Raw genomic sequence first — 57,671 nt, forward strand, 5'->3', positions numbered from 1 at the left:
GCCTTGTCCAGCCCCTTCACTACCTCGTCAACATGGGCGGCGCTGTAGTTTGGCTCGCGGCCACCGCGCAGAATGATGTGGCAATCCGGGTTGCCCCGGGTGGCGACGATGGCGGAGTGGCCATACTTGGTGACCGACAGGAAGTGGTGCGGCGCGCTGGCGGCACCGATGGCATCGATGGCCACCTTGATGGTGCCGTCGGTGCCATTCTTGAAACCCACCGGGCAGGAGAGACCGGAGGCCAGCTCACGGTGCACCTGGGATTCGGTAGTACGGGCACCGATGGCACCCCAGCTCATCAGATCTGCCACGTATTGCGGGGTGATCATGTCGAGGAATTCGGAGGCGGTCGGCAGCCCCATGTCATTGAGATCCAGCAGCAGCTTGCGACCGATGCGCAGGCCGTCGTTGATCTTGCAGGTGTTGTCGAGGTAAGGGTCGTTGATCAGCCCCTTCCAGCCCACTGTGGTGCGGGGCTTCTCGAAGTAGACTCGCATCACGATTTCCAGCTGGCCCTTGAGCTCGTCACGCAAGGTCTTGAGACGCTTGCCATATTCTAGTGCCGCAACCGGATCGTGGATGGAGCAGGGACCTATCACCACCAGCAGACGCGGATCTTCGCCGGTCAGGATCCGGTGAATGGCCTGACGGGATTCAAACACGGTAGATGAAGCTGTTTCGGTGGCCGGAAACTTCTCGAGCACCGCAACCGGGGGTAATAACTCTTTGATTTCACTGATACGAACGTCGTCGGTTTGATGCTGCATGACAAGGCTTCCTGCTAGATGACTGCGATAAAGAAACTTCAATCTAGCCCGCAGCAGAGACGGTGTAAATAGAAAATTACATCATCCATCAAGGAATTTTCTGAATGTGTCTTGCAAGTTTGGATAATGCTGCTAATGCACTGTCTCAAAGCCGGACGAAAAGGCCAAATGCCTTGTGTGAAGAGATCCCTGAAAAAAAGCCCGCGCAAAGGCGGGCCTCAAGGGATCAAACAGCCTGACTGATGTCGGCAAGCTTGTCGAAGTAATCCGGGAAGGTTTTGGAAGTACAACCCGGATCATTGATGGTGACGGCGGTATCGGACAGCGCCACCAGGGAGAAGCACATGGCGATGCGGTGATCGTTGTAGGTGTCGATCTCGGCGTGCTTGAGCTGGGTCGGCGGGGTCACGGTGATGAAGTCATGTCCCTCCTCCACCTCCACACCCAGCTTGCGCAGCTCGGTGGCCATGGCGTGCAGACGATCCGTCTCCTTCACCCGCCAGTTGTAGATGTTGCGAATGGAGGTGGGCCCCTCGGCAAACAGTGCCGCGACCGCTATGGTCATGGCCGCATCCGGAATATGGTTCATGTCCATGTCGACGCCGTGCAGCGGGCCTTGCTCCGCCTCGATGAAGTCGTCACCCCAGGTGATGCGGGCACCCATCTTCTCCAGCACGTCGGCGAAGTGGATATCACCCTGAATGCTGTGCTTGCCGATGCCGGTCACCCGCACCTTGCCCTTGATGGCACCTGCCGCGAGGAAGTAAGAGGCGCTGGAAGCGTCCCCTTCCACCAGGAAGTCACCCGGACTGACATAACTCTGGTTGCCCTTGATGTAGAACAGCTTGTAGTTGTCGTGCTCGATGACCACACCGAACTGTTTCATGATGTGCAACGTGATGTCGATGTAGGGCTTGGAGACCAGCTCCCCCTTGATGTGGATACGGGTATCACCGGCCGCCATGGGCGCCGCCATCAAAAACGCCGTCAGGAACTGGCTGGAGACGGATCCATCGACGTGTACGTCACCGCCCCAGAGCCCCTTGGCATCCACCACCAGCGGCGGGTAGCCATCTTTTTTCAGGTACTGGATATGGGCGCCCGCTTCACGCAAGGCATCCACCAGATGGCCGATGGGACGCTCCTCCATCCTGGGTTCACCGCCCAGCATGTATTCACCGGATCCCAGACACAGGGCCGCACAGAGGGGACGCATGGCAGTACCGGCATTGCCGAGGAACAGGTTGACCGGTGCCGATACCGCAAAGCTGCGACCCAGACCGTGCACTGTGCACTCTGTCTTGTCGGCGGAAAGCTTGTACTTGACCCCGAGCTGGGTCAGCGCCGCCAGCATATGACGAATATCATCGCTGTCGAGCAGATTGGTCAGCCGGGTGGTGCCACGGGCAAGGGCCGCCAGCAACAGAGCCCGATTGGACACGCTCTTGGAGCCGGGCAGATTGACCTCACCGGCCACACGAGAAATGGGTTCCAAACGCAACGAATTCATAGACTTCCTGTACTATCTCAATTAAATCACCTGACCGGACGTTAGCAGCCCGCGCCTTGCTCGGCAAGACCGCGCGTGGCACAAAAGCGGGCCAGACTCGCGGCCGATCAGGATCCACTGAAAAAACAGACGCCGGGGAGTCCCCGGCGCCTGCAATTGGGGAAAACGCCTCAGCCGTGGCGCTTGGCAAAGCCATCCATAAAGCTCACCAGGGCCTTGACCCCTTCCAGTGGCATGGCGTTATAGAGGCTGGCGCGCATGCCACCGACGATGCGGTGCCCTTTCAGGGCCAACAGACCGGCGGCTTCGGACTCGGCCAGGAACTGCTTGTCCAGGGCGTCATTTTTCAGCTGGAAAGGTATGTTCATGCGGGAACGGCAGCTGACATCCACCTTGTTGCCGTAGAAGCTGGAGTCGTCGAGGTAGCCGTAGAGGAAATCGGCCTTCGCCTTGTTGCGCGCGGCCATCGCCTCGAGCCCACCCTGTTCTTTCAGCCACTCGAACACCAGACCGGCCAGATACCAGGCATAGGTGGGCGGGGTATTGAACATGGAGTCGTTCTTGGCAGTGAGCTGGTAGTCAAAAATTGAGGGCACGTCGGCTCTCGCCTGGTTCAGCAGATCGTCACGTACGATGGCGATGGCCAGCCCTGACGGGCCTATGTTCTTCTGGGCTCCGGCGTAGATGACCCCAAAACGGCTCACATCCATGGGACGGGAGAGGATGGTGGAGGAGAGATCGGCGACCAGGGGCACATCGCCGGTGGCCGGGATGTCGAACATCTCTATGCCATCAATGGTTTCGTTCGGGCAGTAGTGCACATAGGTTGCATCGGCGCGAAACGCCGGGCTCTGCAGCAAATGGGAGATCCCCTGCTCGTTCTTGGCAACCCCTTGTACCGTCTGGATATCACCATACTTGCGGGCTTCATCCACTGCACTCTGGGACCAGACACCGGTCAGCAGGAAGTCAGCCTTCTTGTTCGCGCCTCCCAGCAGATTCATGGGCACGGCGGAAAACTGGCCGCGACCACCACCGTGCATGAAGAGCACCTTGTAGTTGTCCGGCACCGCCAGCAAGTCGCGCAGATCGGCTTCGGCCTTCTCGGCAACCGCCATATAAGGCTTGCCGCGATGGGACAGCTCCATGACCGAGGCTCCCAGCCCCTGAAAATTACAAAATTCGCGCTGGGCGCGCTCCATGACTTCAACCGGCAACATGGCTGGGCCGGCGCAGAAGTTGTAAATCTGTTTGCTCATGACGCTTTCCGTGAGTGGATGAGAGTAATCGATGACTTGTCTGGTTTTACACAAGAGCCGCCCCGGGATCAAAGGCTTTTTGGGAGCTGGCTCAAGCTTTTGTCACCCGGGTCAAGTCGGGCTGCCATCTAAAAAGCCCTGAACGGGTCAGGGCTTGCGGGGAATGTGCATGGAAATGGGGCTTTGCACACATCCAAAGCAGCAAGCCCCCGTTGCAGACAAGATCAGAGTTTGGCGGTGAGCTCGGGCAGCAGGGTGAACAGATCCCCCACCAGACCGTAGTCAGCCACCTGGAAAATGGGGGCCTCGCTGTCCTTGTTGATGGCCACTATCACCCTCGACTCCTTCATGCCCGCCAGATGCTGGATGGCCCCCGAGATGCCGACTGCAATATAGAGCTCGGGAGCGACCACCTTGCCGGTCTGACCCACCTGCAGATCGTTGGCCACAAAACCGGCATCAACGGCGGCGCGCGAGGCCCCCACCGCCCCGCCCAGCTTGTCGGCCAGCGCTTCTATGAGGGCAAACTGCGCCTTGGAGCCAAGGGCCCGTCCGCCGGAGACCACGACCCGCGCTGCCGCGAGTTCCGGCCTGACGGACAACACGGCGCGGCGCTCGACCAAACGGATACGACATGCCACATCGGCCACCGGCAGCCGCTCAACCGCAGCCTGCCCAGTCCCGAACTCGGCTTTGGCAAAGGCGGTCGGCCTGATGGTAAGCACCTTGATGGGCGCCGAGCTCGCTACCCTAGCAATGGCGTTGCCCGCATAGATGGGGCGCAGGAAGGTATCGCCACTCTCTATGCCGATCACCTCGGAGAGCATCTCCATCCCGAGCCGTGCCGCCACCCTGGGCAACATATCCTTGCCCTGGGTACTCGCCGCCATCAGGCAGTGCTGATAGTCCCGTGCAATATCAGACAGCAGGGGATCGACGCCGTCGTTCAACCCTTCCGCCAACATGGGATGCTCGGCCAGCAGCACCCTGTCCACTCCTTGCAGGCTGGCGGCCTGTTCGCCCGCCTCGGTCAGTCCCTGGCCCAGCAGCAACAGATGCACCTCGCCGCCGAGCTGGCCCGCTGCCGTGACCAGTTGGGCCACATTGTCGGCAAGCTTGCCCTGATGATGTTCAGCAATAACCAGTACGCTCATGGCTGCACCTTATCGTTCGCGACTCTTTCCACCACGCCAGCCCTTATCCCAGCCAGGGGGCGACACCCAATATGTTCCATCATGACCAGAATGCTCATGGCAGCACCTTGGCTTCGTTCCTGAGTTTATCCAGCAACTCGTCCACAGAGCCGACCTTGATGCCGGCACTGCGCACGGCTGGCGCCATCACACCGAGCAGCCGGGTGTGGCCGGCGGGTTCGACGCCAAGGGTCGCGAAGGGGGCACTCTCCAGTGGCTTGCGCTTGGCTTTCATGATGTTGGGAAGCGATGCAAAGCGGGGCTCGTTCAGGCGCAGATCCACCGTCACCACGGCAGGCAACGGCATGCCGAGGGTCTCCAGGCCGCCGTCGATTTCGCGGGTCACCTGCAACTCCCCCTCCACCAGCTTGATGGCGGAGGCGAAGGTGGCCAGCGGCCAGTCGGTGAGGGCCGAGAGCATCTGGCCCACCTGGTTGTTGTCAGAATCGATGGACTGCTTGCCGAGCAGCACCAGTGATGGCTGCTCCTGCTCACACACCTTTTGCAGGGCGCGAGCAACCGTCAGCGGAGTGAGCGTCTCATCGGTCACATAGTGAAGGGCCCGATCCGCCCCCAGTGCCAGGGCATGGCGCAACTGCTCGGCGGCCGCCTCAGGTCCGAAGGTCACCACCACCAGCTCGCTTGCGATACCGGCTTCCCGCAGCCGAACACCTTCCTCCACCGCGATTTCACAGAACGGGTTGATACCCATCTTCACATTGGCAAGCTCCACGTTGGAGCCGTCTCCCTTCACCCGGATCTTGACGTTGTAGTCGACTACCCGTTTGATCGCGACCAGCAGCTTCATGACGCGTATCCCTCGCTTTTCTTGAGTGAATCCATTGACGAACCCTCGCATTTTTTTGCTTACAATTGCTTTACGTTTACGTAAACTACCAGCACTACCCTAGGCCAAGTCGAGCGCAGAGGCAAGATGGAACGCGAAGCAATGGAATTTGATGTCGTCATCGTCGGTGGCGGCCCAGCAGGACTCAGTGCAGCCATCGCCCTGAAGCAGCACAATGCCGATCTCTCGGTCTGCGTGCTGGAGAAAGGGGCAGAGGTCGGCGCCCATCTGCTCTCTGGCGCCCTGTTCGATCCCGTCGCTCTCAAGGAGCTGTTGCCGGACAGCTGGCAGCAGGCGCCCCTTGGCATACCCGTCAACGATGATCAGGTTCATCTGTTGCAAAATGCGCGTCGCGCCCTGCAACTGCCCCACTGGGCCGTGCCGCCGCGCATGCACAACGATGGCAGCCATATTCTGAGCCTGGGCAACCTCTGCCGCTGGCTCGGTCAACAGGCCGAGCAGCTGGGAGTCGAAATATACCCGGGTTTTACCGCAAGCGAGCTCATCATGGAAGCGGGACGGGTGCGGGGTGTGATCACCGGAGATCTCGGGCTGGACAGAGCGGGCAATCCCAAATCGGATCACGTGCCCGGCATGGCGCTCCATGGTCGCTATACCCTGTTTGCCGAAGGTGCTCGCGGCCATCTGGGCAAGCAGTTGATCGCCGAGTTCAATCTGGAAAACAGCGCCCAGCCGCAGCATTACGCCATCGGTTTCAAGGAATTGTGGCAAGTCCCCCCTGGCCAGGCCAAACCGGGCCAGGTGCTGCACGGCAGCGGCTGGCCACTGGCCGGGCTGCGCACCGGCAAGAGCCAGGGTGGCTTCTACCTCTACCATATGGATGGCAATCAGGTGGCGGTCGGGCTGATTGTCGATCTCAACTACAGCAACCCCTGGCTCAGCCCGTTCGACGAGTTCCAGCGCTTCAAGCACCATCCCCTCATCGCACAGACTCTGCTGGGGGGCGAGCGCATCAGCTACGGCGCCCGCGCCATCACCAAGGGCGGCTGGCACTCCCTGCCCCGCATGCACTTCCCTGGCGGTCTCTTGATCGGCTGCGACGCCGGCACCCTGGATTTTTCCCGCATCAAGGGCATCCACACTGCCATGAAGTCGGGGATGCTGGCGGCGAAAACCGTCGCCATGACGCTGCGCGGCGGTGATGAGGGGGGCCGGGATCTGGCCGAGTATCAGGATGCGCTGCAACAGAGCTGGCTGGCACAGGAGCTCAAAACCGCCCGCAACTTTGGGGCGGCCCTGCATCGTTGGGGCCCCTGGCTTGGCGGCGCCTTCAACTGGCTGGAGCAGCGGGGTGCCTCCTTCCCTCTGCTGGACTCTATCACCCTGTTGGACAAGGAGCCTGACTACCGTCAGCTGCGCATGGCCAGCCGTTGTCAGCCCATCAGCTATCCCAAACCGGACGGCAAACTCAGCTTTGACAAGCTCTCTTCTGTTTATCTCGCCAACACCAGCCACGATGAGGATCAGCCCTGCCACCTCAAGTTGCAGGACGCGAATATCCCGGTGGCGGTCAACCTGCCCACCTGGGCCGAGCCCGCCCAGCGCTATTGCCCGGCCGGGGTGTTCGAGATAGTGGAGAGTGAGAGCCAGCCTTACTTGCAGATCAACGCGGCCAACTGCATTCACTGCAAGACCTGCGACATCAAGGATCCGAGCCAGAACATCATCTGGACACCACCGCAGGGAGGGTCCGGGCCCAACTATCCCAATATGTGACAGGTGGGAGCATTGAGATCGCAGAGCTACCAGACCGTCTGGACACCACCGCAAGGAGGGTCAGGACCCAACTATCCCAATCGGTGATGCCTGTCCCCCCGGGTGGGCACTTTGCACAATGCGGTAGTGAACAGGCAGTCACTTTTACGGCCTGATCCGCTGATCCGACCTCGCTGTTTTTTTGAGCGAACAGGCTGAACCTAGGATGAATAGGCCCTGACAAGCGCTCCCCGCCCCTGTATAGTTCGCCGCATTCAGGTTTTCCATCGGCCCGTTTCGCTTATCCACGGGATCGCTTTCTACGCGATCTAAGGCCGCATGACCTGTGCAACCATCCCTGATGACCCACGACTTTTTAAGGGGGGACAGATGATCACCGCCTACATTCTCAATAACAAGGTACTGGACATAGTCACGCTCGGGCCTGACGACATACTGCCTGACAACACCGTCTGGCTGGATGCCTACAAGCCGGACACGGCGGAGCGAGAATGGTTGACCGGCCTGTTTCTGGAAGAGGTCCCCGACAAGGAAGAGCTGGACGACATCGAAGCATCCGCCCGCTTTTACTGGGATACCGATGGTCTGCACATTCACTCCCTGTTTCCCCAGCGGATCGGTCGTGACACCAAGGGTGTCCACGTCTCCTTTACCCTGCGCAACAACCTGCTGATCAGCATCCGCGAGGATGACATCGGCCTAGTGCGCCTGCTGCGCCACTACATGCGCCAGGACAGGCTGGAAGTGGAGGATGCCCTCGACATACTGCTGGAAGTGCAGAACCTCAAGGTGGAGTACCTCTCGGATCTCATCGAAGACGGTTACAAAACCCTGGAAAACACCGCCGATCAAATCTTCGAGCCGGATCAGATCAATCCCATGCTCAAGGAGTTGATGGCGCAGGAAGAGGCCAACGGCCAGATCCGTCTCTCCCTGCACGATACCCGCCGCGCCCTGCGCTTTCTCAAACGCAGCCTGCGCCAGCGTATGACGGGCGAGCAGAACAAGTGGATCGACGAGATGCTGCACGACGTAGAGTCCCTCTTGCCCCACACCCAGTTCCTGTTCGACAAGATCAACTTCCAGCTGGAGGCCTCCATGGGGGTCACCAATCTGGAGCAGAACAAGGTGATCAAGATCTTCTCGGTGGCGGCCGTGATCTTCCTGCCGCCGACCCTGATCGCCAGCATCTACGGCATGAACTTCGGTCGTATGCCGGAGCTGGCCTGGGAGTATGGCTATCCCATGTCGCTGGTGCTGATGGTGATGTCATCCCTCGGCACAGGCCTCTTCTTCAAGCGCAAGGGCTGGCTGTAACGCCGCCAGAAAGTGCGATAAAAAGAGACGATGGATTGGGGGGGCACTGGCCCCCCGATTAATTCGTGTCACCCGGCATGCCTTGCAAAGGGCGCCACTCTGCCCCATATCCTCTTCATCATTTGCACAACCCAGGCGATAACGGGCGACCATGACCCTCTACCCCGAACACAGATATGACGATCACGGCCAGTTGCGCCCTCCCCTCTGGTTTTGGCCCATCGCCCTCTTGCTGACTCGCTCGGTCTGGCTGTTTCTGATGGCCGGGGTCACCCGCGAGAGCGGCAGCGAGATCCTGACCCTCTTCTATCCGGACAAGATCAGCCTCTACATCAGCCTGCTGACCGACGTGCCCGCCATGCTGGCACTGCTCGCCTTTGGCGGCACCTATCAGCAGGCTGACAGCGTGCGCGCCTGGCTCAGACGCCATAGCCGCGGCCTCTTGCTCTGCTCCACCGTCAGCGGCCTGGTGATGCAGCTGCACAGCCTCAACCTGCAGAAATGGTCGTTCAGCTGGCCCACCGCTCTGGTGCTGATCGGCAGCCTCTGGGCACTCTGGTATCTGCTGCGCAGCCGCCAGATCCGCGAATACGCAGCCGATCAACCCCACTGAGCATGCAGGGGTCACTCATTGACGAGTGACCCGGATCTGCAGGGTCTGGCGATCGCTCTGAGAACCGCTGCCCCCCTGCAACTGGGTACCCAGGCTGCTCCCTTGCCCAGCCGAATTGGTGGATAACTCCCCTACCGTCAGCCACTGACCCGGGGCGCCGCTCACCTCGGTGGCATTCTGCCCCGTGGTGAGGGTGCCCTGCTCCAGCCTGGCCTGCTCGCTGCTGAGCGCTATCTGCACCCTGTCCCCTATCAGGGTAGCGGTGGCGTAGAGACCGTTGATGAGCGGTATCAAGCCCACCACCTGACCACCGCGCCACTGATAGAAGGTGACCGGCTGGTAGGAACCCATCTGCAGCAACACGGGCCGCCCCGACAGGCCGCGCACCTGCCAGCTGTCGTTCTGGCTGCGCTGGTATTGCCGGGCATTGCCCTCAAGCAGCCATTGCCGTTTGGCCCCATCACCACCGATACCCGCCTCTATCTGCTGACCGCTTGAGGCACCATCCACCCGCCATTCGACAAGCAGGCTCTGGGGCGGCTGGTTGAGTTTGGCCAGGGTCGCTTCGGCCTCCTGCAACTTGGCCGCACTGCCGCTCAGCACCAGCTGGTTGCCCATGGCACTCACCCCGAGGTCCGGGTAGATCTCCTTGAGGGTCTGCACCATGGCCTCGGCCTCGAATACCGGGATCACCTTGACCTCGGCCCGCAGCGGCAGGCACCAGAGCCCCCACAGCAACAAGATCCCGCTCCAACGCCACCTTTTCATCTCTCTCTCCTGTCCGGAAGCCCGGCTCACCGCCTCTGCCAGTCTGGCTATCACCATCATGATCCATCTGCCTCGCTTTTCAATGACTTTGCACCCCAGGGGCAATGGCGGCATGGGCCGGAGCGCCCCCCTTGGCAGCCTGCGAGCGGAAAGGATGGAGATAGATCAAATAACACAAATAAAAATGATTACCATTTGTTGTCACATAAAAATCGCTCGGATACAATTCGGACTCATTTTTTCGAGCCCACTTCTGATGAAGCCAGCAAACGCCGTCACCACTACCCCTGCTGCCATCCATCTGGCGATGCTGATCAACATGCTCTCCATGGGCAGCATGATGATGGTGATGCCCCTTGGGCCGGATCTGGTCATCAGCCTCGGCATGCAACCGGAGCAAACCGGTTATTTCAGCGGCGGCGCCACCCTCGGCGCGGCCCTGATGGGCCTCATCGCAGCCCCCTGGCTCGATCGCGTCAACCGCAAACCCGCCCTGCTGGTGCTGCTGACCCTGCGCTTCTTGCTGCTGATGGCCTGCGCCCTGGTGCAAAACAGCCAGCAACTGCTGATGCTGTTCATACTGTCGGGCTGCGTGGCCGGGCCTCTTTCCGCCATCCTGATGGCCGCCGTGCTGGACCTGGTCCCCCCGGCCGAGCGGGGCCGCCGCCTCGCCTATGTGGGGATGGCGTTCTCGCTGGCCGCCATCCTGATAGTGCCTATTGCCCTCATCCTGGCCCAGTGGCTCGGCTGGCAGAGCCCCTTCCTGCTGTTCGGTGCTGGCGGCCTGCTGCTGGCCCTGCTGTGCGCCCTGCTGCTGCCCTCCCTGCCGGTCACCCGTTCTCCCCAGGGTAGCGGGCTGCGCCAGCTGCTGGGATCGCCGCTCTGCCAGGGCGCCCTGCTCATTCTCTCTTTGCAGATGTTCGGTCATTTCCTGCTGATCCCGCATTTTGCCAACTACTTCCAGTTCAACCTCGCCTTCCCCCGCGAGCAGATCGCCGCACTCTACCTGTGTGGCGGCCTTGCCAGCATGGCGACCATGCGGCTGTGCGGTGGCTGGATCGATCAGGGCCGGGCGCTGGCCGCCATTCTGATCACCAGCCTGTTGCTGGCCCTGATCACCCTGCTCGGCTTCGCCGCCCCCGTTGGCGTGCCCGTCTACCTGCTGTTTACCCTCTTCATGGCACTGAGCTCGGCACGATCCAGCACCACACTCGCCATCACGGCAGCCATTCCGGCCCCCCATCAGCGCGCCGCCTTCATGTCTTTTCAGGGCACAGTGACCAATGTGGCGGCGGGTCTCGGCAGCCTGATCTCGGCCAAGTATCTCTTCTCGGACAGCACTGGTGCCCTGCACGGCTTTGCAGGGCTTGCCTGGATCAATATTGCCTGCAGCCTGCTGGCCTGTGGTGGCGTCTGGCTCCTGCTCAAGGGACTGGCGCAGACAAGGAATAACAATAACCCCGCGTCTGGTACGGCCAGACAGGGAAGTCAGTGAGCCACCGGCCCCAGAGCCGGACCCCATAACCTCTGTTTTATTCATGGAGTTTTGACTATGCAGTTGCAGCCTGGCGTATTTCGCTTGAACCCGATTTTGCTCTCCCTCGGTCTGTTTGCCCTGCCGGGCCTGGCCCAGGCCGAGTTACCCAAAGCCAACGAGACCATGGTGGTCACCGCCACCCAGACCAAGCACACGGAACTGTCCGCCCCGGCCAGCGTCTCTGTGGTGACCCGCGCCGATCTGGACAAGATGAACGCCAACAACATAGGCGATGCCCTCAAGCATGTGCCGGGTGTCAACATCATAGGCACCAACCCCACGGGTCGCAGCGAGATCAAGATCCGCGGCATGGGTGGCGACTACACACTGCTGCTGATCAATGGCAAACGGGTCAACGCCCGCGAGACCCTGGGCAGCTCCTTTGGCAATGACTTCGACTTGAGCTCCATCCCCATGGCGGCCATAGAGCGCATCGAAGTGATCCGTGGCCCCGTCTCCTCCCTGTACGGTGCCGATGCCTTAGGGGGTGTGGTCAACGTGATCCTGCGCCAGGCCAAGGAGAAGACCGAAGCGGCCTTCGGCTACACCCACTCCATGCCCACCAAGGGTGACGGTGGCGATGCCAACCAGGGCAGCGCCTTCGTCTCCGGTGCCCTCATCGACAACAAGCTGCTGGGCAGCGTGGTGGTCGAAGGCTACCAGCGTGACCGCTGGCACAGCGATCAGTCCAACAACCTGGATGCCGATGCGCTGGAAAAACGGGAAGTGGTCAATGTGCTCTCCAGCCTGAAGTGGCTGGTCAGTGACAACCAGGATATCGATTTCGATCTGGGCTACAACCAGAACGACATGGACAGCTACTTCAACAACGTGCCCCGTGCCCCGACCGCACCGGCCACCCCGCACAACGTGCAAAAACTCGATCGCCTGAGCCTGGGGCTGACCCACAACGGACGTTGGGAACACTTCGACAGCCGCGCCCGCTACTACTTCGAGCAGACGGATCTGATGGATGACTCCCAGCTCAACGGCGGCGCCGCCGATGTCACCCAGACCAACCACACGGTCGATGGCCAGCTGAGCGGCTATCTGGGGGATCACCTGCTGACCTCGGGTGCCGAGATGCGCAAGACCGAGCTGGAGCACAGCCGCAGCATCACCAACGGCAGCGTGGATGCCAGCCAGAGCGCCCTCTATCTGCAGGACGAATTCAGCCTGGGGGATCTGGCGCTGACCCTCTCCGGCCGCCTCGACCACCACGAAACCTATGGCAACGAGTTCAGCCCGCGCGCCTATGCGCTCTACAAGCTGAGCGACGAGTGGGTGATCAAGGGTGGCGCCGGCAAGGCGTTCAAGGCACCGACCCTGGCCCAGTCCAGCGAAGGCTTCGCCACCACCGCCTGCCGTGGTGCCTGCAAGGTAGTCGGCAACCCGAACCTGAAACCGGAAACCGCCGTCAGCTATGAGCTGGGCACCGCCTACGAGAGTGAGCGTTTCGGCGCAGGTGTGACCGGCTTCCACAACGACATCGAAGATCTGATCCAGAGCGATCAGTGGGGTCCGGGCTACCGTCCGACCGTCATGACCTACCTCAACGTCAAGAAGGCACGGGTGAAAGGGCTGGAGCTGACCGGCTGGGTCGATGTACTGGACAACGTCAAGCTGACCGGTAACTGGAGCCTGCTGGATTCCCAAGACAAGAGCACGGGCGAGGATCTGGCCAAGACTCCGGATCACACCGGCAACCTCAGCCTGGATTGGCAAGCCACCGAGATCGTCAGTACCAACCTGGCCTGGCAATACGTGGGCAGCCAGTTCATCAAGGTGCCGATGCACAACTCCCAGGCGCTCAAGTCCAAGCACTATCAGACCCTGGACCTCAACACCAACTGGAAAGTCACGCCGGCGCTCGACTTCAAACTCGGCATCACCAACCTGACCAACACCCAGCGTGACCAGGTCGCCACCGACGCCGACTTCATTCTGGAAGGTCGCACCGTCTATGCCGGGGTGAATTACAAGCTGTAATCCCCCGTTCGGGAGCCCAAGCGGGCTCCCTTTTTCCGTTTTTATCGCCTCGACGATAAGGAGTATCCGGGTGCTCAGACACCAAACACAGCTGTTCTGGCTGGGAGTTGTTCTCCTGTTCATGCTGATCTGTCTGTCACTGGCCACGGGTGCCGGTGTCTATGGTGGCCGCGAGGTCGCCGGATTTTTGCTGGGCGATCCCGCCCTCATGGCCGACGAAAAGCTCGCCATGATCATTCATACCCTGCGTCTGCCCCGCACCCTGTGTGCCCTGGTGGTGGGCGTCTGTCTCGCGCTGGCGGCTTCCATGCTGCAAAGCGCCACCCGCAATCCACTGGCCGAGCCCGGCCTGCTCGGCGTCAACGCCGGCGCCGTCTTCGCCCTGGTGATAGGACTGACCTATTTTGGCGTTGAATCGGCCTACGGTTATCTGCTCTGGTCCGGCATGGGTGCCCTGCTTGGCAACCTCATAGTTCTGGGCCTCGGCCTCATGGTGGGTCGCTCCAATCCGCTCAAGCTTATCCTGGTGGGGGTCGCCCTCTCCGCCACCTTTGGCGGCCTCTCCAACTTCCTGCTGCTCTCCAACAAGGTGGTGCTGGAGCAGTTCCGCTTCTGGAACCTGGGGTCTCTGGCGGCCTCAGATCTCGACGCAGTGCTCACTGTGGTGCCCTTCGCCCTGGCCGGTCTGCTGCTGACCCTGGCGCTCTGCCGTCAGCTCACCCTGATGCAGATGGGAGACAACCAGGCCCAGGCCCTCGGCATACGACCGACCCGGGTGCGGATCGGTGTGCTGCTGGCCGCCACCCTGTTTACCGCCTGCGCCATCGCCATCGCCGGCCCCATCGGCTTCGTCGGCTTTCTGGCCGCCTACTGCGCCCGTCTGGTGGAGCCGGTGCGCCTCGCCATCCAGGTGCGTTTCTCCGCCCTGTTTGGTGTGCTGTTCCTGCTGGGGGCCGACATACTGGCACGCTGGCTGATCCAGCCGTTCGAGCTGCCCAACGGCGTGATCCTGGCGCTGATCGGTGCCCCCGTGCTCATCATGGTGGTGCGCAGCGGCGGCTTCCGCTCCCTGCTGGCCGTCAAATAAGGTCACCCTGCCTCATGAACAATCCAATGAACACATCGCTGAATGCTTCACTCCCCTCCGGCACCCTCTGCCTGCGACTGGGTGAACGCACCCTGCTACTGCACCGCCGCGCCTGGCTCATCACGCTGGGCTTGGTGCTCACACTGGCGTTGCTCTCCCTGCTGGCGCTGACCCTGGGCTCAAGCAAACTCACCATGCTGGGGGTCGTGCAAACCCTGCTTGGCGAGGGGAGCCGGCTCGATGAGGTGACTGTCTTCAAGATCCGGCTGCCGCGCATCGTCGCCGTCTTGGTGGCAGGCGCCGCCATGGGCCTCTCCGGCTGCCTGGTGCAGACCCTCATTCGCAACCGCCTCGCCACCCCGGACATGATAGGGGTCAACGAGGGGGCGTCGCTGGCCATCATCGCCTTCTCCCTCTACCTCACTCTCGGCAGCTGGCCCTGGTGGGCCGCGCCCCTTGGCGCCCTGTTTGCAGCCGCCGTGCTCTACGCCCTGTGCAACAAGCCGGGGGAGCAGGGCTATCTGTTCGTGGTGATCGGTATCGGCGTCTCCGAGCTGATGAACGCCATCGGCCAGTTCGTCATGTCCACCCAGTCGCTGGTGCACCTCACCAGCCTCTACCTGTGGAACATGGGCAACTTCGTCGGCCAGGGCTACGGCACTGTGGTGCCTGTGGGGATCCTGATCCTGCTGGTCTGCCCCTGGATCATTTATCTCTCCCGCGCCCTGGGCGTGCTGCGTCTGGGCCCTGTCACCGCGCAGAGTCTGGGGGTGAACGTCAACCGGGTGCAGCTCGGCGTGCTGGCCCAGGCCATCGTAGTGGCAGCCCTTGGCACCGCCATCGGCGGTCCTGTGGTGTTCATCGCCATGGCGGCCCCCATACTCGCCTCCTGGATGAGCAGGGATCGCATAGTACCGCTGTGGATTGCCGCCCTGTGTGGCGCCCTGCTGCTGCTGGCAAGTGACACTCTGGTGCGGGTACTGGCCAGCCCCCATGAAGTCGCCACCGGCATCATGACCCGTATTCTTGGCGGCATACTGCTGCTGTTTATTCTGATCAAAGACAGACAGAGAACCGACTGATGACCCTCACCCTAAATCGCCTCCACTTCGGCTATCAGCAAAAGCCCGTCTTCAACGACATCTCCTTCACCATTCCCAAGGGCAAGCTGGTCGGCATAGTCGGCCCCAATGGCGGCGGCAAATCCACCCTGCTCAAGCTGCTGGCCGGCCAGGAGCAGCCCCAATCCGGTGAGATACTGCTCAAGGGCAAACCGCTGGAGAGTTACGGCATGAAGGCGCTGGCTCGGGAGCTTGCCTACCTGCCCCAGCGCCCCCTGGTGCCCGCCGGCATTCAGGTCGAGCAGCTGGTGCAGTACGGCCGCCACCCCCATCAGGGCTGGTTCAATCAGTGGAGTGAAGAGGATGCCCGCATGGTGCGCTGGGCCTGCGAGCGGATGCAGCTTGGCGACATCTTGCAACAGAGCGCCAGCTCCCTCTCCGGCGGCCAGGCCCAGCGAGTGTGGCTGGCCATGGTGCTGGCCCAGGACGCGGACATCATATTGCTGGATGAACCCACCAGTGCGCTGGATATCGGCCACCAGACCGAGGTGATGGAGGCCATCCACCAGATCACCGCCGAGGGCAAAACGGTGCTCATTGTCATCCACGATCTCGCCACCGCCGCCCGCTACTGCGACGAGCTGATCGCCATCGGCGAGGGCAAGATCCAGGCCATGGGCCCGGCTCGCGAGGTGGTAACCAAGCCCCTCATCGACCGCCTCTACCAGACGGATGTGGACATACTGCACGCCCCCGGCGATGGCGCCCCCATCATAGTGCCGCGCCGCCGCCCGCAGGCCTTTGCCATGCAGCAGCAGGCCTGAACACAGGATCAAAAAAACCGCCTTGATGGCGGTTTTTTTATCCCATGACACCGAGCGGCAGAGGCTCGTTCAGAGCACAAGCGTGGTCAGCACGCCCCCCGGCAAGCCTTGCCAGTGCAGGGTACAGTGCCAGCCGACAGGCAGATCCGGGGTCAGCGCGCTTCTTAGTTCGAGGGTGAGGGTCTGCTCCGTCATGGCCAGCCAACGGGCATCGAGAAAGTCAAAATAGCGCCCCACCCTGGGGTAGAGCGCCTTGAACAAGCTCTCCTTGGCAGAGAACACCAGGGTCAACCCCTGGGCCAGACCGAGCGGACAGCGCTGCAGCCGCGCCCACTCCTCATCATTCACAATGCCTGGCCAGAGATTGCACGCCTGCTCATCCTCCAGCCAGGCTTCCAGATCCAGCCCCATCCCTGCCTGGCCCGGTCGCACCGCACACAAGGCCATGCCGCGCCCCTGCAACAGGCTGTGGCTGATGCTGCCCTCAAACCCCGCAGGCCAGCGCGGCTCGCGGGCCGATCCTATGGCCACCACATGATCACCCAGCCCAAAGCGGCGCAGAGCCTCACGGGCCGCCAGCCGACCGGCCAGAAACTCCCCCAGCCGTTTGGGGGCCGCGCGCTGCAAACTGTCGGGCAGCAGGATCCGGGCTTGCTCATAGCAGGCCGGAGTGAAGGCTGCGGGATCGAAGCAGACCCGCTGCAGCGCAATATGCGCCGCACCGGGCAGCGGCAGGCAGTCGGCATGCAGGATAAAACTGCCTCGGGATCCGGCAACCAGGGAAGCGATTGGCATCGAAAAGGCCCTTGGTTCGAGAGCGGTCATGGTAGCAAATCACCCCCTCTCAGCACCACAAACGCAAATGACAATTTTTATCATTTGAATTTGTGATAGCATAAGTCCGCCCGTTTGGGGCCCGGTTTTTCGCTGATTTCACCAAGAAGGATGTAACGATGAAGATCTCCTCCCCTCTGGCCGCCGCGCTCATGCTGGCCAGCCTGGTCGGTTTTCAGGCCCAGGCCAGCACCGAGACCCGTCAGGTGACCGATGCCGATGGCAAGACCCAGGTCGTGCCCACCCAACCCAAGCGGGTGGTGGTGCTGAGCGAAATCGATCTGGATACGGCCCTGACCCTGGGGTTGCAGCCGGTCGGCACCGTCAACGGTCGTGGCCAGGGCACATTACCCCGTTACCTGCTGAACAAGGCCGGCAAGGATATCGCCGTGGTCGGCGATCTGGACAACCCCAATCTGGAGCGGCTGATCGATCTGGAGCCGGATCTCATCCTGACCGGCCAGACCAAACCCGAACTGCTTACCCTGCTGCAAGAGATAGCCCCCACAGTGGTCACCGGCAACTGGGGTGATTCCTGGAAGGAGATCTTCAATCGCAGCGCCCACGTGCTGAACCGGGACGCCGAGGGCAAGGCCTTCCTCGCCCAGTATGACGCCCGCCTGCAAGAGGCCCGCAGCAAGCTTGCCAAGCATCAGGGCGAGCGCCTGAGCATAGTACGCTGGAACCCGAAGGGCCCGAGCTACATGCACAGCGGCACCTTCGCCAGCAGCGTGGTGGAAGAGATGGGGCTGGCCCGTCCGACCCACCAGATCGGCGACAAGACCCCCCACTCCCCGGCCCTGAGCCTCGAATCCCTCAACCTGCTCGACGGTGACTGGCTGGTGATAGGCACCCTGAGCGCCAGCGGCGATGCGGTGGATGCCATGAAGCAGGCCGAACAGACCCCGGCCTTCCAGCAACTGAACGCCATCAAGGGCAAGCGCTTTGGCGCCGTGGACGGCTCGCTGTGGACCTCCACCGGCGGCCCCCAGGCGGCCCTCAAGGTGATCGACGACGTCGAGCAGCTGCTCGCCAAACCGGACGCGGCCCCCATCACCCAATAAACCCGCGCTCATATGGCAGCCAAAAAGAAGCCCGCATCATGCGGGCTTCTTTGTTTATCAAGGCACTCGGACAGAGAGCTTACTCGGGTAACGGCAGCGCCTTTCTATCCAATTTCCCGCTGCCGGTCTTGGGCAGAGCATTGAGCAGGATGATCCGCGCCGGTACCATGTAGTGCGGCAGCGTGGCCTGCAACCCCTTGCGCAGGGCGAGGCGATTGAGGATCACCCCGGCTTTGGCCTCCACATAGCCCACCAGCATTGCCTCGTCCCCCTCGCCGACCAGGCGCACCGCCGCCTCCTGCACCCCGGGTTGGCGGCGAAGGCCCGCCTCTACCTCCCCCAGCTCGATGCGAAAACCGCGCAGCTTGACCTGATCGTCCCGCCTTCCCAGATAGAGGAAGCGATCCGCCCCCAGTCGGCGCACCCTATCGCCGGTACGATAGATCCGATGGGTATCGACCCTCAGGAAGGCGGCGCTCGTCAAGGCCGGCTTGCGCCAGTACCCCTCACACAGGGCCGGGCTCTCGATGCAAAGCTCCCCGCACGCCCCCTCAGATACCGGCGACCCCGCCTCGTCCAGCACCCAGTGGCGGTAGCCGGGCAGGCTGTGGCTGATGGTGATCTGCCCCTCCGCCGGTGGCCAGCGCACCTCACTCACCAGCGACCAGACGGTGGCCTCGGTCGGCCCGTAGCAGTTCCACAGCCGCTGGGTGCGACTGCAAAGCTGCTCGGCCAACTCAGAGTCCAGCGCCTCGCCGCCACACAGGGCGGTGAGGCGCTCGCGCCCCTGCCAGCCTGCTTTGAGCAGCATGCGCCAGCAGGCCGGGGTGGCCTGCAGGAAGTTGATGGAAGGATCCGCCTCGAGCAACGCCATCATTCCCAGGGGATCCTTGTTGTGCTCGCCGCCGGCCACCGTCAGCCGGCCCCCGCCCCAAAGCGGGCCCAGCATCTCCAGCAAGGAGATGTCAAAGGCCGGGGTGGTGATAAAGAGCCAATGGCTGTTAGGTGATAGCCCGAGCCGCTCGCGGATCCCGTCGAGGAAGCAGAGCAAGGCCCGCCGGCTGATGACCACCCCCTTGGGCTCGCCGGTGGATCCCGAGGTGAACATCATGTAGGCCGCCAGCGCATCGTCCACGTTGGGCCACTGCACGGTCGCAGCCCCCGCGTGACCGATGCCGGCGAGGGAGCGCAGCGGACAGCCAAACGCGGGCACATCGCCATGTCCATCACAGATCACCGCCGAGAGCCGGGCCTGACGGGCGATACCCTGCAGCCGCTCCACCGGGAAATCCGGCTCGAGTGGCACAAAGGTGAGGCCGAGGCGCAGGCAGGCGAGCAGGCAGGCCACCAGATCCGGGCCTCTCTCCAAGTAGAGGCCGACCCGCTCTCCCACCGCCAGCCCCTGCAGGCGGGCGGCGATCTGACCGACCCGCAGGCTGAGCTCGCCATAGTTGAGCCAGGCGCCGGGACCGGCCTCGCCCGTGCCTTGCTCACTCATGCCGCGCTCATTCACACCAACCCCGCCCATGCCGATGGCGGGGGCCAGCGGCGTGGCGGCGAGGCAATCGGCCAGACGCGAGCCCAGGGTCTGCTCTGTTGCCAGCCCCCCTTGCGGAAGGCTCAACTCCCGATTGGCTTTCGGTTTGACGGGAGCCTGGTCAATCTTGGTCAGGGCCGTCATAGCACCTCCTCGGGCAGCCGCACCAACCAGTGCTGATAGAGCCGGCTGGGGGATGAATGGGCCTTGAGATCCCGCAGGGTGAGCGGCGCACGCTCGCCGGCAAAGGCGGTATTGAGAGCCGCCAGCAGGGCGAGCTGCTGCACCGAATCCACCCCGAGTTCACACAGGGTCTGTTGCCAGACGCCGGGCACGCCGCACTGGCGCTCCCACAGGGCCACCAGCGGACGAGCCGCGGGCGGACAGGGCCCAGCGACTGGCGCCGCGACGCGCGCGGCCACGGGGGCAGGCAGGCTCATCTCATTGGGTCTGGCCGGCAGCGCAAGGTGCGCCCCCGCCAGCCAGCCGAGCTCGGTCAGCCAGGTGGCCAGCACGGCTTCCGCCTGCGCCATGGGGATCAGATCCCCGTCGAACTCGAGGCGCAGATTGAACTGGCCGCTGCGGGCGTTCACCACCAGGGAGAGCGGCAGTTCCACCTTCTCCACCACGGCGCCAAAGCGCGGCACCAGCTGATGGGGCTCCGGCTCCTCCGGCAGCGCCGGCACAGGGTAGTTCTCGAACACGAACAGGCTCTGGAACAGGCGCGCTCTGCCCTGCGTCAGCGCGGCGAGCGACTGGGTACCGTGCTCGTTGAGTGCCATCAAATCCGACTGCAGCCGGGCGATATGCTCGGCCAGGGTCGCCTCGGTGCGCCAATCCAGGCTGAGCGGCAGACTGTTGATATAGAGGCCGACGCTCTGGGTGATCCCCTCGATGGGGAAATCCCGGCCCGGCGTCACGTTGCCCACCAGGGTGATGTCGTCGCCACAACGGCGGGCCAGCAACCGATGCCAGGCGTATTGGGCCAGCAAGCCCGTGGTTACCCCCAGCTCGCGGGCACGGGCCTCCAGTTGAGCCGACACCTGCGGCGCCAGGGTCTGGCCGCACACCGCAGGCCTGTGCTGCGTCAGCTGCGGCTCCAGCGCCACCCCGAACAGACGGGAGAGATCATTGGGTCGGGCCAGCTGCTCGGCGCGCCCATGCCAGTAGGCCTCGCTGGCGCGGGTTTGGCTCGCGATATGGCGGCCAAATTCGAGCCAGGCCCCATCCGCTTCGGCTTGCGGCAGCAGGCCGTTCATCAGGGCTTGGTAGCAGCGATGCAGGGAGCCCAGCAGCACTGGGCCGCTCCAGCCATCCAGCACGCCATGGTGGGCGCTGAAGATGACCTTGTGGTGATCGGGTGCCAGTTTGAAGCAGGCGACCCGCAGCAAGGGAGCTTGCTCGAGCGGGATCGGACGGGCCAGATCCTGCTGGCGATAGGCCGCGATGCGCGCCTCGGCCTGCTCATCCCCTACTAGATCCTGATAGTGGAATGGCAGCTCGGCATGGCGCAGGATGCGCTGCAGTGCCACCCCATCCGCCAGCACCAGTTCGCTGCGCAGGGCCGGCCAGCGAGCTATCTGCGCCTGCCAGGCCTGGCGATAGACGGCCAAGTCCAGTGGCTGGTGATACCCTATTTCGGTCTGCAGATGGTAAGCCGTATCACGAGGCGCCAGCGCCCTGTGATAGAGCATGCTCTGCTGCAAGGACGTCATGGGCAGCAGTGTCTCCACCTCGCGCCCGCTCAGCACCTGGTCGAGCGCCGCTTGCGAGAGGCCAAGCCCCGGGAAGTCGCTCGGGGTGTGGCGCGGAGCGCTCACCCCACAGCAGTGATCCACCAGGGCACGCAGGTTGGCCGCCAATCTCACCATCAGGGCGTCACTCCCCTGCAGGTTGAGGGCACCGACCTGGCGCAGGGTGAGGCAGCCGTCATAGACGCCCCCGTGCAAACTGATAAGCTCGCGCGGCAGGTTGTCCGGTGAGGAGGGTGCCCCCGGCGCCATGGGCAGGGGCTGCCAGGGCTGACCTGCAGCGCCCTGATGGCTGACTCCCAGATAGTTGAAGACGATGAGGGCCTCGGGCAGTTCCCAGCCACGGGGATGGTGCAGACGAAGGGCGTTGAAGCCTACCCCCTTGTCCGGTACGGCCCGCAGCCGCTCCTTGGTGGCACACACCAGCGCATCCCACTCTGGCTCATCGGCCAGCGCCAGCGGATAGGTGCTGGTGAACCAGCCCAGGGTGCGGCTCACATCGAGTTCAGCATCGATTGCCTCGCGGCCGTGCCCTTCCAGCATCACGCAGTGACGTGTGCCATAACCCAGCTCGCTCAGGGTGCGAGTCAGGGCGGCCAGCAACAAGTCGGGTACCCGGGTGAAGAAGGCCTGATTGGCCGGGTCGATCAAGCGGGCCGTGGTCTCCTTGTCCAGTTGCAGCAGGCTGGCGGCGGCGCGGCCATTTTCGGCGCGCTGTGCTTCCAGCAGTCCTCGCTGGTTGCCCTCCCCCTGGGCCAGCCAGAACGCCAGCTGATCCTCTTCGCGCAGGGCGTAGGCGGCCAGCCCTTCGCCCCACTGGCGATAGCTGCTGCCCTTGGCGGGCAGGGGCTCGCCCCTGCTCACCCGGGCGAGATCCTCGGCCAGAATGCGCCAGGAGACGGCATCGATGACCAGATGGTGAAAGGCGAGGAAAAGCCCCTCCACCGGCTCTGCCTCACCCTCGATGGCCAGGTTGCGCAGGCGGGCCCAGGCCAGGGTGTGGCCACTGGCAGGATCCAGATCCCTCTGCAACTCGGTCAGGCGGGCCTGCAGTTCAGCCCCGCCGAGGGCCCCTGCATCCAGGGTCGGCAAGGGCGGCAGCGCCAGCTCGGCCAGATAGCGCTGGCCGGTCGGGGTCACCGCCAGACGCAGGGCATCGTGGTGCTGGCGCAGGGTAGTCAGCCAGCCGGCCAGGGTGTCATCATCGATCCCGGCGGGCAGGCGCAGTATTACCCCCTGGTTCCAGTGGCCGGGCTTGGCGTAGCCCTGCTCGAAGAACCAGTGCTGGATGGGATGGAGCGGGAAACCGCCGACCAAGTTGCCCTGTTCGGTCTGATGGCTGACTGCCTGCTGCTGGCCGAGCTGGCGGCAGAGGCGGCGCACCGTCTTGGCCTCGAACACGTCCTTGACGCTGCAGTGCAGCCCCGCATCCCGCAGCCTTGTGGTGAGCTGGATGCTGAGGATGGAATCGCCGCCTAAGCGGAAGAAGTCATCCTCCACTCCGAGGGGTTGCTTGAGCACCCCCTGCCAGATGGCGAGCACAGTCTGCTCCAGCTCGCTCTGTGGCTCACTCTTGCTCTGCTGCCAATCAATGGCAGGCAGGCGGCGCAGGTCCAGTTTGCCGTTGGGGGTGAGCGGCATCTCGGGCAGCCAGCAGAGCCGCACCGGCACCATGTATTCGGGCAGGCATTCGCCAGTCCGTTGCAGCAGGGCCTCGCCGTCCGGCTCGCTCGCCCCCTCATGCAGGCAGGCGTACGCCAGCAGGCGACCCTCCTGCACCACTACCTTGATCTGGCGGATGGCCGGGCACAGCGCGGCGACTTGCGTCTCTATCTCGCCGGGCTCGATGCGATAGCCCCGCAGCTTGATCTGCTCGTCAATCCGGCCCAGATATTGGATGTTGCCGTCGCGGCGCCTGAGCGCCCGATCGCCTGTGCGGTAGAGGCGGTAAGTGCGGGCATCCGTATCTGCATCAAGCGTCAGCTCAATAAAAGCCTCTTGGGTTCGCTCCGGTAGATTGAGGTAACCACGGGCAAGACCCAAACCACTCAGGCAGAGCTCGCCGGGCACACCCACGGGGCAGAGGTTGCCCCCTTCGTCCAGGATCAGCGCTTTTAAATTGCTGATGGGCTGGCCTATGGTGATGGGCTGACCCGGCACGAGCCGCGCGCAGAGCGCCGTGACTGTGCACTCGGTCGGGCCGTACATGTTAAAGAGTGCTACCCGCTCCCCCCAGCGTTCCACCAGGCTGCTCGGGCACGCCTCGCCGCCGAAACCGATGGCCTTGAGGGAACCGAGATCGGTCGGTGGCAACAGGTTTGCCAGCAGGGCGGTCGGCAGGACCATATGGCTGGCGCCACAGTTGATCGCTGCCGTGATGGCCCCCTCGCCCGGCTCACCAAAGTGCAGGGCCGCGCCGCAGTAGAGCGGCAGCAGGGTCGTCATGTTACCCGCATCGAACGAGAGGGACATGCAGTTGAACATGGCACCCTCGTGATCAAGGGCGATGCGCTCGGCATGATCCGCCATCAGGTTGACCAGGCTGCCCTGCTCCACCATGACCCCCTTGGGCAGGCCGGTACTGCCGGAGGTGTAGATGATCTGGGCCAGCATGGCTGCGTCCCGGGGGATGGCGGGAGCCTTGCTTGGTAACCCATCCAGCGCCAGCCGATGCAGGTTGTGGTAACCGGCATCTGTGCCCTTGATGGCTTCGGCGAGCCGGGCATCCGGCTCTCCTCCCAGCACCAGCACAATGCTGGCGTCGCCGAGGATATGGGCCAATCGCTCGGCGGGATAGGCGGGATCGAGCGGCACATAGGCCGCCCCCGCCTTCCAGCAGGCGAGCAGGGCGACCGCGAAAGCCACATCCCGTCTGGCCTGGATGCCGATGGCGGCGCCCGGCTTCACGCCTCGGGTCAGCAGCCAGTGGGCCAGCCGGTTGGCGCGCGCCTCCAGCTCGCCGTAACTCAGGGTACCCTCGCCATCACTCACCGCCAGCGCGTCGGGACGCTCCGCCGCGCGGCGCTCTATGTGGCAAAGCAGGGTGTCGCGGCTGGGGTAATCCAGGGGCAGACTGGCGAGCTCGGCGGCCAGCGCTGCCCTGTCTGCGCCCGCCTCCAGCGGCAGTTGCCAGATGTCGGTCTCGGGGGCCGCTACCACGGCGCGCATCAGGTACAGCAGGCGATCGGCGTAAGCCTGGATGGTCTCTCGCTCGAACAGGGCGGTGGCAAACAGCCAGTCCACCCTGACGGAATCCATCAACTCGGTCACCTTGACCGAGATGTCGGTCTTGGCGGGCAGCACCGGAGAGGTCTCCTCCACCAGCTGGCAGCCGGGGATGAGATCGTTGAAATCCACCTTGGCCTGATACACCAGCATGATCTGGAAGATGGGGTTGATGGCGGTGGTGCGATCCGCGCCTATGGCCTCGGCCAGCGCCTCGAAGCGGTAGAGCTGGTGATCGAAGGCCGCCAGATCCTCCTCCCGGCACTGCTGCAGATACTCGATAAAGCTGGGGCGACCGTCGAGCTGGGTGCGCAGTACCAGGGTATTGACGAAGAAGCCCACCAGGGACTCTATCTCGTGGCGCTCGCGGTAGGCGAGCGGCGTGCCTATGACGACTTCCTTCTCGCCGCTCTGGCGCACCATCAGCAAGGCAAACAGGGCGTGCAGGCCGATGAAGTTGGAGGTGTTATGGCGCTGGCACAGCCGCTTGAAGCTCTCCCACAGGGCATTGTCTATGGTGGAGAAGACCAGCTCGCCACCGCTGGCCTGATGGGCCGGGCGGGGCTTGTCCAGCGGCAGGCCGTGCACCTCGGGGCTGCCACCGAGGCGGTCGACCCAGAACGGCTTGAACTCGGCGTGATAATCGAGAAAACGGTCCGAGTTGAACCAGCGGGCATAGTCGATGTAGGTGAGCGGCAGCTCGCTCACCTGCAGGGGTTCGCGATTCTGGTGGGCAAGAAAGGCGCGCTTGAGATCCGCGAACATGTTCTTGACCGACCAGCCGTCGGAGATGATGTGGTGCTGGGTGATCAGCAGCACGTGCTCGCGGCTGCCGAGCCGGATCAGGTGCACCCGGCTGAGATCCCCCTGGGTCAGGGAGAAGGGGCGGCCTATCTCCTCGCGCACCCGGCGGGCCACATAGGCCTCGCGCTCGGCTGCGGACTGCTCACTCACGTCCTCAATATGCAGCTTGAAGGGCACGTGCGGCAGTATCTCCTGGGCCCCCCTGCCCGCCTCGTCCTTGACGAAACGGGTGCGCATGCTGGGGTGGCGGGCAAACAGGTGGTCGAAGGCAAATTCCAGGGCTCGGGTATCCAGCTCGCCACGGACCCTGAAGTAGACCGGCATATTGTAGAGATGGGAGGCCTCCTCATACTGCTCGATAAACCAGAGCCCGCTCTGGGAGGAGGAGAGCGGGCCGCTCTGAACGCCTTGAGCGGCAATGGGGGCCTCGAAGGCGGCGCGAGCCGCCAGACAGCGCACCAGCTCATCCTTGTGCGCCTTGATTTGGGCGCCGATGGCGGGGGTCAGTGCCTCCTTGCTCGACTGGGAAATCAGCTGCCCTTTCTCGTTGAGGGCCAGCCTGACACCCTGGCGTTCCAGCTGTTTTAGCAGCGTTATCATATTGTTCATGACTTACCTCAGGCGCTCAGGCTGGCGCCGCCATCGACGACCAGATCCTGCAGCGTGATATGGCTGGCCAAGTCCGAGGCCAGGAAGAGCACTGTATTGGCGATTTCCGCCGGGGTGGCGATTTTGCGCAGGGGAATGCCGAGCTTGAACTGATCCGGCAGCCCGGCAATGGTGCGGGCCATGGCCCCCTCGTCCGGCAGCATGCCCCGCAGCATGGGGGTATCCGTCGAGCCCGGCGACACCAGGTTGACCCGCACGCCGAAGGGGGCCAGCTCCAGCCCCACCGTCTGGGTCAGGCTGGTGACAGCCGCCTTGGAGGCGCAGTAGGCCGCCATCTGCATGCGCGGCACATGGGCGGCGTTGGAGCCTATGGTGACGATGGCGCCGCGCCGCTGCGTCTTGAAGTGGGGCACCAGGGCCCGCAGCAGATAGAAGACGCCGGTAGCGTTGACCGTCATGCAGTCGTGCCAATCCTGGTCGCTCAAGTTTTCGGTGGGGCCGAGGCGCAGCACCCCGGCCCCGTTGACCAGCACATCCAGCCCGCCGTCCGCCAGCAGCGCTGTGCAGCAGGCGTTCACCGCCGCCGCATCACCGATGTCGAGCAGCCGGGTGGCATAGGGGTAACCGGCCTCGGGGAACGCCAGATCCAGCCCCACCACGGCGGCGCCGGCGGCCACGAACTGCTCGGCCACCTCGCGCCCTATGCCACGGCCAGCTCCGGTCACCCAGACCCGCTTGCCACTGAAATCAAAGGCCATTGTTTGTTGATCCTTGCTCATCACCACACCATCTCCACGCTCTCTTCATCCTCGGTCAGCTTGCCGTCGAGGAAGCGGCAGAAGTCGTCCAGACGGGGGTGGTCGAACACGTCGGAGACCTTGACCTGCACCCCGAACTCGGCGCCGAGCCGGTTCACTATCTGTATGGTCTGCAGGGACTGGCCCCCCAACTCGAAGAAGTTGTCCGCTGGCGCCATGGTGGCCAGCCCCAGGATCTGCTGCCAGATGGCGCCGACCCGGTTCTCGGTTTCACTGCCGAGGGTCAGTGCCTCATCCGTGGACTGGTACTGAGCCAGCAGGGCCTTGCGATCCAGCTTGTTGGAGCCGGTGCGGGGCAGCTGGTCATAGTGGCGATAGTCGGTGGGGATCATGGCGGCGGGCAACACCTTGGCGAGCTGCGCCTTGATGGCCCGACTGTCGCGCTCGGAGCCGGCCACGAAGGCCACCAGCCGGCGTACGCTGCCGATGCTCACCCCCTGCACGCAGGCCTCGTCCACCCCGGACAGGGCCAGCAGCTGGGCCTCCACCTCGCCGGGCTGGATACGATAGCCGCTGATCTTGAATTCGTTGTCGCGCCGGCCCAGATAGACCAGCCGGCCGGCCTCCAGCCGCACCCGATCGCCGGTGCGATAGACGGGCAGCGCCTGCTCACCGACCCTAAGGGTGTCAAAACCGCCCTGCTCACTCTGCACATTCACGCTCTGCGCGCCACCCACATAGCCGTTGGCAAGCTGCGGGCCGAGCAGCACCAGCTCCCCCTCGCTGGCAGGCTGTTCCCCTGCCCCCAGAATGAGCGCCTGCATGCCAGGCAGCGGCAGACCGATGGGCAGCTGAGCCTGGTTCGGGTCTTCCTGCTGCAGCTCCTGGGTAGTGACCACCACAGTGGTCTCGGTGGGGCCGTAGGTGTTGAAGAGGCGCACATCAGTGCGGCCCTGACGCTGCCACTGGGCCAGTTGCTCGGGGTAGACAACCTCGCCGCCTATGATGACGGTGGCAAGAGAGGCCGGAATGTGGGCCTGGCCCGCCGTCAGCGCCACCACCCACTCGTTCCAGAACGCGGTGGGCAAATCGAGGTGGGTGATTTCCATCTGCTCCACCCCAGCCGCAAAGGCAGCCATGGATTCGAGCAGGGCGTCGGTGCGCAGCACCAGGGTGGCACCGGCGCTCAGTGTGGCGAACACCTCCTCTATGCTGGCGTCGAAATTGAAGGGGGCAAATTGCAGCATCCGCGCGCCCTCGTTCAGGTGATAGCGGCAGCGGGCGGCAGCGGCGAAGTGATCGAGCGCCCCATGACTGACCGCCACCCCCTTGGGCAGGCCGGTCGAGCCCGAGGTGAACATCAGGTAGGCGACGGCGCGGCCGGCGGCCGGCTGGTTCAAGCGGTTGTCGCTCACCAGGTCCCCCGCCAGGAGAGTGCGCCCCTCAAACAGGCTGGCCAGCTTGTGACGATACTCGGCCTGGGTGATCAGGGTCTTGACCTCGCCAAGGCGCAGTATATGGCCCTGGCGCTCCAGCGGCTGCTCGGGGTCGAGGGGCACGTAGACGGCGCCCGCCAGCAGCACCGCCAGCTGGGCGAAGATGGCCTGGGGAGAGCGGGCCAGCATGACGCCGACCCTGTCCCCGGGTTGCACGCCGGACGCCTGCAGGGCTGCCGCCATCTGCTCGCAGCGGGCCAGCAGCGCCTCGTAGCTGACGCTCGCCTCCCCTTGTATCAGGGCAATCTTGTTCGGGGTCTGGGCGGCGAAGTGGCAGAGCGCGTCCAGCACCGGGCGCACCTGGAGAGCTTCGTGAGCCGGAGCCGTGATCATGGCTCCCAGCCGCTGCTCGGCCAGCCAATCGGCCTTGAGGGTGCCCAGGGTCTGGGCGGGCTCAGCCAGCCAGCGCCCCAGCAGGGCGAACAGGGTATCGGCGATGGTCGCCAGATCTTGCTGCTGGTAACAGCCGGGGTTGGCGTCCAGATCCAGTCTGGGCTGGCCATCCGCGCCAACCTGCACCTCTATGGTGAGATCCTCCACAGGCCCGGCGCTGATGTTGAGGATATGGGCACTGAGGGGACCAAACCGGCGGGCATGATCGAACGGCATGATATTGACCAGAGGGCCGAACAGCCGCTTGTCGCCCCCCACCAGGCCAAGGTCTCGGCGCAGCAGCTCGTAGCGGTAGTGCTGGTGCTTGCGCACGCCGCGCTTGGCCTTGGCCACGGCGCCAGCGGCCCCCGCCAGATCCAGTTCTTCACCGAGCGCCAGCGCCAACGGGGTGATGTTCATCTGCATGCAGGGCACTGTCAGCGACGCCGAGCCGATGCGGTTCATCATCATCAGGCCAAGCAAAGTTTGTTGCTGGCCACTGGCAAGGGAGAGCTGGGCCGAGAGGCCGGCCAGCAGCAGATCGGGCCAACCCAGCTTGTGCTCGTCGGCAAAGCCGGTCAGGGATTGCCACAGCGCCGCGGGCAGCGGACGGCTCTCGCGGATAAATTCGGCGGCGATGGGGGCGCGGGTCTCGCCAAAGGATTTCACCTCGGGCCAGGCTTGCAGTTGCTCCTGCCAGAAGCTGCGGGCGGCAGCGTTCTTGCCGCTCTGCTCGCGGCTATCTTCTTCGGCCAATACCTCGTGCAGGGAACCGAAGGGGGATGGGGACTCCATTTCCCCGACCAGCTCCTCTGCATACAGCTCGGCGATACGCTGGAACAGCAAGGTGGTGCCAAAGCCGTCCAGTGCTATGTGGTGCACGCAGCTGTAGAGGTAATCCCGACCGGGGCCACGCAGCAGGGCGAAGCGGCAGGGAGCCTCTTCGGTCAGTTTGAACGGGCGGCGCAGATCGGCCCATGCCCAGGCGCGGGCGACGACCTCATCATCGCTTTCAAGGTTCACCTCGTCATAGGCGAGTGGCGCCTCGTCCGAGACGAAGCAGACCGCCTCCCCATCGTCTTCGAAGTGGCCCTTGAGCGCCTCGCACTCACCCACAGCCCGGGTGAGCGCAGCCACCAGCACGGCCACGTCGACCTTGCCATCGAAGGCGATACACTCGGCGGTGTTGAACATGGCCTTGTCGTCGTTGAGCAAGTGACCGGACCAGAGCCCCTGCTGGGGTATGGTCAGAGGGAAGCGGCTCATGGGGTCACCTCCAGCGCCTGCGCTGCCAGCTTGGCCTCGATCAAACGCCACCAGCCGTTGAGGGTCGGCAGCTTGGCCAAGTCCACGAAGCCCAGCTCCACCCCGGCGGCGCGCCACTCGGTGAGCAAGGACATGATGCGCACCGAGTCGAGGCCGTAGTCGATGAGGTTCTCGTCCGGGTCAAACTCTCCTTCGTCTTCATCGATATGGCTCAGCAGCCGCGCCTTGAGCCCCTCATACGTCAGCAACGGATTAGTCTGGACGGCGAAAGTGGAAGCCGGGGCAAGTGCCAGCACCTCCTCGCAGGGGATCACCTTGCCGCAGCGGGTCGCAACATAGTCGAGCGCCATCTGGTGATCGGCCAGGGAGAAGTCCGCTATCCCGTCTGCCAGGAAGAAGGGCTGGATGTCGCGCATGAAGGCGTCACAGGCGGTCATCATGCAGCCGATATGGCCGTAGATGCCGCCTATGATGAGCTGATCCCGCCCCAGGTCTTTGAGCATCTGTTCGAGTTCGGAGCGCTGGAAGGCGCTGTAGCGCCACTTGACCAGCACTGTGTCGTCACGCTCCGGGCGCAGCCCTGCCACCACCTGTTGCAGCTCGGGACTCTTGTTCAGACCCGGGCCCCACATGTCGTTGAGCAGGGCGCGATCTTCGGGGGATTGATCCTTGGGCTGGGCCGTGTAGAAGACCGGGATGCCGAGGGCCTTGCACTGTTTGCGCACCGCGGCGAGCCGCTCGGTGAGGGCCTGGATCAGCGGGCTGTTCTCGCCATAAAACGCGGTGAAGTACTCCTGCATGTCGTGGATCAGCAGGGCGGCGCGCTTGGGATCCAGGGTCCAGTTGACCTTGTTGGCCTTCCACTGGCTGGGCATGGCGTAGTTGTTCAGGGTTGGGATAGCCATAACGTCATGATTCCTTTTTAGTTTTAAGCTGTTGTCAGGGGTTGGCTGGCGGCGATGACTTGCGCGATGCGCGCTCGCAGCCCCTGCTTGTCAATCTTGCCCACCGCCGTCATGGGCAGGGCATCCAGAGTTTCGAAACGGTCGGGCAGCTTGAAATCCGCCACGCCGCGCTCACGCAGAAACTTGCGCAAGGCCAGCGGCTTGAGCCCCGGCTCGGTGCTGACGATAAAGGCGCAGCTCTTCTCCCCCATGGCGCTGTCGGGCATGGAGACCAGGGCCGCCTGGGTGATGGCCGGGTGGTGCAGCAGCTGGTTCTCCACCTCTTCCGCCGCTATTTTCTCGCCGCCCCGGTTGATCTGATCCTTCTGCCGCCCCACCACAGTGAGGTAGCCATCGGCATCCTGCACCACCAGATCGCCGGAGCAGTAGAAGCCATCGGCATCGAACACACGGGCGTTGTGGGCCTGGCTCTTGTAGTAACCGCGGAAGGTGTAGGGACCACGAGTGTGCAGAGCGCCGGGCTGGCCCGGGGCGACTGGGTTGCCCGCTTCGTCCAGAATGCGCACCTCGTCATCCGGGCTCATGGGGCGGCCCTGGGTGTGAATGATCTTCTCGTCGGGGTCAGAGAGCCGGGTGTAGTTGACCAGCCCCTCCGCCATGCCGAACACCTGTTGCAGCCGGCAGCCGAGCAGCGGGGTGATCTTTCTGGCCACCGCTTCGGCCAGCTTGGCTCCCCCCACCTGCAGCAAGTCGAGGCTGGCGAGCTGACTGCGCACTGACGGGTCAGATTCAGCCGCCTGCAACCAGAGAGAGACGGCCGGTGGCACCAGAGAAGTGAGGTTGACCTTGTGGCGGGCCACAAGCGGAAAACAGCTCATGGGGCCGGGATCCGGCGCCAGCACCACGGCGCCGCCCGCCTCGAACACCCCCAGCGCCCCGGGGGAGCTCAAGGGGAAGTTGTGGGGAGCCGGCAGGGCACAGAGATAACGGGTATGGGGCCCCAGCTCACAAATTTCATTGCTTCTGCGCACGCTGTACAGGTAATCGTCGTGGGTGCGGGGAATGAGCTTGGGAGTGCCGGTGCTGCCACCGGAGAGCTGGAAGAAGGCCACCTCGTCCGCCGGGGTCGGGCCATAGGCGGGGATGGCCAATCCCTCGGTCTTGGCCAGATCACTCAGCCAATGGGTCAGCCCCAGTTCCCCGCTCTCGCCATCGAGCAACACCAGCTCGGCGCCTATGCCTCGCAGCAGGTCACTGTGGCGATCCCCGCTTGCAAACAGCGGATGGGCAAGCGAGCCGATAAAGAGCCTGGGCCTGATCTGCTCGGCGTAAGAGGCCAGCTCCAGCCGGTTGTGGCTAAAAAGGGCGTTGACCGGCGCTATGCCCGCTTTGAGCAGGGCGAAGAACACCAGATAGAACTCGGCCACATTGGGCAGCTGCACCAGAGCGGTATCCCCCACACCCAGGCCATGGCGGGCCAATCGCCCGGCCAATCGGCTCGAGGCAGCGTCCAGCTCGCGATAACTGAAACTGCGTTCGCCGCAGAGGATGGCGGTGGCATCCGGCGCCACTTCGCACTGGCGATCCAGCATGGCGGTCAGGGGCTCGCCGCGCCAATAGCCCTTGGCACGATACTGCTCCGCCAAGGCTTCGGGCCAGCGGGTATAGGGCAGGAAGCGGTTGGACTGCGTCATTGTGCCACCTCCAGATCCAGACCAAGAGCCTTGAGCATGGTGCCCAGCTTGGTGCCGGTCTCGGCCCACTCCATGGCGGGATCCGAGCCTGCCACTATGCCGGCGCCGGCAAACAGCTCCACCTGATGGCCATCGAGCACACCGCAGCGGATCACCACGGCCCACTCGCCATTGCCCTGACTGTCGCACCAGCCGACGATGCCGCTGAACAGGGCACGCCTGAAGGGTTCCTGCTCGCGGATGAACTGGCGCGCCAGATCTGTGGGATAACCGCACAGAGCCGGGGTCGGATGCAGCTGGCAAGCCAGGGAGAGCACAGAAGCCTGCCCCGCATGCAGCTGACCGGCGATGGGCGTGCCCAGATGCCAGAGGGTATCCGTGCTCATCAGGGTAGGATTGGCGGGAATGGCCAGTTCGCGACAGTGGGGGGCCAGCACCCGGCGGATCTCGTCGATCACCAGGCGGTGTTCATGCTGATCCTTGTGGGAGGCCAGCAGATCCCGGGCCACCCGTTTGTCCTGTTCTGGCTCGTTACCGCGCTTGGCAGAGCCCGCCAGCGGGTGAGTGAACACCTCTCCCCCGCTGACCCGCAGCAGCAGCTCTGGGCTGGCCCCAAGCAGACGGCGATCTTGCCCGAGCGGCAGGGAGAAGTGGAAGGCATGGGGGTTCTGGCTCATCAGGCGGGCCAGCACCTGCTCGGGATCGGCTGGCTTGTGCAGCGTGAGCGATAGCTTGCGCGACAGCACCACCTTGGAGAGACGACCTTGTGCAAACGCATCCAGCGCCGAGCTGACCGAGGCTTTGAACTCGGCCGCCGCCGGTGTGCTCTGTACCGAAATGACCTGGTTGCTCGCTGGTGCGCTGGCCAGGGCGGCTTTGGCTGCAAACGTCATCGGCTCGGAGGCCATGCGCACGCCCCGTTCATAACGACCAGGCACATAGAGGCAGGAGGCTTCGGCCGGATCGAAGGCAAAGGCACCGATCAGCAGCGGATTGGCTTGCCCTGCGGCCTCGGCCGCCGCCAGCGCCCGGGCTATCTGTCGCTCCAGCAAGGGCCATTCACAGGCGGGCGTGGTGATAGGCTGACCCAGGTCGTAGGCACTGATCGTGCCCTGACCGGAGGTAAACAAGAAATCGGGCGGGGACGCAGCCTGGGCAGGCGCGCTATTTTCCATCACAAGAGTATCCACGTTACACCCTCAAACATGATTCAAAATGATAATGATTATCAATTTGTATTTGTGCGGCGGTAAAATACTCGCTTTGAAATCACCCGGTCAATGGGATTTTTATATCGTTAAAACGGGAACTTATCTGTGGATATTGGGTGGGCCGCGCCAGCCGCGGGCTGCCTTGTCATTACACCCGCAGTTACTCGTATGAACACGCAGCTCACACCCCATATGAGGCTGCGACAAAAACGGGGGCTAGGTGCTCATGCTGGCAGCCAGGGGCGTTTCCCCCTAAGATGGCGCCATCTTTTTGGTCATGTATCTCAACTCACGGAACTGTCGATGTTAAAGCACCTGCTTCTGCTTCCCCTCAGCCTGCTGCTGGCAGCCTGTTCGCTCACCCAGTACAACGTCAGCGAAAGCGAAATCAACCAATACCTCAAAGAGAGTGTCGCCTTCGAGAAACAGCTGGGGATCCCCGGCATCATGTCGAGCAAGGTTCGTCTCGACGAGATGCAGAGCCGCATCGGCCGCAGCAGCGCCGATCGGATCGAGCTGGATGCTGCCGGTGATCTGCAGGTCAGCAGCCCCCTTGGCAGCCAGCAGATGAAGATCCGCTTCTCCCTCAGCGCCCGCCCCGACTATGTGGCCGAACAGGGTGCCATCTATCTGCGCGATCTGGAGCTCGTCTCGGTCAAGACGGAACCAGCCGACGTGGGCGCCGCCCTCACTCCCCTGCTCTCCACCTTCAACCAGTCCCTCTCCCTGTTCTTCTCCCAGACCCCCGTCTACCGTCTGGATGGCAGTCGCAAAAACGAAGCCAGGATCAAAGACAAGATAGAGGCTCTCAAGGTAGAACCGGGTCGACTGGTCATCCCCTTCAAGCTGCTGTGACCCTCTGGCCGCGCCCCTCTTCTCTTCAACCCCCGGGGCGCGGTTTTTTCTTCTCAAGCTCCCCCCTTTGTCTCATAATGCACACCATTCTCATTTAGATTCATGAGAAGCGTCATAATAAAATCAAACATATGGTGAGAAGGGACATGAGAAAAACCGTACTGGTACAGGCGATCGCCTGCGCACTGCTCAGTGGCGCCGCACAGGCTGCCGTCAAGGTGGAAGACAAGACGTTCAACACAGCCGCCAACATGCTGGCCTATACCGAATTCGAGCTCTCCGGCGAGCCGCTGGCCGAAGCGCTGGGACTGGATCTGGATGTGCTGGATGCCAACCGCGCCGATGAGCCGACCCCGTTCGACTTCGCCGCCGGCATCGAATCCTATGAATATTCCGAAGAGGCCATGTACGCGCTGAACTATCAGTCCGGCATGGGCCCCCATCTGGTGAACGGTCCGCAAAACCTGGCCCGCGGCGGCACCCTGGCCGACCTCGGCAAGCGGGTGCTGGCCATGGCCGAGGCCGTCGGCTTCCCGGCCGATGAAGTGCCACAGGGCATGTATCCCCTCTCCCTGCCCTATGCTTCCGCCAATCCGGAGTTTGCCCAGGCGGTAAACACCGCCCCGGTCAACGGCGATCAGGTCACCATCAAGACCGCCAAGGGCACAGAGAAAACCGTCAAGACCCAGGTGCCCGCCTATTTTCGTGACTACGCCACCCTGCGCTGGAGCGGTGCCGACAACCTGCTGAACCCGGCAGCCGTGGGCGGCATACTGCTCAAGGAAGTAATGTGGTCCCAGGATTTCCTTGGCGGCATGCACGTGGCCGAGAGCGATGAAGAGGTGGAAGCCGCGTCCGCCACCATGGATCAGGACGGCAAGCACAAGCTCGGCGTCTCTGCCGCCGACGGCTTCAACGGCATGATGCTGACCGAGCAGTCCATCGACAAGCTGGCCATCATGCAGGGCCAGCTCGGCTTCGATGGCAAGCAGCTGGGTGCCAACATCACACCGCAATACGATCCGTCCAAGGGTATCGTCTACTTCCCCCATCAGGTGAAAGTGACCGAAACCAGCAAGAATGACGTGGGTGCCATCGGCAAGCTGGAGGTGGTGGATGGCTCAGCCCAGCTGCGCGATGCCTGGATGATGCTGTGGCCGCTCTCCGAGTTCTACGCCTTCAGCGATCAACGCACGGCCAACACCAACCAGAACCCGGCCTTCCACGCCGTGTTTGACGGTGCCCCGTTCGCCGCTGCCCCTGCCGCCAACAAGGGCAGCGATGCCGCCAAGCTGGTGGCAGGGGAAGATGCCTTCTCCCTGGCGCTGAATCTCTCCGGCATGGTGTTCAAGAACCTCAACGCCCTGCACTTCGAGCCCAAGGCCGGTACCCTGGTCGACAGCTGGCAGGCCGGCAAACAGGGCAAGCACCTCACCACTTTCGACGCCGCTTACGCCCTGGTCGCCTTGCAGATTTTCCAGCGTGCGCAGGATGCTCTGCCGGTCGGTTATGCCGCCGGTGACAACGGCGAGCTGGATCTGAAAACCGCACAAGGCCAACAGGCGCTGGTACTCATTCGCCAACAGGCTGATTTCATTCTCGGCCAGTTGATGGGCAAGAACGGCCTGGTGTATGACGGCCTGACCCTGGGTGGCAAGCCGGATGCGGGTCAATCCGTGGATGCGCAATTTGCCGCCGTGCGCGGGCTGACCGCGGCCTTCCTCGCCACCTCCGATGCCAAGTACCGCAATGCAGCACGCGAGCTGTTCATCGCGACCGACAAGGCGTACTTCAATGCCAAGGCAGGCACCTGGCTTGCGGGCAAGCAGGGTGAATACACTCCCTGGACCCAGGCCGCCATCTCTGGCGCCCTGCGTGCTGCTATGCTGAACCTTCGCAACGAAGGCACGGAAAAGGCCCCCGAGCTGGAGCTGGCACAGCTGACCCAGCGCTATGTGGGCTGGTTCCGTGGCACAGTCAACGGCGGCATGCAGATGGCCGAGTGGATCGGCGACTCCGGTGAAAACGTCATCGAAGGGGCCGGTGGCGACACCGACGAAGATGGCGTGCCGCAAGTCACCGCAGCCGGTGGCAAGCACGGCACCGCCATGGTGATGGCCGCCAAGGCCATTGTGAGCGAAAAATAAGTCCGCGAGTAAATCCAGCGATCACACCATAAAGAAAGGGAGCCGATTCGGCTCCCTTTGCATTACAACGTCTGACACAGTTTCAAGCTTCTCTCTCACGCCAGCTTGGCAAGCATCTCCTTGGTCACCAGCACGATTCCCTGCTCTGAACGGTAGAAGCGACGTACATCCTCATCGGCGTTTTCACCCACCACCAGTCCATCTGGCAACACGCAGCCTTTATCCACCACAACCCGGCGCAGACGGCAACCGGCACCTATCTCGACACCGGGGAAAATCACCGCCTGATCCAGGGTACAGAAGGAGTGAACCCGCACATTGGTAAAGAGCACAGAGTTGAGTACGAAAGAGCCGCTGACAATCGATCCCCCCGCGAACATGGAGTTGATGGTCATGCCATGCTGGCCGTTTCTGTCCTGCACGAATTTGGCGGGGGGAGACATGTTCTGGCTGGTCCAGATGGGCCAGCTCTCGTCATAGATGTCGAGCTCGGGCACCACGGAGGCGAGATCCATGTTCGCCTCCCAGAACGAATCCAGGGTCCCCACGTCACGCCAGTAGGGTTCCTGCCCCTCCTTGGCACCGACACAGGACATGGTGAAGGGGTGGGCAAACGCCTTGCCCTCGCCCACGATGCGCGGGATCAGGTCCATGCCGAAGTCATGCTTGGACTCCAGATTGTTGATGTCCTCTTCCAGCAGCTGATAGAGGTACTCCGCCTCGAAGATATAGATGCCCATGGAAGCCAGGGAGCGATCTTCGCAGCCGGGCATGGCCGGTGGATTGGCCGGTTTCTCCACGAAGGCGCGGATCTTGCGCTGCTCGTCTATGTCCATGACACCGAAGGCAGACGCCTCGGCGCGCGGCACCTCGATACAGGCCACTGTCACCTTGGCGCCGAGGCGCACGTGATCGAGCAGCATGGCGGCGTAATCCATCTTGTAGATGTGATCCCCCGCCAGCACCACTATGTATTTGGGACCGTAGTCGCGAATGATGTCGACGTTCTGATAGATGGCATCGGCGGTGCCGCGATACCAGTGCACCTCGTCCACCCGCTGCTGGGCGGGCAACAGGTCGATGAATTCGTTCATCTGGTAGCGCAGGAATGACCAGCCCGATTGCAGGTGGCGCAGCAGGCTGTGGGACTTGTACTGGGTCACCACACCCACCCGGCGAATGCCGGAGTTGATGCAGTTGGAGAGCACGAAATCGATGATCCGGAACTTGCCGCCGAAATGGACGGCAGGCTTGGCGCGGTTGTCAGTCAACTGCTTCAAGCGACTGCCGCGTCCCCCCGCGAGCACCAAGGCCATACTCTGATTCAATAGTTGCCGTGCTTTGGCAGTATTTACGGGTTCTAACAACATAATTACCTCTGCCTTGTTTGATCTATTTTCAACCCATCTTCGCCTTTTTAAGGGCTTATGAAAGTGGTTTCACTCACATTTAGCCGATTTCAATTGGCCCTTTTCCAGGAGTTGAGCGGTATCCCATGCTTTGCGTCGTGAGCTTGGTTAGAATTTCAGCATCACAAACATCATCAAGGATGACAAGATGTTGAACAAGCTCGGGAGTAACCTGTTACTGATCGCAGCCGTCACCTGTGCTCCTCTGCTGCTGTTGCAAGGCATCTGGCTCGCCGCACAGGCAACCCCTCTCACACTGACACTCATTCTTGGCACCTCCCTGCTCGGTTTCGGCCTGCTGTTCATGCTGGCCTATCGCGCCCGCAATGCCGAGCGGGCCCAGCAGGACCGCGTCTGGATCAAAGCCCTGCAACTGCGTGACCCTGCGGTTCTGGAGACGGCAGAGGCCCAGGCTGCACTGCAGCAGTTGCTTTCTCACTTCAATGAAGCCGATCTTGATGCCCATCGCCAGATAGACGAGTTGCACAATCTGGCGACTCAGGATGAGCTGACCCAGCTGCAAAACCGCCACGCATTTCGCCGCGACATGACGGCTCTGCTGCAACGGGATCAGGATACCCAGAGCGCCACCCTGGTGCTGATCCGTGCCACCGAGCTTGGCAAACTCAATGCCCAGCGCGGCTTTCAGTCGGGGGATGCCTATATCAAGGACATCGCCAATCTGATCACCCGGGTGGTGAGCCGCTTTCCCGGCCATCAGGTTTACCGTATCTCGGGGGCCGACTTCGCCGTGCTGGTGCAGCCGGTGGCCAACATACCGCCCCCTCTGCTCGGGCGAGACCTGAAGATTGCCTTTGACCACTATCAACAGCAGCACGAGCTGGAAAGCGCTGCCTATTCGGGGCTGACGCGCCTGAGCAGTGGACAGAAAATAGAAGCCATACTGGCACGGGCCGATCTGGCACTCGCTCGCGCCCAGACGGAGACGGTCAACGGCTGGGCCATTCAGCAGGACGATGATGAGGTAGTCGACTTGCAGGGTCAGCACCACTGGAAACTGGTGCTCAACGAGCTGCTGGATCAGGAACTGATAAGCTTCACCTATCAACCCATTCAACCCATGCACCGCAGCATGCTGGCCTACAACGAGATTTATACCCGCTTCAGCAGTGCTGACGGCACTGTGCTGCCAACGGACACCCTGTTTGCCATGGCCCAGCGCCTCGACATGGTGATGAAGCTGGAACAGATGCTGGTGGTTCACATCATGCGCCAGTACCGGGCATTTGGCGCTAACCAGAGCCGCTGGGGCATCAACCTCTCCAGCAACCTGTTGCAAAACAGCACCTTCCTGATCTGGCTGGACAGGCAGTTGCTCAAGGATCCCAACACCAGCGCCAATCTGGTGTTCGAACTGGATGAGGAGCATCTGGAGCGCAACATGACGGGGGCCAAACGGGTGTTCGAGCTACTCAGGCGCAACGGCAGTCGCTCCGCCATCTGCAACTTCGGCAAGGGAATAGGGTCATTCAACCTGTTTCGTGAACTCAAACCCGATTACATCAAGCTGGATCCCGCCCTCATCACAGGGCTGGAGCAGGATCTGACCAACCAGCAGTTCGTGCGGATGATCGTCGATGTGTCACACCGCATGGGTTGCCAGGTGATAGCGGAAGGGGTGGAGCAACTGGGGCAGAAGCAATTGCTGCAAGGCATGTATGTGGACGGATTGCAGGGCTATCTCATCGCCAGGCCGCAACCACTGCGACCGGACATCAGCCAGCTGGGGCTGTTTACTGAGGACGTTTCAACTTCAGCAGAGTCAGAATGATGTCGTTGAGCTGGCGATAGCGCTCCAACTCTTTCTGATCGTAACGGGTCGCCAGGGTGGTGGGATTGTGGCGATTCTTGAGGTAACGGTTGATCTGCAGACGATTGAAACCCGCCACCTGATAGATTTGACCCAGCAGCGCATTGAGCTCTTCATGTTCAAAGCCGGCTCTGGCGAGGTAATCGGTCTGGGCCGGGCTCTCCAGCTGGCTGCTCTGCCTGGCGATACGGCCAGTCTCCTGCAAATAAGAGAGCCACTGTTCCACATAGAGGGGCTTGCTGCCGGCCAGCAGATTGAAGAAGCCGACCGCATCACAGCGACAGTCGGTGAGCAGCAGCACCGCCAGTTTATCGTCATCACAGCTGAAGGTGACAGGGCCTGTCTGCCCCCAGTCCAGCGCCTGGACCCGGATCTCGGCACGCTCCCCTGCAACGCCGGTTACGTCAAATACAAACATGGCTCCTCCCGATCGGCAAAAGAGTGATGATGGACCATCCCCCTGACAGGTGCAAAGCCAAATCGCCTTTTAATCCATCATGATGGCGCTGGGCCACAAAAAAACCGACATCCTTGCGGATATCGGTTCTTTGTTGCTGCCGGTGACCTTGTTAGGGGCCATCCGTCAATGCAGAACTGTTCAGGCGTCCAGTTCAACCAGCGCCTTGGCCAGCTCGATGGGCTCGAGCTCCTGGCCTTCCAGATCGGCGTTCCAGTTCGGGCCGATCAGCACATCATCCTCGTTCAGGTCGTTGATCCAGATGTCGAGAAACTCTTCCAGCTCGATCACTTCCGGCTCGTAGTCAGCCCACTCGTCTACGCAGTGCAGGCGGGCATCTACTTCGGCGGACCAGAGCGGCATCACATCGGCATCTTCGAATTCGGCAGAGCGGCAGACAACCCAGTCTTCACCGTAACGCAAGCCCCAGACCTGACCCGACTCGCGGACTTCTTCGATGAACAGTTTGAAATTGGCGTCAAGATTGTCAGTTAGTTTGCTCATGGGGTCTCTCTCTTACAGGCTGTCGGCCAGTGCTGGCCAAGAATGGGGCAGATGGTGTCCCAAAAGCCCCCCAGACTCAAGTCAAATCCCTAAAAAGGCGGGAGCCCCCCTCATTAAGTGCGATATCGCCCCACCAGGGCACTCAGCTCATCGCTGGAGTGAGCCAAGGTACCTGCCGCCTGCCCTGTGCGCTGATTTTCAGCAAGAGCCTTGTTGGCAAGCTGGGTGATGGCGGAGAGGCGGTGCGTGATCTCGTCCGTCGATCGACTCTGCTCGCTGGCAGCCTCGGCTATCTGATTGTTCATGGCCATGATGGTGCCGACCGCCTCATCAATGTCACCGATGGCGCCCTCGGCATCCCCGGCCTTCTCTGCCGTCGAACGCGAGAGTTGTTGCAACTGCCCAATCCCGGTCGCCACCTTGCCAGCCCCCTCTTGCAACCGCTGGATCATCTGCCGGATCTCGTCGGTCGAGTTATGGGTGCGGGTCGCCAGTGTACGCACCTCATCGGCCACCACCGCAAATCCACGCCCCTGTTCACCGGCCCGTGCCGCTTCAATGGCCGCATTGAGCGCCAGCAGGTTGGTCTGCTCGGCGATCCCCCTGATCACGTCAAGCACTGAGCCTATCTGCTTGGTGTCCTGCTCGAGGCGCGCCACCGCCTGCACCGTCTCTTCCATCTCATCGGCCAGTTGCCCTATGGTGGCAATGGTCTGCGCTACGACCTGGCGGCCATGATGAGCCAGGTGCTGCGCCGTGTCGGCTGCCGTTGCGGCCTGCTCGGCATTCACGCCGACGGCGCGACTGCTGATGGTCATCTGGGCCATGGCATCGGCGACCCGCTGGGTATCCTGTTCCTGATCCGTGACGATGGCGCTGGTTCGCACCACAACCTGCTCCAGTTGATGAGCCGCCTCCCGGTTCTGATAGGCGATCTGTTGGGTGCGAGCCACCAGCTGGGCCATCTGGTTGGCAAAGAGGTTGAAATTGGCCGACAGCAGACTCACCTCATCTCGTCCGCTCTCTGGCAGACGAAAACGCAGATCCCCCTCACCCTTTGCAATATTGCCCAGTGCCGAGACGGACTGAGTCAGCGGTGTCACTATGCTGCGCCCAATCAGGGTCACGGCGCCCAGCAACAGCAAGGCCAAGACGGCACCGATCCCCAGCAGGGTGCGCAGCACTTCCTGATACTGGGCATCGACATCATCCACATAGACACCGGTACCTATGATCCAGTCCCAGGGGGCAAAGAGCTTGACGTAGGAGATCTTGCGAACCGGCTCGTCAACGCCGGGTTTGGGCCAGTAGTAAGCCACCTCACCGCCGGCAGCCTGCTGCTTGACCCGCTCGACAAACGCAACAAACAGCTTGAGCCCCTGCTTGTCTTCCACCCCGGAGAGATCCTTGCCATCGAGTTCGGGTTTCATAGGATGCATCACCATGGTGGGGTGACTGTCATTGACCCAGAAATAGTCGTCCTGGCCATACCGCAATCCCCGCAGGGCCGCCAGAGCCTGGGTCCTGGCACTAGCGTCGTCCAGCTCACCCTGTCTTGCCCTCGCCTCGAAACCGGCGACCAGACTGTAGGCGGTCTCCACCTGGGCGCGGGTCTGATTGCTCTTCTCCGCCATCAATCCCTGATGATAAACCCGCAGGCAGGTAACGAGGAGCGCAGCCACTATGACCAGCACCATCAACGCCACCAGCAATAACCGGTGGCCAATACTCCATTGCCTCAACATAGCGTGAACCCGACCTTGGTACAGTTTGTTAACAAGGTATGTCGCCAGCTTGATAAATGTCCATGACCATAGCCAATTGAGCGTCAGAAACATGATCCAGCCCCAAAACAGAAAGGCGCCCTGTTGGGCGCCTTTCTCGATACGGGAAAACGGGGGGGATCAACGCTCCCAGTAAACCTCTTCCAGACTGTCTTCCTTCTCGGGCAGACCACGAGAAAGACGGGGGCTGCTCTGGGCCAGCACCTCATAGCTCACCCGGTTGGCGTACTTGCACACCTGGGCCAGGGAGGAGTAGGTCAGGAACTCGGACAGGTGCTTGGCGGAGTTCGGCACATTCATCCGGTGATAGGCATTGGCCACCATGTCATGCAACACGGCAGACAGGGCACCATCCCCTGCTCCGTTGGTGTTCTTGATCTTCTCCGGGCCCCCCATGTAAGGGGAGATATGGGAGTAGATGCGCGCCGGATTGCGGCACTTGTCACGGGCCATGGGGCGGCTGAACTCATACATGTTGAACTCGGGGATGACGCCGGGCAACAGGGTATGGGTGGTCTCGCGCTTGTAGTCTTCCTCGGTGTAACTCGCCATGTAGAGGCCGATGGGGCCTGCGGTGCAGAGCACCATGTCGGCCCAGTCCAGCGCCTTGTCGGCGGCGCCGAGGGGATCGGCGATACCGGTCAGGGCCTCGGCCTCATCTTCATTCATCGCCAGCACTGTCACGTTCTCGGCGATGAAATCGCGCCACCACTGGGGATTGCCTTCAATCACGAAGCGTGTGCCCAGGGTCAGTACCACGGGCACACCGGCCTCGCGGGCGTAGCGCACGGCGGCCATGGCGGCCTCCTTCATGGGCGTGCCATCTTCACCGCGCACCAGATAGGCGGTGATCACCAGAGCGGAGGACTCCTTGATGATGGCTTCGGGAATGTGCGCCACATCGAGGTGATCCATCTTGCCGGCATTGATGCCGAAACTGCGCTCTCCCCCTTCGGTAATGAAGGTGAAGCAGCGACCGACCGGGCCATTGACCGGCTGCAGGTAGTCGAGGTTGACGCGAGAAGAGGTATTGCACAGATAGCGGTAGGCGTAGCTGCCGATGCGGATGTCCTGGCTCATGACCCCGAGCAGGATGGAATGGGAGTCGGCCAGCACTGAGTAGTTGTGCATTGTGTTGCCAATGGTGCCACCGGCAAACTCGCTTACCACCATGTTGTTGGCCTTGAGCTCTTCGTAAACACGCTCGGCCACGTCGTCGCTGATCACCACTGAGTGGCCTTTGCTCAGGCCATAACGGTTCAGGAAGTCTTCATCCACATGGGCTTCAATGTCCACCAGTGTCTGATCGATACCCACTACATAGGCTTTGCCCAGTTCGGTAAGCAGGGGATTTTGCGGGATCAGAGGATCGCGTCTGTCGACCGGGAAGTAGTGTTTGGACTTGCGCTGACCGGGAAATTTCATGGCAATCTTCTGTGCTCTGGGGGAAAGAGGGGCGGGATTTTAACACAATCCGCCGTGCCGAAAAGTCGCCTGATTAAAATATGGGGTCAGTATAGACAAGGGCTGCAGAGGAAAACGTTTACCAGGATTCATCTTAAAAACCACCTCGCAGGGAGGTGGTTTTTCGGGTCGGCCGAGACGAGGCGATCAGCCGAACGAGAGCCCCTGTACCAGTGCCAGCACAGAAAACAGCCCCAGTGCCAGCCAGAACAACAGAGTGCCAAACAGCCGCGGCATGTTGGGGGCCTTGGGGATCTGGATACCGATGGCGTGCAGGATGCGCCCCACCAGCAGGCAAAGACCGCCGACATGGAGCCAGAACGCCCCCGCCCCCGCCAGTTCACACAGGGCCATCAGCAGCAGGGTCAGCGGCACATACTCGGCGAAGTTGCCATGAGCCCGGATCGCGGAGCGCATCTCGGGCGCCTCCCCTTCCCCTATCATCACCTTGAACTGGGCACGGCGCTTGACCACCCAGAAGGAGAGCAACAGAAACAGCAGCCCCAGCAGGCCTGCGTAAATCAACGTGATATGCATCATCATGACACTCCTTATCCTTGGGTTCTGAACGCGGGAAACTTATGCCAGCTGGCGGCACATGAAAGAGACCATCATGCCAGCTCACGGCAAATAAGGGAGACCATCATGCGAATGTGAGCCTGATCGCTGTTGAGCGCTGGTATGTATTCAAACTGCTCGCCACCGGCTTCCATGAAGATCTCCCGGTTCTGCACTTCGATCTCTTCCAGGGTTTCGAGGCAATCGGCGGCAAAGGCCGGACAGACCACATCGAGCCGCTTGATGCCCGCTGCCGGCAAACCGGCGATGGTCACATCTGTGTAGGGTTTGAGCCACTCCTCCTTGCCAAAGCGGGACTGGAAACAAGCCGTCCACTGCCCGGCTTCAAGCTCGAGCGCCTCGGCCAGCAAGGCGGCGGTACGACGACACTGGTGACCATAAGGGTCGCCCTCGTTCTCGTAACGCTCGGGAATGCCGTGAAACGACATCAGCAGATGATCGCCCTGCCCTTTCTGCTCCCAATGGCGGCGCACGCTCATGGCCAGCGCCTGAATGTATTCGGGGTGGGCATGGTAATCACGAATGAGCCGTACCACAGGCAGGTTGCGCTCTTTCTTCATCGCCTTGGCCCAGGCATCAAACACAGAGGCTGTGGTGCTGACCGAATATTGCGGATAGAGCGGCAACAGTATCACCCGGTTGACCCCCTTGGCCTTGAGCGCCTGCCAGCCATCGTCCATGGAGGGCGAGCCATAGGTCATGGCCAGTTCCACCGGCACATCGACCCCTTCTCGCTTGAGCTCCTGCTCCAGCGCAGCACGCTGCTGCTTGCTGATCACCATCAAGGGTGAACCCTGCTCGGTCCACACCTGCTGATAAAGCTTGGCGACTCTGGGGGAGCGGGTTGGCAATATGATGAAGTGGAGCAGCGGGCACCAGAGATAGCGAGGCAAGTCGACCACTCGCGGGTCGTGCAGAAACTGGCTGAGAAAGGCCTTGACGGCCGCCGTGGTTGGCGCGGCTGGGGTACCCAGATTGACCAGCAAGATCCCGGTTTTTGTGGTCACGATTGCTTCCTGTCTTTCTGTTGTTCTATCTGAATGCAAGAAAGGGCCCTGCATGGACCCTTGTCTAATGGCACAGTGCCATTGCTCATTTTCGCAATGTCGGGCTTAGCCCAGGATGCTCGCCAGCTGCTTGCTGACCTGATCCACCGGCTGGGTACCATCAATCTTGACGTAACGGGTGTTGCCCGCCTCCGCCTCTTTACCGTAGAAACCGATGAGCGGCGCAGTCTGCTGATGATACACATCCAGACGCTTGCGCACTGTGGTCTCTTCGTCGTCGGCACGGATCACCAGATCTTCGCCGGTCACGTCATCCTTGCCTTCCACTTTCGGCGGGTTGAACACCACGTGGTAGGTACGGCCGGAGCCGGAGTGAACGCGACGACCGCTCATGCGCTTGACGATCTCTTCGTCCGGCACGTCGAATTCCAGCACGAAATCGACCACGACACCGGCATCCTTCATGGCTTGCGCCTGGGGAATGGTGCGCGGGAAACCGTCCAGCAGGAAGCCGTTGGCGCAATCTGGTTGGGCAATACGCTCTTTGACCAGGCCGATGATGATGTCGTCAGAGACGAGCTGACCTGCGTCCATCACGGCTTTGGCCTTGAGGCCCAGCTCGGTGCCCGCCTTGATCGCCGCACGCAGCATGTCGCCGGTGGAGATCTGCGGAATACCGTGTTTTTCCATGATGAACTGAGCCTGAGTACCTTTGCCGGCACCCGGAGCCCCCAACAGAACAATGCGCATACACGCTCCTATTGATTGGTTATTCAATTCTTGAGAAGGCAAAAAACTACACGGTTTCGCTCATTTTCACAAGCTTGCCCCGTGTGAGTGGCTTATTTTTCACCACGTTCCCGCAGCGGCGATGCGACTCGAGCCGCAATGCTGCCCTGAAAAAATGAGTGAAAATGCAGCGCCCCTCAATAACGAAGAGAGGCGCTTGCCCCTTGTCGGACAAGCGCCACATAAAAAAAGCCCACTGCATGCAGTGGGCCGAAACATCATGCCTGGAGTAGCAGACGGTTGATACGGGAGACGAAGCTCGCCGGATCATTCAGACCGCCCTGCTCTGCCAACTGGGCCTGTTCGTGCAGCAGGGTGACCCACTCGCCAAACAGCGCCTCGTCTTCGATGGTGTCGAGTTTCTTCACCAGAGCGTGCTCCGGGTTCAGCTCCAGAATGTACTTCTGCTCCGGTACCGGCTGGCCGGCGGCACGCATCAGCTTGATCATCTGGGTGCTCATGCCGTGGTTATCGGTGACGATGCAAGACGGTGAATCGGTCAGACGGTGGGTGACACGTACCTCTTTCACCGCTTCACCCAGGCTGGTCTTGACCCGCTCCACCAGACCGGCGTTGGCCTTCTCGGCCTCTTCCTGCGCCTGCTTGGACGCTTCATCTTCCAGATCGCCGAGATCCAGCTCGCCACGGGTGACGGAGACCAGCTGCTTGCCATCGAACTCGGTCAGGTGGCTCATCAGCCACTCGTCCACACGCTCCCACATCAGCAGCACTTCGACGCCCTTCTTGCGGAAGATCTCGAGGTGCGGGCTGTTCTTGGCAGCGGCGAAGCTGTCGGCGGTGATGTAGTAAATCTTCTGCTGGCCTTCCTTCATGCGGCCAACATAATCCTCGAGAGAGACGGTCTGGGCTTCGCCCTCGCCCGCCGTGCTGGCAAAGCGCAAGAGCTTCGCGATCTCTTCGCGGTTGGCGTAATCCTCGGCCGGGCCTTCTTTCAAGACATTGCCGAATTCGCTCCAGAACTTGGCGTACTTCTCGCTGTCATCCTTGGCCAGTTTGGCCAGCATGGTCAGCACCCGCTTGGAGCAGGCCTTGCGCAGGGAGACGGTCACCTTGTTGTCTTGCAGAATTTCACGGCTGACGTTGAGGGGCAGATCGTTGGAGTCCAGCACCCCTTTGACGAAGCGCAGGTAGGTCGGCATAAACTGCTCGGCGTCATCCATGATGAAGACGCGCTGCACGTAAAGCTTCAGGCCGTGCTTCTGCTCGCGGTTGTAGAGGTCGAACGGTGCACGGGCCGGCACGTAGAGCAGACTGGTGTACTCCTGCGCCCCTTCCACCCGGTTGTGACCCCACAAGAGCGGATCTTCGAAATCGTGAGCAACGTGCTTGTAGAACTCCTGATACTCCTCGTCCTTGATCTCTTTCGGATTGCGGGTCCAGAGTGCAGTCGCGCGGTTGACCTGCTCCCACTCGCCCGGCGTGCCGACGACGGTCTCGCCATCTTCTTCGCGATCCGGGGTGCCCTCTTTGAACATCTCCACCGGCACGCTGATGTGGTCGGAATACTTGGCAACCACGGCGCGCAGACGCCAGTCGTCGAGGAACTCTTCCTCTTCGGCACGCAGGTGCAGGATGACGTCAGTACCACGGCCTTCCTTGGTCACATCGGCCACGGTGAAGGAGCCTTCCCCTTCCGATTCCCACTGTACGCCCTGCTCTGGAGCAGTACCGGCGGCGCGGGAGACCACTGTCACCTTGTCGGCGACGATGAAGGCGGAATAGAAGCCCACACCAAACTGACCGATCAGCTGGGAATCGCGGCCCTGATCACCGGACAAGTTCTTGAAGAACTCGGCGGTGCCGGACTTGGCGATGGTGCCCAGATGCTCGATCACCTGATCACGGGTCATACCGATACCGTTATCAGAGATGGTCAGGGTCCGATTTTCTTTATCAACCACCAGGCGAACGCGCAACTGGCCGTCGTTTTCAAACAAAGAGGCATCGGAAAGCGCCTTGAAACGCAGCTTGTCCGCCGCATCGGAGGCGTTGGAGATCAGCTCGCGCAGGAACACTTCTTTGTTGGAGTAGAGGCTGTGGGCCATCAGGCTCAGCAGTTGTTTGACTTCAGTCTGAAACCCGTGGGTTTCGGCATGAACGCTTTGGGTCATCGACACTATCCTCAGGCGATTCGGGTTGAACATATTCCTGATACAAGATGGGGCCGTGGATCCCCATTTCAAGGGGGAAAAATATCTTGGCAGTGCGAATGGCGATTTTTACGCCAACGCCCACGATGTGCCGCACAGCCGCCAAACAAAAACCCGCCGAAGCGGGTTTGAGAAACAGTGAGCCTGACGCGGGATCAGTTCAGGGGCTGACGCCCCATCAAGGAATGAGAAAGCGTGGTGCCATCCACCAGCTCCAGTTCGCCCCCTACCGGCACGCCGTGGGCAATCCTGCTCACCTTGACGCCGGCAGTGCAGGCCATGTCGGCGATATACCAGGCGGTGGCATCCCCTTCGATGGTGGGGTTGGTGGCCAGGATCAGCTCGCTGATGGACTCCGCCTTCAGACGCCGCTCCAGGATCTCCAGCCCCAGCTCCTCGGGGCCGATGCCATCGAGGGGGGACAGGTGCCCCATCAGCACGAAGTAACGGCCGGAGAACTGGCCCGTGTGCTCGATGGCAGCCACATCCGCCGGGCTCTCCACCACACACAGCAAGCCGCTCTCTTCGCGCTTGGGATTGGCGCAGATCTCGCAAAGCGCATTCTCGGTGAAGGTGCGGCAGTGGCTGCAGTGGCCTATCTCGGTCAGCGCCCGATTGAGCAGCTGGGCCAGACGCAAGCCGCCGCTGCGCTCGCGCTCGAGCAGGGTAAAGGCCATGCGCTGGGCCGACTTGGGGCCGACACCCGGCAGCACCTGCAGGGCTTTCATCATCTCATCCAGCAGGGGGCTGAATTTCATGGGCTAAGTATCCTTTGACGCTGTGTCGGCGGGCGGCCACCTCAGGCACCCTTACGGGTGCGGGTTGCGCTTCGCCCGGCCGAACCAATCTTGTTGGCGCAGGACTATACCCGAGCCGCCCCCCGTCCGCCAATGGCCTTGTGCCTGCCGGCCCTCGCAAACCACCGATCGGATAACCCGGCATCCATGGCTGCACTACCCCAGCCCGATGCGCTGACGACCGCTGTAGATCTCGGCGCGGCCCGGGCGGCAAAAGCCCACCAGGGTGAGCCCGGTCTGCTCCGCCCGCTCGACCGCAAGTTCGGTGGCGGCCGAGATGGCGAGCAGGATCTCCACGCCAGCACTGGCGCACTTTTGCACCATCTCGAAGCTGGCGCGGCTGGTCACCAGGATGGCGCCGTCACGCCGACCGGTGCGCTGCAGGTGCCCCACCAGCTTGTCGAGCGCTATGTGGCGCCCCACGTCCTCGCGAATCGCGAGAATATTGCCCTCCCCGTCCACATGGACGGCGGCATGGGTGGCGCCCGTGCTCTGCCCCAGCAACTGCAAGGGCCGCAGCGCCGCCAGTACCTTATCGATCAGGGTCACCTCGAAGCGCTGGCTGTCCGGCAGTTGCGGCAGGGTGCGCACCACCTGCTCCAGGCTCTCGCTGCCACAGATGCCGCACCCCGTGCGCCCGGCCAGTGTGCGCCGCTTCTCTTTGAGACGATGAACGCAGCGATTGGCCAAGGTGATATGCAGCTCAATCCCCTGACAGCCGTCAACTTGCTCGATATCGTGGATGTCCTGCAGGCCGTCGATGATCCCCTCTGAGAGCGAAAAGCCGATGGCAAAGTCCTCCAGATCGGCGGCCGAACACATCATGACGCTGTGGGCTATGCCGTTGTAGACCAGCGCCACCGGGGTTTCACAAGGCAGCTGCATGGCGCTGTCCGTGGTGACGCCGTCGCGCTGGTAATGGACCACCTCCCGGTGGGCGCTAAGCGCCTGCGGGGTATCGCTATCGAGTTCGAGCAACATCTGTGGTGCCCCTTAGTTGAGGGTCTGGGGGGCTTTCGCCGAGATACCGAGCCGTTTCATCTTCGACAGCAGGGTGGTGCGTTTCATGCCGAGCCGGTTGGCGGCGCCCCGCTCCCCCGCGACTATGCCGTTGCATTCGCGCAAGGTGTCTATGATGGTCTGGCGCTCGTCCTCCTTCCCGTCACTCTGGCCGTTGCCGCCCTTGAACAAGGCCTGCTCGGGCTCGTCATAGACCAGGGTCTCAATCTTGTGAAAGCCCTTGAGCGGCATCAGTTCATCCGGGGAGAGGTTGAGCACATGGCCCCGAGTCATTACCACGGCGCGCTCTATGATGTTTTCCAGCTCGCGGATATTGCCGTACCAGGGGAGCGACACCAGCATCTTCATGGCATCGGCCGGGATAGAGGTGATGTTGCGGCGCATCCGCTTGGCGATCTTCTTGATGAAGAAGTTGACCAGCAGCGGTATGTCTTCACGCCGCTCGCGCAGGGGCGGCAACTCAATGGGAAAGACGTTGAGCCGGTAGTAGAGATCGCTGCGAAAGCGCTTGTTCTTGACCATGGAGAGCAGATCGCAGTTGGTGGCCGCCACCAGCCGCACGTCGATGGCGATGGGATTGCTGTTGCCGACCCGCTCCAGCTCGTGTTCCTGCAATACCCGCAAGAGCTTGGGCTGCAAGTCCAGCGGCATGTCTCCCACCTCGTCCAGAAACAATGTGCCCTTGTGGGCCCGCTCGAAGCGACCGATGCGCTGGGCCAGGGCGCCGGTAAAGGCCCCCTTCTCGTGGCCGAACAGATCGCTCTCGATGAGGCCGGTGGGAATGGCGGCGCAGTTCACCTTCACCATCTCCTGTTCGCGGCGATCGCTCAGCCGATGGATGGCCTGGGCGATCAGCTCCTTGCCGGTGCCGGTTTCCCCCAGGATCAGCACGGAGCAATCGCTCTGGGCCACCAGTTTCACCTTCTCCAGCACGCTCTCCATGGCGGCGCTTTGATAGATGATGCTGGAAAAATCGGCGTTGGGCTCGAGCTCCGCCACCCGGATCGTCTTCTCGCGGGCACCGTTGGTATTGGAGATCTCCTGCTGCGCCTGCACGTTGTTCATGGCAATGGCGGTGCGGGCCGCCACCTGCTCCAGCAGGGAGATGTCGATGTCGGCAAAGAAATCGGCATCCGGGTGGGAGAGGATCAATACCCCCAGCAGGTTGCCCCGATAGCGCAGCGGCAGTATGCAGGAGCTGTCCGCATCGGCCGGCAGTATCTGGGTGCTGAAGCGGCAGCTCGAATCGCAACCGTGGCCCAGCTCCCGATAGAGGAAGAAGGGCTCGCTATGGCCGAGCGCCCCCTGCAGACAGTTCTTCTCGAAACAGGAGTGGTTGATGATGCCGGGCTGATCGCTCTGCTGCTGATTGACCAGATAGCTTTTGAAGCTGTCGGAGGTGGCGTTGTACTCCGCCAGACACAGGCTGCTGATGGCGAAGTGGTGCTGCAGTATGGAGAAGAGGCTCCTCGGCAGCTCGGCGATGCGCACCAGTTTAATCACCGCATTGGTGACATCCACCAGGATCTTGCAGCTGTCGCGCTCCAGACGCAGGGAGTTGGCCTGCTCCAGGGTGCGCTCCTTGTCGAGCACGTTTTCGAGCGCGATGGCGACGATGGCCGCCAGCTGGGTCAGCTTGGCCAGGGTCTCCATCGGAAAGGCATTGACCGCCGGGCTGATGAACTCCACCCCGCCCAGATGGCTGCGGGCCGTGGTGATGGGCAGCTGGCAGTAAGAGTGCAACCCCTCATACACCCCGGCCGCCGCCAGCCACTCGCAGCGGTTGTGAAAGCGGGCCACGGGCAGCACTATGGCCTGCTCCCTGGAGAAATAGAGATCGGCCTTGGCGCAGATCAGGTGCTGTGGGCCCCTCTCTCCCATGAAGTAGAAGAGGGCCTGCTCCCCCGCCCCCAGATTGAGGATCAGGTTGACCCGGGTCACCCCGGCGAAGCAGGCATCAATCCGGTTCAGCTTCTTGATGAAATCATCCAGGGTGACGGCGGAGAGCAGGTTCTTGGAGAGGGAGAGAAAGCCGTCATCCCAGATGGGGGAGATGTCGGTTAACGGAATGGCACTCACATTCAGCATTCTGGCCTCACGTTACATCTGTATGGGCAAAAAATTGCAGTCAGCCACGACGGTAAGCACAGCGTCAGCCATATTCGTCAGATGTTATAATTAATTTTTAAAAACTTAACGCTTAATTATAAAAACTAACATGCTTTGAAATAGCGCCGCACTGGCTGACGCATAATAAAGTAGTGCCACTGGCATTACAACCAAGCCAGCCTTGACCTATATCCACTCACCACCTTGAAATATGTAAAAATCGATAGTCAATATTGCGCCACTATCGAAACATCATTATCGCCACAGCGCTACCAAAGCCGCACTATCGGTACCGTTCGCTGCATATCGTGACCAAACAGCCCCCATGCTGCCAGGGTCAAGATGAGATGATCTGGTAGTTGTAGAGCTTGAGGCCCCCCAGGATGAAGCCGGCCGATAGCAGTTGAAAAGCCATCAATAACCCACTGATATTGTCAGCTATTTCTGCCGAGACGGCCTGATGGGTCAGGTAGATGGTCAGCGTCATCAGACACATCAGCAGGCAGTTGACCAGGGTGGTGGAGAGAAAGGCAATCAACCAGGCCATCTGCACGCTCAGTGCCGCCAGCACGGCGCCCATGGCGATGCGCGCGGCGATAAAACAGCCGAAGAAACCGAACCCCAGCAGAAATATCAACTCATCGTGCCACCAGAAGCAGACCAGCCCCAATAACATCACCAGAAAATAAGCGGAAACATAAAAGATCCCGAATGAGAGAGTTAATTCATTTTTCATGAAGGACACCTGCCAGCTGAAAAAAGGATGAAGGGATCCGGGCCCTGTGAACAGAGCCTGGATCCACTTTATTTAACGACGATTACCCCTTGGCGGCGCTGCGCAATTTCGCCTTGAGCGCGCTGTATTCAGTCTGGACGTACACTTCCGCCTCGGGCTGATCCTCAATACGCTCAATCTTCACCGCGCAGTACTTGTACTCGGGGGTGTAGGAGACGGGATCAAGGTGCTCTATGGTCAGCTCGTTGCACGCCCCGATCCACCACTGGTAGGTCATGTAGACCACACCGGCGTTGACCCGCTCGTTGTAGTTGGCCCGGGTGATCACCTTGCCGCGCCGGGACGAGATCCAGACCAGCGCCTGATCCTTCACCCCGAGTTTTTTGGCATCGCTCGGGTGGATCTGCACATAGCCGGGCTCATCGGCCAGGGTCTGCAGCGCCGAGCAGTTGCCTGTCATGGAGCGGCAGGAGTAGTGCCCCACCTCCCGCACTGTGGAGAGCACCAGCGGATATTCGGCGCAGGGCTGCTCCAGCGGTGCACGCCACTCGGAGGCAATCAGCTGACCCTTGCCGCTCGGGGTTGTAAACACATTCCCCTCGAACAAGGTGCTGGTGCCCGGGTGATCCTCGGTCGGACAGGGCCACTGCACGCTCTTGAGATCCGCCATCTTGTCGTAGCTGACCCCGGTATAGAGGGGGCAGAGTGCTCGCATCTCGTCCCAGATCTCTTCGGTGTTGTGGTACTCCATGGGGTACCCCATGGCGGTGGCCATCAGCGAGAAAATCGCCCAGTCAGGTTTCACGTTCTCGGGCGGTGTCACCGCCTTGTAGAAGCGCTGGAAGCCGCGATCCGCCGAGCTGTAGACCCCCTCGTGCTCGCCCCAGCTGGTGGCGGGCAGAATGACGTCCGCCATCTCGGCAGTCTGGGTCATGAAGATATCCTGCACTATCACCAGCTCCATGCCGCCCAGGGTGCGCCTGAACTGGGCCAGATCGGCTTCAGTCTGGGCCGGATCTTCACCGAAGATGTAGAAGGCCTTGCACTTGCCCTCCTCCACCTTGTGACTGAGTTCGGTCAGACGATAACCGGGCTGTTGGGAAAGGGACGGCACGCCCCACGCCTTGGCAAACTTGGCGCTGATGGCGGGGTCGCTCACGGACTGATAGCCCGGGAACTGGTGCGGCAGCATCCCCATGTCGCAGGTGCCTTGCACGTTGTTCTGCCCGCGCACCGGGCCGCAGCCGGTGCCGCGGCGACCGAAGTTGCCGGTCAGCAGCGCCAGACTCGCCAACCCTTTCACCACGTCCACCGCCTGACCGTACTGGGTCACCCCCATGCCCCACAGGATCATGGAAGCGGGTGACTCGGCATAGGTGCGCATGGCGGCGCGGATATCCGCGGCTTTGAGGCCGGTGATCCCCTCCACGTATTCCGGGGTGTACCTGGCTACCGTGGCCTTGAAGGTCTCGAACCCTTCGGTGTAGTTGGCGACATACTCCTTGTCGTAGAGCCCCTCCGTGATCAGCACATTGGCAAAGGCATTGACCAGCGCCATGTTGGAACCGTTGTTGAGCGGCAGCCACTGATCGGCGATACGGGCGGTTTCCACCATGCGGGGATCACAGACGATCAGCTTGGCGCCCCTGGCTTTCGCCTTGAGGATATGGCGCGCCACTATGGGGTGAGAATCGGCAGCGTTGTAACCAAACACCAGCAGGCACTTGGCATCTTGAATTTCGGGAATGGCGTTGCTCATGGCGCCGTTGCCTACAGTTGTCTCCAGACCGGAGACTGAGGGTGCGTGACACACCCTCGCGCAGTGGTCGACGTTGTTCGTCCCCAGCACTGCGCGGGCAAATTTTTGCATCACATAGTTGGCTTCGTTGCCCGGCCCCCGGGCAGAGCCGGTGGTCATGATGGCGTCGGCACCATACTTGGCCTTGATGGCCGCCAAACGGCTGCTGGCATAGGCGATAGCCTCATCCCAGGAGACGGATTCGAGCTTGCCACCGCGCTCGCGGCGGATCATGGGGCTCTTGAGACGGGGGGTCAGCAGATTGGTGTCGTTGAGAAAATCCCAACCGTAGAACCCCTTGAGGCACAGCTGCCCCTCGTTGGTTCGGCCGTTGGCGCCTTCGGCGCCCACCACCTTGTCGTTTTCAACCAGCAGGTTGATCTTGCAACCGGTGCCGCAATAAGGGCAGACGGTAATGACTTTTTTCATGACTCACACTCTTGTTTGTTTACGATAAACGAAGGGCACCACCAATGGGTGGGCCTCACGCTCCGGGCAAACAGGACGCCATCGCCTCGACACTGGCCAGCTGTTTCTGCCGGCTTAGCGTCTCCAGGATCTCGGGGGTCACCAGACGCAGTGCCTGGGTGGGGCACACCTCGACGCAGGCCGGGCCCGCCTCGCGATGACGGCAAAGATCGCACTTCAAGGCTTGCGCCTTGGTCTGCGGGCGCTTGAACAGCGCATCGGCAGCGGGGGCCTCCTCTTTCACCACCACCGCCATGGCACCGTAAGGACAGGCCACCACGCAGGATTTGCAGCCGATGCAGCGCGCCTGCAGCACCTTGACGCAACCATCCTCGCTGACAATGGCATTGTTGGGGCAGGCCACAGCGCATGGCTTGTCTTCACACTGGCGGCAGAGCACGGGCGTGGTCACCTTGCTGCCCACAATCACCTTCAGGCGCGGCTGGAAATAGCTATCCCTGGAGACCAGATGTCCATCCTCAATGGCAAGATGCAGGCCGCCTCCCCGCTCAAGGGTTCCCGTACAGGAGCCTGACTGGTGTGACACGGCGCACGCCACCTCACAGGTACGACACCCAATACAGAGACTGGGATCTGCAATCACGAAGCTGTTCATAGAGAGGGATCCTAAATGGTTCGTTACTGCCGCACTGGCATCGCCCTGCGTGCCCAAGTGTCATCGCCCAAGGGGCGCACACTCGAACACCGACGACGCAGCCGGCTCACCCACAAAGCATTTATCAGACCAGAAAAGGAAATGAGCGAAATGAAGTTGGCAAGCAACTGAAAAAAAAGGGGTAATCAGAATCGTAGACGAAGGTTTTCAGGCCGGTGACGATGACGACAGCAGGCCATCACTGTGATCGACATGACAAAAGTGACGAGCTCGACATCGGCTGACAGGCACGCCAGATCGAACGTCGAAAACCTCTGGCAAGCGTTCACAAACACGCGGTTACGATGTAGGGCCAAAAAGGATAAGGTCAGCGCGGCAGGAATGCTGGCCTTGATAAACCAGAACAGGGAGAGGAAGGATGTTAACCCGCAACCACGGGATCATCAGGTGTATGATGACTCTCCATAAACTCACGCCACTCTAGCTCCAGCGCAAGATCAGCCTGTTCTTGCAGACTTAGTGAAACCCAGAAGGGCAACCACAGATAATCCCACCAATACTCCACATCCCCCTGTAGTGACCCCACGTTCTCGGGCTCAAACCAGGGAAATGACTCTGCTGGCAGTGGCAGCTGCAAAGCACTGCACTGAACCGCCGCAAGCACGTCAAGATCATTGCAAGCAAACGAGACAATGACACCTCCAAATGCGGGGTACAGAAAGAGCATCATTTTTTGGACGGGCAAATGCTGCGCATTCTTCATCATGACCTGAGTGCTCAGATTTGGATTAACCACATAACCAGCATGCAGGCAGATCTGGAATAACCGCGTCAGGCTCGCCTCTGATACCAAGAATCGGACTACATAAGCCTCAATTGTCATGCCAGGTGGAATTGGCACAGGGTATTGGTCACACATACAGGGTGGCAAACTGGTAAAGCCACTCCCTTTGAATACTTCTCTCATATGCAGGGATGCTCGCGCATGCGTCCCTTTAAATAATTTTTTAAACACACGCCTCAAATCGATGAACACACCTCTCCCCCTATGCCCGAAAATTTCAAATCTGCAAACAAAAAGGCTTTCAAGCGACA

The 57,671-nt window shown here is 61.8% G+C and carries 42 protein-coding genes (1 of these 42 only partly in view); 12 read left to right on the forward strand and 30 right to left on the reverse strand.

Annotated elements, in window-relative coordinates; genetic code table 11:
- The 5 genes from aroG to GWQ29_RS07800 all read right to left on the reverse strand — a co-directional run.
- Positions 1–767: the 5' portion of a 3-deoxy-7-phosphoheptulonate synthase AroG gene (gene aroG / locus GWQ29_RS07780; RefSeq protein ID WP_111587736.1), read on the reverse strand. Its footprint begins 289 nt before the window's first position; the window shows 767 of its 1,056 coding nt (coding positions 1–767); it begins with the start codon at positions 765–767; the stop codon falls past the left edge of the window.
- Positions 768–993: 226 nt separating this feature from the next.
- Positions 994–2,277, reverse strand: coding sequence for a 3-phosphoshikimate 1-carboxyvinyltransferase (gene aroA, locus GWQ29_RS07785; RefSeq protein ID WP_058394033.1), 1,284 nt, complete (start codon positions 2,275–2,277; stop codon positions 994–996).
- Positions 2,278–2,447: 170 nt separating this feature from the next.
- The gene (gene serC, locus GWQ29_RS07790; RefSeq protein ID WP_275919147.1) at positions 2,448–3,536 is read right to left on the reverse strand and encodes a 3-phosphoserine/phosphohydroxythreonine transaminase; all 1,089 of its coding nucleotides are present in this window, start codon (positions 3,534–3,536) and stop codon (positions 2,448–2,450) included.
- Positions 3,537–3,760: 224 nt separating this feature from the next.
- Entirely contained in the window at positions 3,761–4,690 is a 930-nt protein-coding gene (locus tag GWQ29_RS07795; protein ID WP_169045998.1) for an FAD-binding protein, read from the reverse strand.
- A 94-nt stretch (positions 4,691–4,784) separates the two neighbouring features.
- On the reverse strand, positions 4,785–5,537 hold the full coding sequence (locus GWQ29_RS07800) for an electron transfer flavoprotein subunit beta/FixA family protein (RefSeq protein ID WP_165484258.1): 753 nt from the start codon (positions 5,535–5,537) through the stop codon (positions 4,785–4,787).
- Between the two features lie 126 nt (positions 5,538–5,663).
- Between GWQ29_RS07800 and GWQ29_RS07805 the strand changes: the two genes are divergently transcribed.
- The 3 genes from GWQ29_RS07805 (at position 5,664) to GWQ29_RS07815 (ending at position 9,243) form a co-directional block, all read left to right on the forward strand.
- Complete coding sequence (locus GWQ29_RS07805; protein ID WP_275919148.1) at positions 5,664–7,313, forward strand: electron transfer flavoprotein-ubiquinone oxidoreductase; 1,650 nt, start codon at positions 5,664–5,666, stop codon at positions 7,311–7,313.
- A gap of 369 nt (positions 7,314–7,682) precedes the next feature.
- On the forward strand, positions 7,683–8,630 hold the full coding sequence (gene corA, locus GWQ29_RS07810) for a magnesium/cobalt transporter CorA (protein WP_005315297.1): 948 nt from the start codon (positions 7,683–7,685) through the stop codon (positions 8,628–8,630).
- A 151-nt stretch (positions 8,631–8,781) separates the two neighbouring features.
- Positions 8,782–9,243: a DUF2919 domain-containing protein gene (locus tag GWQ29_RS07815; RefSeq protein ID WP_256683897.1), complete on the forward strand. Its 462-nt coding sequence runs from the start codon at positions 8,782–8,784 to the stop codon at positions 9,241–9,243.
- Positions 9,244–9,258: 15 nt separating this feature from the next.
- Here GWQ29_RS07815 and GWQ29_RS07820 read toward each other — a convergent pair whose 3' ends face one another.
- Entirely contained in the window at positions 9,259–10,011 is a 753-nt protein-coding gene (locus GWQ29_RS07820; protein ID WP_275919149.1) for a hypothetical protein, read from the reverse strand.
- Between the two features lie 256 nt (positions 10,012–10,267).
- On the opposite strand from GWQ29_RS07820, the gene GWQ29_RS07825 reads away from it, so the two are divergent.
- The 5 genes from GWQ29_RS07825 (at position 10,268) to GWQ29_RS07845 (ending at position 16,509) form a co-directional block, all read left to right on the forward strand.
- On the forward strand, positions 10,268–11,506 hold the full coding sequence (locus GWQ29_RS07825; protein WP_275908824.1) for a siderophore amonabactin export MFS transporter: 1,239 nt from the start codon (positions 10,268–10,270) through the stop codon (positions 11,504–11,506).
- A 57-nt stretch (positions 11,507–11,563) separates the two neighbouring features.
- The gene (locus GWQ29_RS07830) at positions 11,564–13,537 is read left to right on the forward strand and encodes a siderophore amonabactin TonB-dependent receptor (RefSeq protein ID WP_169045994.1); all 1,974 of its coding nucleotides are present in this window, start codon (positions 11,564–11,566) and stop codon (positions 13,535–13,537) included.
- Positions 13,538–13,607: 70 nt separating this feature from the next.
- Positions 13,608–14,624, forward strand: a complete 1,017-nt coding sequence (locus GWQ29_RS07835; protein WP_005315288.1) for an amonabactin ABC transporter permease subunit 2 — start codon at positions 13,608–13,610, stop codon at positions 14,622–14,624.
- Positions 14,625–14,638: 14 nt separating this feature from the next.
- Positions 14,639–15,706: an amonabactin ABC transporter permease subunit 1 gene (locus GWQ29_RS07840; protein ID WP_111587728.1), complete on the forward strand. Its 1,068-nt coding sequence runs from the start codon at positions 14,639–14,641 to the stop codon at positions 15,704–15,706.
- Positions 15,706–16,509 (forward strand): amonabactin ABC transporter ATP-binding protein, encoded by an 804-nt coding sequence (locus GWQ29_RS07845; protein WP_265431925.1) that lies wholly within the window; start codon positions 15,706–15,708, stop codon positions 16,507–16,509. Before GWQ29_RS07840 ends, GWQ29_RS07845 begins: the two co-directional genes overlap by 1 nt.
- Before the next feature lie 69 nt (positions 16,510–16,578).
- Here GWQ29_RS07845 and amoD read toward each other — a convergent pair whose 3' ends face one another.
- A complete protein-coding gene (gene amoD, locus GWQ29_RS07850) occupies positions 16,579–17,304 on the reverse strand; it encodes an amonabactin biosynthesis phosphopantetheinyl transferase AmoD (protein ID WP_275919150.1) in 726 nt (241 codons plus the stop codon).
- Between the two features lie 158 nt (positions 17,305–17,462).
- Here amoD and GWQ29_RS07855 point away from each other — a divergent pair, with 158 nt between their 5' ends.
- The gene (locus GWQ29_RS07855) at positions 17,463–18,407 is read left to right on the forward strand and encodes an amonabactin ABC transporter substrate-binding protein (RefSeq protein WP_065403230.1); all 945 of its coding nucleotides are present in this window, start codon (positions 17,463–17,465) and stop codon (positions 18,405–18,407) included.
- A 79-nt stretch (positions 18,408–18,486) separates the two neighbouring features.
- Here the strand turns inward: GWQ29_RS07855 and amoH are convergent, their stop codons facing one another.
- From amoH to GWQ29_RS07890, 7 genes are read right to left on the reverse strand one after another with little or no spacing between them, the layout of a single operon-like run.
- Positions 18,487–20,088: an amonabactin biosynthesis glycine adenylation protein AmoH gene (gene amoH, locus GWQ29_RS07860; RefSeq protein ID WP_275919151.1), complete on the reverse strand. Its 1,602-nt coding sequence runs from the start codon at positions 20,086–20,088 to the stop codon at positions 18,487–18,489.
- Positions 20,085–26,333 (reverse strand): amonabactin biosynthesis non-ribosomal peptide synthetase AmoG, encoded by a 6,249-nt coding sequence (gene amoG, locus GWQ29_RS07865; protein ID WP_275919152.1) that lies wholly within the window; start codon positions 26,331–26,333, stop codon positions 20,085–20,087. Before amoG ends, amoH begins: the two co-directional genes overlap by 4 nt.
- 8 nt (positions 26,334–26,341) lie before the next feature.
- On the reverse strand, positions 26,342–27,091 hold the full coding sequence (gene dhbA, locus GWQ29_RS07870) for a 2,3-dihydro-2,3-dihydroxybenzoate dehydrogenase (protein WP_275919222.1): 750 nt from the start codon (positions 27,089–27,091) through the stop codon (positions 26,342–26,344).
- A gap of 20 nt (positions 27,092–27,111) precedes the next feature.
- Complete coding sequence (gene amoF / locus GWQ29_RS07875; protein WP_275919153.1) at positions 27,112–30,225, reverse strand: amonabactin biosynthesis non-ribosomal peptide synthetase AmoF; 3,114 nt, start codon at positions 30,223–30,225, stop codon at positions 27,112–27,114.
- Complete coding sequence (gene amoB / locus GWQ29_RS07880; RefSeq protein WP_275919154.1) at positions 30,222–31,130, reverse strand: amonabactin biosynthesis bifunctional protein AmoB; 909 nt, start codon at positions 31,128–31,130, stop codon at positions 30,222–30,224. Before amoB ends, amoF begins: the two co-directional genes overlap by 4 nt.
- A gap of 23 nt (positions 31,131–31,153) precedes the next feature.
- A complete protein-coding gene (locus tag GWQ29_RS07885; protein ID WP_275919155.1) occupies positions 31,154–32,824 on the reverse strand; it encodes a (2,3-dihydroxybenzoyl)adenylate synthase in 1,671 nt (556 codons plus the stop codon).
- Positions 32,821–34,014 (reverse strand): isochorismate synthase, encoded by a 1,194-nt coding sequence (locus tag GWQ29_RS07890; protein WP_275919156.1) that lies wholly within the window; start codon positions 34,012–34,014, stop codon positions 32,821–32,823. Before GWQ29_RS07890 ends, GWQ29_RS07885 begins: the two co-directional genes overlap by 4 nt.
- Before the next feature lie 324 nt (positions 34,015–34,338).
- On the opposite strand from GWQ29_RS07890, the gene GWQ29_RS07895 reads away from it, so the two are divergent.
- Together GWQ29_RS07895 and GWQ29_RS07900 are read left to right on the forward strand one after the other, a co-directional pair.
- Entirely contained in the window at positions 34,339–34,890 is a 552-nt protein-coding gene (locus GWQ29_RS07895) for a lipoprotein (protein ID WP_275919157.1), read from the forward strand.
- 146 nt (positions 34,891–35,036) lie between these two features.
- Entirely contained in the window at positions 35,037–37,037 is a 2,001-nt protein-coding gene (locus GWQ29_RS07900) for a hypothetical protein (protein ID WP_275919158.1), read from the forward strand.
- A gap of 95 nt (positions 37,038–37,132) precedes the next feature.
- Here GWQ29_RS07900 and glgC read toward each other — a convergent pair whose 3' ends face one another.
- The gene (glgC, locus tag GWQ29_RS07905; RefSeq protein ID WP_087755565.1) at positions 37,133–38,407 is read right to left on the reverse strand and encodes a glucose-1-phosphate adenylyltransferase; all 1,275 of its coding nucleotides are present in this window, start codon (positions 38,405–38,407) and stop codon (positions 37,133–37,135) included.
- Positions 38,408–38,594: 187 nt separating this feature from the next.
- Between glgC and GWQ29_RS07910 the strand changes: the two genes are divergently transcribed.
- Positions 38,595–40,238, forward strand: coding sequence for a GGDEF domain-containing protein (locus GWQ29_RS07910; RefSeq protein ID WP_275919159.1), 1,644 nt, complete (start codon positions 38,595–38,597; stop codon positions 40,236–40,238).
- Here the strand turns inward: GWQ29_RS07910 and GWQ29_RS07915 are convergent.
- From GWQ29_RS07915 to GWQ29_RS07985, 15 genes are all read right to left on the reverse strand, one after another.
- Positions 40,201–40,695, reverse strand: coding sequence for a hypothetical protein (locus GWQ29_RS07915; protein WP_005315253.1), 495 nt, complete (start codon positions 40,693–40,695; stop codon positions 40,201–40,203). The two genes, GWQ29_RS07910 and GWQ29_RS07915, sit on opposite strands and share 38 nt — an antisense overlap.
- Positions 40,696–40,875: 180 nt before the next feature.
- Positions 40,876–41,238, reverse strand: a complete 363-nt coding sequence (locus GWQ29_RS07920) for a DUF2750 domain-containing protein (RefSeq protein ID WP_005315249.1) — start codon at positions 41,236–41,238, stop codon at positions 40,876–40,878.
- A gap of 113 nt (positions 41,239–41,351) precedes the next feature.
- On the reverse strand, positions 41,352–42,983 hold the full coding sequence (locus GWQ29_RS07925) for a methyl-accepting chemotaxis protein (protein WP_275919160.1): 1,632 nt from the start codon (positions 42,981–42,983) through the stop codon (positions 41,352–41,354).
- A gap of 159 nt (positions 42,984–43,142) precedes the next feature.
- Entirely contained in the window at positions 43,143–44,447 is a 1,305-nt protein-coding gene (locus GWQ29_RS07930) for an inosine/guanosine kinase (RefSeq protein ID WP_021139168.1), read from the reverse strand.
- A 186-nt stretch (positions 44,448–44,633) separates the two neighbouring features.
- Positions 44,634–45,026, reverse strand: coding sequence for an MAPEG family protein (locus GWQ29_RS07935; RefSeq protein ID WP_275919161.1), 393 nt, complete (start codon positions 45,024–45,026; stop codon positions 44,634–44,636).
- Between the two features lie 71 nt (positions 45,027–45,097).
- Positions 45,098–46,072, reverse strand: coding sequence for a ferrochelatase (hemH, locus tag GWQ29_RS07940; RefSeq protein WP_005315225.1), 975 nt, complete (start codon positions 46,070–46,072; stop codon positions 45,098–45,100).
- A 105-nt stretch (positions 46,073–46,177) separates the two neighbouring features.
- Positions 46,178–46,822 carry an adenylate kinase gene (gene adk, locus GWQ29_RS07945; RefSeq protein WP_021139171.1) on the reverse strand — a complete coding sequence of 215 codons (645 nt, stop codon included), beginning with the start codon at positions 46,820–46,822 and terminating at the stop codon, positions 46,178–46,180.
- Between the two features lie 257 nt (positions 46,823–47,079).
- Complete coding sequence (htpG, locus tag GWQ29_RS07950) at positions 47,080–48,993, reverse strand: molecular chaperone HtpG (RefSeq protein ID WP_096119356.1); 1,914 nt, start codon at positions 48,991–48,993, stop codon at positions 47,080–47,082.
- Positions 48,994–49,187: 194 nt separating this feature from the next.
- Positions 49,188–49,790 (reverse strand): recombination mediator RecR, encoded by a 603-nt coding sequence (gene recR / locus GWQ29_RS07955; RefSeq protein WP_275919162.1) that lies wholly within the window; start codon positions 49,788–49,790, stop codon positions 49,188–49,190.
- Positions 49,791–49,985: 195 nt separating this feature from the next.
- A complete protein-coding gene (fdhD, locus tag GWQ29_RS07960; protein WP_275919163.1) occupies positions 49,986–50,810 on the reverse strand; it encodes a formate dehydrogenase accessory sulfurtransferase FdhD in 825 nt (274 codons plus the stop codon).
- Positions 50,811–50,822: 12 nt separating this feature from the next.
- A complete protein-coding gene (locus GWQ29_RS07965) occupies positions 50,823–52,937 on the reverse strand; it encodes a sigma 54-interacting transcriptional regulator (protein WP_275919164.1) in 2,115 nt (704 codons plus the stop codon).
- Between the two features lie 358 nt (positions 52,938–53,295).
- Entirely contained in the window at positions 53,296–53,694 is a 399-nt protein-coding gene (locus GWQ29_RS07970) for a hypothetical protein (RefSeq protein WP_275919165.1), read from the reverse strand.
- Positions 53,695–53,776: 82 nt separating this feature from the next.
- A complete protein-coding gene (gene fdhF / locus GWQ29_RS07975; RefSeq protein ID WP_275919166.1) occupies positions 53,777–55,921 on the reverse strand; it encodes a formate dehydrogenase subunit alpha in 2,145 nt (714 codons plus the stop codon).
- Between the two features lie 55 nt (positions 55,922–55,976).
- On the reverse strand, positions 55,977–56,576 hold the full coding sequence (locus GWQ29_RS07980) for a 4Fe-4S dicluster domain-containing protein (RefSeq protein WP_096119351.1): 600 nt from the start codon (positions 56,574–56,576) through the stop codon (positions 55,977–55,979).
- Positions 56,577–56,997: 421 nt separating this feature from the next.
- Positions 56,998–57,612 (reverse strand): hypothetical protein, encoded by a 615-nt coding sequence (locus GWQ29_RS07985; protein ID WP_275919167.1) that lies wholly within the window; start codon positions 57,610–57,612, stop codon positions 56,998–57,000.
- Positions 57,613–57,671: the final 59 nt, after the last annotated feature.

Source organism: Aeromonas sp. 2HA2 (assembly GCF_029237345.1).
In the GTDB taxonomy this organism is placed as follows: Bacteria; Pseudomonadota; Gammaproteobacteria; order Enterobacterales; family Aeromonadaceae; genus Aeromonas; species Aeromonas salmonicida.

Excerpts from the sequence above, each read along its gene's own strand:
- GWQ29_RS07895 (WP_275919157.1), top strand. The coding sequence starts at position 34,339 with ATGTTAAAGCACCTGCTTCTGCTTCCCCTCAGCCTGCTGCTGGCAGCC.
- GWQ29_RS07935 (WP_275919161.1), bottom strand. The coding sequence starts at position 45,026 with ATGATGCATATCACGTTGATTTACGCAGGCCTGCTGGGGCTGCTGTTT.
- corA (WP_005315297.1), top strand. The coding sequence starts at position 7,683 with ATGATCACCGCCTACATTCTCAATAACAAGGTACTGGACATAGTCACG.
- GWQ29_RS07930 (WP_021139168.1), bottom strand. The coding sequence starts at position 44,447 with ATGAAATTTCCCGGTCAGCGCAAGTCCAAACACTACTTCCCGGTCGAC.
- GWQ29_RS07915 (WP_005315253.1), bottom strand. The coding sequence starts at position 40,695 with ATGTTTGTATTTGACGTAACCGGCGTTGCAGGGGAGCGTGCCGAGATC.
- amoF (WP_275919153.1), bottom strand. The coding sequence starts at position 30,225 with ATGAGCCGCTTCCCTCTGACCATACCCCAGCAGGGGCTCTGGTCCGGT.
- GWQ29_RS07805 (WP_275919148.1), top strand. The coding sequence starts at position 5,664 with ATGGAACGCGAAGCAATGGAATTTGATGTCGTCATCGTCGGTGGCGGC.
- GWQ29_RS07900 (WP_275919158.1), top strand. The coding sequence starts at position 35,037 with ATGAGAAAAACCGTACTGGTACAGGCGATCGCCTGCGCACTGCTCAGT.
- GWQ29_RS07965 (WP_275919164.1), bottom strand. The coding sequence starts at position 52,937 with ATGCTGAATGTGAGTGCCATTCCGTTAACCGACATCTCCCCCATCTGG.
- htpG (WP_096119356.1), bottom strand. The coding sequence starts at position 48,993 with ATGACCCAAAGCGTTCATGCCGAAACCCACGGGTTTCAGACTGAAGTC.
- GWQ29_RS07885 (WP_275919155.1), bottom strand. The coding sequence starts at position 32,824 with ATGACGCAGTCCAACCGCTTCCTGCCCTATACCCGCTGGCCCGAAGCC.
- GWQ29_RS07910 (WP_275919159.1), top strand. The coding sequence starts at position 38,595 with ATGTTGAACAAGCTCGGGAGTAACCTGTTACTGATCGCAGCCGTCACC.
- adk (WP_021139171.1), bottom strand. The coding sequence starts at position 46,822 with ATGCGCATTGTTCTGTTGGGGGCTCCGGGTGCCGGCAAAGGTACTCAG.
- GWQ29_RS07820 (WP_275919149.1), bottom strand. The coding sequence starts at position 10,011 with ATGAAAAGGTGGCGTTGGAGCGGGATCTTGTTGCTGTGGGGGCTCTGG.
- GWQ29_RS07925 (WP_275919160.1), bottom strand. The coding sequence starts at position 42,983 with ATGTTGAGGCAATGGAGTATTGGCCACCGGTTATTGCTGGTGGCGTTG.
- GWQ29_RS07920 (WP_005315249.1), bottom strand. The coding sequence starts at position 41,238 with ATGAGCAAACTAACTGACAATCTTGACGCCAATTTCAAACTGTTCATC.
- aroA (WP_058394033.1), bottom strand. The coding sequence starts at position 2,277 with ATGAATTCGTTGCGTTTGGAACCCATTTCTCGTGTGGCCGGTGAGGTC.
- GWQ29_RS07840 (WP_111587728.1), top strand. The coding sequence starts at position 14,639 with ATGAACAATCCAATGAACACATCGCTGAATGCTTCACTCCCCTCCGGC.
- amoG (WP_275919152.1), bottom strand. The coding sequence starts at position 26,333 with ATGAACAATATGATAACGCTGCTAAAACAGCTGGAACGCCAGGGTGTC.
- serC (WP_275919147.1), bottom strand. The coding sequence starts at position 3,536 with ATGAGCAAACAGATTTACAACTTCTGCGCCGGCCCAGCCATGTTGCCG.
- glgC (WP_087755565.1), bottom strand. The coding sequence starts at position 38,407 with ATGTTGTTAGAACCCGTAAATACTGCCAAAGCACGGCAACTATTGAAT.
- GWQ29_RS07855 (WP_065403230.1), top strand. The coding sequence starts at position 17,463 with ATGAAGATCTCCTCCCCTCTGGCCGCCGCGCTCATGCTGGCCAGCCTG.
- amoB (WP_275919154.1), bottom strand. The coding sequence starts at position 31,130 with ATGGCTATCCCAACCCTGAACAACTACGCCATGCCCAGCCAGTGGAAG.
- recR (WP_275919162.1), bottom strand. The coding sequence starts at position 49,790 with ATGAAATTCAGCCCCCTGCTGGATGAGATGATGAAAGCCCTGCAGGTG.
- amoH (WP_275919151.1), bottom strand. The coding sequence starts at position 20,088 with ATGACGGCCCTGACCAAGATTGACCAGGCTCCCGTCAAACCGAAAGCC.
- GWQ29_RS07800 (WP_165484258.1), bottom strand. The coding sequence starts at position 5,537 with ATGAAGCTGCTGGTCGCGATCAAACGGGTAGTCGACTACAACGTCAAG.
- amoD (WP_275919150.1), bottom strand. The coding sequence starts at position 17,304 with ATGCCAATCGCTTCCCTGGTTGCCGGATCCCGAGGCAGTTTTATCCTG.
- GWQ29_RS07795 (WP_169045998.1), bottom strand. The coding sequence starts at position 4,690 with ATGAGCGTACTGGTTATTGCTGAACATCATCAGGGCAAGCTTGCCGAC.
- GWQ29_RS07970 (WP_275919165.1), bottom strand. The coding sequence starts at position 53,694 with ATGAAAAATGAATTAACTCTCTCATTCGGGATCTTTTATGTTTCCGCT.
- fdhF (WP_275919166.1), bottom strand. The coding sequence starts at position 55,921 with ATGAAAAAAGTCATTACCGTCTGCCCTTATTGCGGCACCGGTTGCAAG.
- GWQ29_RS07980 (WP_096119351.1), bottom strand. The coding sequence starts at position 56,576 with ATGAACAGCTTCGTGATTGCAGATCCCAGTCTCTGTATTGGGTGTCGT.
- GWQ29_RS07815 (WP_256683897.1), top strand. The coding sequence starts at position 8,782 with ATGACCCTCTACCCCGAACACAGATATGACGATCACGGCCAGTTGCGC.
- GWQ29_RS07830 (WP_169045994.1), top strand. The coding sequence starts at position 11,564 with ATGCAGTTGCAGCCTGGCGTATTTCGCTTGAACCCGATTTTGCTCTCC.
- dhbA (WP_275919222.1), bottom strand. The coding sequence starts at position 27,091 with ATGGCCTTTGATTTCAGTGGCAAGCGGGTCTGGGTGACCGGAGCTGGC.
- GWQ29_RS07845 (WP_265431925.1), top strand. The coding sequence starts at position 15,706 with ATGACCCTCACCCTAAATCGCCTCCACTTCGGCTATCAGCAAAAGCCC.
- GWQ29_RS07825 (WP_275908824.1), top strand. The coding sequence starts at position 10,268 with ATGAAGCCAGCAAACGCCGTCACCACTACCCCTGCTGCCATCCATCTG.
- fdhD (WP_275919163.1), bottom strand. The coding sequence starts at position 50,810 with ATGTTGCTCGAACTCGATAGCGATACCCCGCAGGCGCTTAGCGCCCAC.